This window comes from Cupriavidus sp. 10L45 (genome assembly GCF_056395225.1).
In genome coordinates this window covers 283399-339187 of record NZ_JBFTJC010000006.1, presented here as the reverse complement: position 1 = coordinate 339187, position 55789 = coordinate 283399, and the positions used below count along the sequence as shown (strand labels likewise).

The following is a 55789-nucleotide window of genomic DNA, read 5'->3' as shown; positions in this document are numbered from 1 at the left end:
AGCGCGAGCGCGCCACGAGCACCAGCCCCGCCCACAGCCCGCCACCGACCGGCTCGGCCGGGTCCTGCCCCGCACCCGTGCTGCCCACACCGGCCATCCCTGCCCCCGAGCGGCGTCGCCAGCCGAACAGGAAACCCACGCCGGGCAGCGTGGCGGCCAGCAGCGCCGCCGACAGCACCATCAGCCCCGTCAGCCCGATGCTTCCCACCAGCCAGCCGCCCAGCAGCGGACCCGCCAGCCCGCCGGCGCTGGCGCCCGCCGCCAGCAGCGCGAACAGCCGCTTCGCCTGATCGGGACGGAACACGTCGGCCATCAGGCTCCACGCCACCGACACCACGAACAGGTTGAAGACCGAGAGCCAGACATAGAACACGCGCGCCAGCCACACGTTGTCCGGCATCGCCCGCGTGGCAAAGGCAAAGCCAAGCAGGTTGGCGATGAAGAATGCGTAGACCCACGGCACGAAGCGTCGACGGGGCAGCCACTTGCAGCAGGCGCCGTAGAACGGGATGGCCACCAGCATCACCACGAAGGTGGCGGTGAACAGCCATTGCAGGTTCTGCACGCCGCCGGCGATGCCCATGGTCTCGCGCACGGGGCGCAGCATGAAGTAGCTGGCGAACAGGCAGAAGAAGAACAGGAAGCCCGCCACCACGGCGGGGGCTTCGCCGGGGCGCATGCCGAGGCCGCGTTGCAGCGGACGGGCCGCGTCAGGCTGGGGCAGGGGCGGGGGCGTAGCCATGGCCGGCGCTCAGGCCAGCGCGGCGGCAATGCGGGCCCGCTCGCGCGTATCGGGCATGCGGCCGAACGCCGCGCCGAGGTTGTCGGCCATATTGCGCGGCTTGGAGGTGGCCGGGATGGCCGCCGTCACCGCCGGGTGGCTGACCACAAACTTCAGGAACAGCTGTCCCCAGGTGGTGCAGTCCACCTCGCCGGCCCAGTCGGGCACCGGCTTGCCTTTCACCGCGCTGAATAGCCGCCCATCCTGGAACGGCCGGTTGACCAGCACCGCCACGCCGCGCTCCTCGCACAGCGGCAGCAGCGTCTTCTCGGCGTTGCGCTCGCCCAGCGAGTAGTTGATCTGGAGGAAATCCATCTTTTCCTGCCGCAGGATCTGCGCCAGGGTGTCGTGCGAGTCTTCCCGATAGTGGGTGATGCCGATATAGCGGGTCTTGCCGGCTTCCTTCTGCTGGCGCAGCCAGCGCAGGTTGTTCTGCCAGTCGATCAGGTTATGCACCTGCAGCAAATCCACGCTGTCGACGTGGAGATCGGACAGCGACCGGGCGAACTGCGCCGGCACCTGCGCCACGCTGGTAGAGACCTTGGTCGCCAGGAACACCCGCTGGCGGGCCTTGGCGGCTTGCAGGAGGTCGCCGGTGACGGCTTCCGCGCTGCCGTAGCTGGGCGCGGTGTCCACCACGGCGCCGGGAATGCGCTGCAGCAACAGCGCCATGACCTCGGTGAGCGGGGTGCGTTCGTCAGCGCCGGTGCCCACGTTGAAGGTATCGGCCGTGCCCATGCCGATGACCGGCAACTGCACATTGGTGCCCGGGATCTTGCGCCGCATCGGCGCCTCCATGGTGGCGGCATGAGCGGCTGCATGAGCGGCTGCATGAGCGGCGGCCAGGGCAGGGGTGGCCGGCAAGGCGGCCAGCGCGGCGGAAAGTCCCAGGAAGGTGCGGCGGTCGATCGGCATGGCAATGTCCCTCGCGGTCGGGTTTCAGGACGTTAGCGCGTGGCCGGGGCGATGTAAACCAGACAACAGGCCAACATCGGGCACGGGCGGGTGGGGCCCGATTGCAAAAAAGCGGCGCACACTGAACAATCCGGCGGCAACCCTGAAAACGGAGGACGACCCCGGTGATCGCGAGTTTCCTTGGCGTGCTGTTCGACGGCCTGGCGTACGGCAGCCTGCTGTTCCTGATCAGCATTGGCCTGTCCGTGACCATGGGGCTGATGAACTTCGTCAACCTGGCCCATGGCGCCTTTGCCATGCTCGGCGGCTATGTGGCCGTGGTGCTGATGAACCGCGCCGGCGTGCCGTTCCTGGCGGCGCTGCCGCTGGCCTTCCTGGGCGCGGCGGCGGTGGGCTGGCTGCTCGAGCGCACGCTCTATCGGCGCCTGTACCGGGCCAGCCACCTCGACCAGGTGCTGTTTTCCATCGGCCTGACCTTCATGGCGATGGCCGGCGCCACGTGGCTGTTCGGCCCCGGCCAGCAGCCGGTGGCGCTGCCCGAGTTCCTGATCGGGCAGGTGCAGGTGGCCGGGATCGACCTGGGCGCCTATCGGCTGTTCCTGATCGGTGTGGTGGTGGTGATCACGCTGGCGCTGGGGTGGCTGGTGGCGCGCACGCGCTTCGGGGCGCAGGTACGGGCTGCCGTCGATCACCAGCAGGCCGCGCGCGGTCTCGGCATCAACGTGGAGCGGGTGTTCAGCCTGACGTTCGCGCTCGGCTCGGGGCTGGCCGGCCTTGGCGGCGGACTGGGCATCGACGTGCTCGGGCTCGATCCCGCCTTCCCGCTCAAATACATGGTGTATTTCCTGCTGGTAGTGGCCGTGGGCGGCGCCGGCTCCATCCGCGGCTCGCTGCTCGCGGCGATCGTGCTTGGCGTGGCGGACGTAGCCGGCAAGTACTACGTGCCGGCGGTGGGCGCGTTCGTGATCTACGCGATGATGGTCGTGCTGCTGGTGGCCTTCCCGGCCGGCCTGTTCGGGAGGCGCGCATGAAATCCGTCCTGCGTACCGATCAAGCCGTCCAGCCGGCGGCGGCCCAGCGCCACCGCCTGCCCGATGGCCGCTGGCATCCGGCCGAAATCGTCTTCTGGCTCGCCCCGGTGGCGGTGTTCTTCCTCCTGCCCGACTACCTGATCCTCGGCAGCCAGATCCTGATTACCGGCCTGTTCGCGCTGTCGCTGGACCTGATCCTCGGCTATGCCGGCATCGTCTCGCTCGGCCACGCGGCCTTCTTCGGGCTGGGCGCCTATACGGCGGGCCTGCTGGGCGCGCACGGCTGGGGCGAGCCGATTTCCGGCCTGCTGGCCGCCGGCGCCGTGGCCGGGCTGGCGGGCTGGCTGTGCAGCTTCCTGGTGGTGCGCGGCGGCGACCTGACCCGGCTGATGGTCACGCTCGGCATCGGCCTGATGCTGTTCGAGGCCGCCAACAAGGCCGCTTTCCTGACCGGCGGGGTCGATGGGCTGTCCGGCGTGACCATGGGCAAGGTGCTCGGGCTGTTCGAATTCGACCTGTTCGGCAAGACGGCCTATCTATATAGCCTCGTGGTGACCTTCCTGCTGTTCTTGACGGTGCGCCGGATCGTGGCGTCGCCGTTCGGGCTGTCGCTGCGCGGCGTGCGCGAGGGCGTGCGGCGCATGCCGGCGCTGGGCGCCAACGTGCCGCGCCGGCTCGGGGCGGTGTTCGCGGTGTCGGCGGCGGTGGCCGGGGTGGCCGGCGGACTGCTGGCCCAGACCACGCAGTTCGTCGGGCTCGATGTGCTGGGCTTCCCGCGATCGGCCGAGCTGCTGGTCATGCTGGTGCTCGGCGGCACGGGCCGGCTCTACGGCGCGCTGGTCGGCGCGGCGCTGTTCATGATCGCGCAGGACGTGCTGGCGGGCATCAACCCGGTCTACTGGCAGTTCTGGATCGGCCTGCTGCTGGTGCTGATGGTGCTGTTCGCCAAGGGTGGGGTGATGGGCGCGGCCAGCGCCATTGCGGGCCGGCTGCGGCGCGGCCGGGGGGAAGCACCATGACGGCCACGCTCCGCACGGCAGGGCTCGGCAAGTCCTGGGGCGCCTTCGCCGCCAATAGCGACATCTCGCTCAGTTTCGCGCCGGGCGCGCGCCACGCGCTGATCGGGCCGAACGGCGCCGGCAAGACCACCTTCATCAACCTGCTGACCGGGGCGCTGCCGCCATCGGCAGGGCGGATCTGGCTGGGCGACCGCGATATCACGGCGCTGCCCCAACATGCGCGCGTGCGGCTCGGCATGACGCGCACGTTCCAGATCAACACGCTGTTCCCGGGGCTGACGGTGCTCGAATCCGTCGTGCTGGCGGTGGCCGAGCGCACCGGGGCCGCACGCATCTGGGCGCGCACGGTGGCTTCCCAGACGCCCCTCGTCGACGAAGCCATGGCGGTGCTGGCCATGCTGCGGCTGGACGCCGATGCTGACGTCGAGACCCGCCAGCTGCCCTACGGCAAGCAGCGGCTGCTGGAGATGGCGCTGGCGCTGGCCACGCGGCCGTCGATCCTGCTGCTGGACGAACCCGCCGCCGGCATTCCCACGGGCGAGAGCGCGGAGCTGTTCGCGGTCATCGCCGGGCTGCCGCGCGACATCACGATCGTCTTTATCGAGCACGACATGGATCTGGTGTTCCGCTTCGCCGAGCGCATCACGGTGCTGGTGGCGGGCCGCGTGTTGACCGAGGGCACGCCGGCCGAGATTGCCGCCGATCCGCGTGTGCGCGAGGTGTATCTGGGGGAGGCCGCCCATGACTGAACTGCTGCGGATGGAGAGCGTCAGCGCGGGCTATGGCGACGCGCTGGTGCTGGACGGTATCGACCTGATGCTCTCCGCCGGCGACAGCCTGGCGCTGCTGGGCCGCAACGGCGTGGGCAAGACCACGCTGCTGGCTACGCTGATGGGCTTCACGCGGCTGCGCGGCGGGCGCCTGCACTGGCAGGGGCGCGACCTCGCCCGCGTGCCGCCGCACCGGCGCGCGCAAGGTGGCATCGGCTGGGTGCCGCAGGAGCGCTGGGTGTTTCCGTCGCTGACCGTGGCGGAGCACCTGAGCGCCGTGGCACGCCCCGGGCCGTGGGACATCCCCCGCGTTTTTCAGGTCTTTCCGAGGCTCGAGGAGCGCCGGAAGAACCTCGGCAACCAGTTGTCGGGCGGGGAACAGCAGATGCTGGCGATGGCGCGCGCGCTGATGGTCAATCCTTCACTGCTGCTGCTCGATGAGCCGATGGAAGGGCTGGCGCCGATCATCGTGCAGGAGCTGCGGCGAGTGATTGCCGGGCTGATCGCGGACAGCGGCATGGCGGTGATCGTGGTGGAACAGCACGCCCGGCTGGCGCTGGCGATGACGCAGCGCGCGATGGTGCTCGACCGGGGGCGCGTGGTGCACACCGGCGAGAGCGCCGGGCTGCTTGCGGATCGTGCCCTGCTGGATCGGCTGGTGAGCGTGGCGGCGTAGGTGGTGGCGTAGGTGGTGGCGTAGGTGGTGGCATAAGACGAGTCTGATTGCTTTTCAGAAACGTCTCATATCTCTGGGCGCGCTTCATTCCCAGAATGCATGGATCGACATCATCCGCTCAGACAGCAGGAGATCGCCATGCACAAACCGAAACCGTCTTCCCGGACATCCATTACACCCGGCATGCTCGGCACCCCGGGGTTCCCCGGGCCGATGGCGCCGTCGGCCCCGGCCCTGCGGCAACTGGAGCGCATTCAGGAAGCGCTCGGGGTGATGTCGGCGGCGCTGGATAACGCGGCCTCGCCGGACTTCGGCAACGCCGGCGCCGCGCTGATCATCCGGCTGATCCGGCGCGAGGCGGCGTCAGCCATCTCGGTGCTATCGCCGCCGAAGGAACGCTCCGGTCACGGCTTCAAGCCGCTGTAGAACGCCGCGAGGTTGGCGATGTCCTTGTCGGTCAGCGGTTTGGCCATCAGGTTCATCATCTCGTCCTTGCGCGCGCCGGTCTTGTAGTCCTTGAGCGCCTTCACGAGGTAGGTCTCGTTCTGGCCGGCCAGGTGCGGCGCCTCGGGCAGCTTCGACTTGCCGTCGAGGCCATGACAGGCCTGGCACTGCAGTGCGCGGGCCTTGCCGGCCTGGGCGTCTGCGGCCAGGGCAGGAGCCCCGGCCACGGCCATTGCCATCCCCAGCCAGGCGGCGATTGTCAGCGAACCGTGTCGCGTCACTTGGCCCCCGCGTAGGAGATGCGGTAGATCGCCCCGGCGTAGTCGTCGGACACCAGCAGCGAGCCGTCCTGCAACTGCTGCACGTCCACCGGGCGGCCCATGTACTCGCCGTTGGCCGTCAGCCAGCCTTCGGCGAAGACCTCGGTGGCGCCGACCGAGCCGTCGGCGTTGACCGGCGTGTAGACGATGCGGGCGCCAATCGGCTTGGTGCGGTTCCAGGAGCCATGCTCGGCCGCGAACACGCCGTTCTGGTACTTGGCCGGGAACATCTTGCCGGTATAGAACGACATGCCGAGGTCGGCCGCGTGGGCGGCGTACTCCACCACCGGGAAGACGGCGTCTGCCGGCGGCTTGGCGTCCTTGTACTCGACCGTGCGGACCTTGCCGCCGCCGTACCACGGGAAGCCGAAGTTCTGGCCGCCCTTGGTGGCCCGGTTCAGCTCGCCGGGGGGCTGGTCGTCGCCCATGCCGTCCACCTGGTTGTCGGTGAACCAGAGCATCTTGTCGACCGGGCTGAAGTCCAGGCCCACGGAGTTACGCACGCCATGGGCATAGACCTCACGATTCTTGCCGTCCTGGTCGATCCGGATAATGCCGCCGACGCCGTTCTTGTCGAGCGTGGCCAGCTTGTCCTTGGGCGGCACGTTCCACGGCTGGCCGAGGGCCACGTAGAGCTTCTTGTCCGGGCCGATGCGGCAGGCGCGCGCGCCGTGGTTGAAGCTCTCGAACTCGGTCGGGACCAGCTTGCCCTGCGGCACGACCACGCCGACGGCCACGTCGGGGCCGCCCTCGCCGAAGAACTGGGCGGCCGGGAACGCCAGCACGCGGTTCTGCTCGGCCACGTAGAGGATGCCGTCGGGGGAGAAACAGACGCCGTTGGGCACCTTGAAGGCGACGGAACTGGCGAACTGCACCACGTCGTCCGCCACGCGGCGCTTGTTGCGGTCCGTCACCTGCCAGACCTTGGTCTTGCGCGTGCCGACGAAGACCACGCCCGTGGACGGCTCCACCGCCATGTGGCGGGCTTCGGGCACCACCGCGTACAACTCGATCTTGAAGCCCTGCGGCAGCTTGATCGTCTTGAGGTTCTCGCGGATGGCGTCGGCGCGCGTGCCGGTCTGCGGCACGGTTTCCGGCGTGGCGGTGCCGGTCGGCTTGAAGCTCTGGAGCTTCTGGAGGTTGTCGGGGGCGGCCATGGCAGGCGCCAGGGCCAGGAACATCGCGGCGGCGGCCGCGGAGGATATGGCAGTCCTGATCATTTTGTCGTCTCCGGAGTTCTTCTTGTGTGCATCAAACAGCTTAGGTCAAGAATCGGAACCCGCGTGATGCACTTTCTTGACGACGCAATAAAAGATTTTCAGGACGGCCGCCGCCGGGCAGGCTTACTTGCCGGAGTCCTTCACCCCGTCGAATTTGTCGAACTCGACGTTGTAGAGCTCCCCGTTGACCTTTTCCACCTTGCGGATGTAGACCGTCTGCACCACGTCGCGCGTGGCCGGGTCGATGGTGATGGCGCCGCGCGGGCTCTGGATCTTCATGCCCTTGAGCGCCGCCAGGAACTTGTCGCCGTCCGTGACGCCGTTGGTTCTCTTCAGGGCTTCGTAGATGGCGGCCATGCCGTCGAAGGCGGCCACGGCCATGAAGTTGGGCCGGCCGGCGCCCGGGTTGGCCTCGGCAAACGCCTTCAGGAACGCCTTGTTTTCCTTCGAATCATGGGCGGCGGAGTAGTGGAACGAGGTGATCACGCCCAGCGTGGCGTCGCCCATGGCCGGCAGCACGTGGTCGTCGGTCAGGTCGCCCGTGGCAATCACGCGGATGCCGGCGGCGGCCAGGCCGCGCTCCCGGAAGCCCTTCATGAAGGCCACGCCTTGCTCGCCGGCGGGCAGGAACAGGAACACGGCCTCCGGCTTGGCGTCCTTGATGCGCTGGATGAAGGGCGCGAACTCGGGGTTGCGCAGCGGCACGCGGATCGACTCGATAATCTGCCCGCCGCCGCCCAGGAAGTTGGTCTTGAACGCGGTTTCGGCGTCGATGCCGGGCGCGTAGTCCGCCACCAGCGTGACCACCTTGCGGATGTTGTTGCGCACCGCCCAGGTCGCCATCGGCGCCGAGATCTGCGGCAGCGTCATCGACACCCGTGCGATGTAGTTCGACTTGGTGGTGATGACGGAGGAGGCCGCGTTGAAGATCACCATCGGCTTTTTCGCCTGCTCGGCGATGGGCGCCACGGCCAGCGCCTCGGGCGTGAGGCCGAAGCCGGCCAGGATGTCCACCTTGTCGCGCACCACCAGTTCCTGGGCCAGGCGCTTGGCCACGTCCGGCACCGGGCCGGTGGTGTCCTTGAGGATGACTTCGATCTTGCGGCCGCCCACGGTGTCGCCGTGGAGCTTCTGCCAGGCCTTGACGCCGCCTTCCATCTGCTTGCCGTAGTCGGCAAAGCTGCCCGAGAACGGGGCGATCAGCCCGATCTTGACCGGATCGGCCGCAAAGCTGGAAGCGGGGAATGCCAGGACGGCGAGGGCGCCGCACGCCAGGACGGCGCGCCGCAGCGGGGTGAAGGTCATCGAAGTCTCCCGAAAAGTGCGGTACTAGGCGACCGCATCGAACGGGAGTGTAGGGGGGAGGGCGGCTGTGCGCAATCCCGTGTTTCGCTCCCCCTCCCGCAGGCGGGAGAGGGGGAAAACCAAGGCTCAGACCACCGTTGCCAGGGCCAGCGTCAGGCCCAGCGCCACCACCGAGATGATGGTTTCGCAGACCGACCAGGTCTTGAACGTCTGCGCCACGGACATGTTGAAGTACTCCTTCACCAGCCAGAAGCCGCCGTCGTTCACGTGCGAGAGGATCAGCGATCCGGCGCCCGTGGAGAGCACCAGCAGTTCCGGGCGGGTGCCCGGCACGCTGGCGGCGATCGGGGCGACGATGCCGGCGGCCGTGGTCATGGCCACCGTGGCCGAGCCCGTGGCGATACGGATCATCACCGCCACCAGCCAGCCCAGCACCAGCACGGACACGTGGGCGCTGGTCGCCACGTCCACGATGGACGTGGAGATGCCCGAGTCGCGCAGGATGCGGCCAAAGCCGCCGCCGGCGCCCACCACCAGCGTGATGATGGCCGTGGGGGCCACGCACTCGTTGGTGAACTTCAGGATCATCTCGCGGCTGAAGCCGCGTGCCTTGCCGAAGGTGTAGAAGCTCACCAGTGCGGCGATCAGCAGCGCCATCACCGAGTTGCCGATCAGCTTCAGGAAGTCGTTGGCGAAGGTCTTCGGCGTGGTGAACAGGTCGGCCCAGCTACCGATCAGCATCAGCATCACCGGCAGCAGGATGGTGAACACCGTGATGCCGAAGCTCGGCAGGGCGTGCGTGGCCTTGACGCCCTCGTCTTCCTCGGTGAACTGCGCGGCCAGCGGGTTCACATCGGGCAGCTTCACGTAGCGGTCCATCAGCTTGGCGAACAGCGGGCCGGCGATGGCGGCCGTGGGCACGCCCACGATCAGCGCGTACATGATGGTCTTGCCGATGTCGGCGCCATAGGCCGTCACGGCCAGCAGCGCAGCCGGGTGGGGCGGGATCAGCCCGTGCACCACGGACAGGCCGGCCACCATCGGAATGCCCACCAGCACCATCGAGGTACCGGTGCGCTTGGCCACGTTGAAGGCGATCGGCACCAGCAGCACGAAGCCGACCTCGAAGAACACCGGCAGGCCGACGATGAACGCGATGGTCACCATGGCCCAGTGCACGTTCTTCTCGCCGAAGAAGTCGATCAGCGTCAGCGCGATGCGCTCGGCGCCGCCCGACTCGGCCATCATCTTGCCGAGCATGGTGCCCAGCCCGATCACCAGCGCGATGTGGCCCAGCGTGCCGCCCACGCCGGCCTCGAACGACTTGATGATGTCGCCCATCGGCATGCCCACGGCAAAGCCGAGCGCGACGGACACTATCACCAGCGTGATGAACGGGTTGAGCTTGAACCTGGCGATCAGTATGACCAGCGCGATCACGGCGATCAGCGCATAAACCAGGAGTGTGGTTCCTGTTACGGCACCCATATTGTCTCCTTGCGCGGGTGCCGTCCGGAGGACGGTCCGCTTCCGCTATGAAAAGGCCGCTATTCCTGTGGGGCTTAGCGGCCGGGTTGATAAATCGGTTGGCTCACCGTGCGGGCTTATGCCGCGGTTTTCTTGTAGGCAATGCAGTCCACTTCGACCTTGCAGTCCACCACCATGCTGGACTGCACGCAGGCGCGGGCCGGCGGGTTGGCGCCGAAGTATTCCTTGAAGATCTTGTTGAACGAGGTGAAGTCGCGGGCGTCGTCCAGCCAGACGCCGCAGCGCACCACGTGCTCGGGGCCGTAGCCGGCCTCGGCCAGGATCGCCAGCACGTTCTTGATGGCCTGGTGGCTCTGCGCCACGATGCCGCCGTCGATCACCTCGCCGCCCACCATCGGCACCTGGCCGGATACGTAGAGCCAGCCGTCGGCGGCTACCGCGCGGGCGAACGGCATGTGCGAACCGCCCTGGCCCGTGCCGCCTTCCACGCCGAAACGCTTGATGTCCATGAAAACTCCTGTTTACTGAATGATGAAAGGGGTCAGGCCGTGGCGCGGGGGCCGCGCGGCAGGAAGCGGCCGGCGCGCACGCCGGTGGCCTCGCGCTGCTGCCACGACAGCTCGCCGTTGACCCAGACCGCCGCGATGCCCTCGGCGGGCTGCATGGGGTCGGTGAAGCTGGCGGCGTCCCGGATCGTGGCGGCGTCGAACAGGACCAGGTCGGCCCAGTAGCCTTCGCGCACGAAGCCGCGCCCGGTCAGCCCGAAGCGCTCGGCGGAGAGGCCGGTCATCTTGTTGACGGCCACGCTCAGCGGAAATAGCTCGCGGTCGCGCGCGTAGTGGCCCAGCACGCGCGGAAACGCGCCCCAGAGACGCGGGTGCGGCAGCGGGTCATTGGGCAGGCCGTCGGAGCCGACCACCGTGGCCGGATGGCGCAGGATGCGGTCCACATCGGCATCTTCCATGCAGTGGTAGACCGCGCCGGCCGGTTGCAGTCGCCGCGCGGCTTCCTCCAGATCGACATTCCACTCGGCGGCGATGTCGGCCAGCAGGCGGCCGCCCATGGCCGGGTGCGACTCCGACCACGTGACCTGGATGTCGAAATCGCTGGTCACCTGCTTGAGGTCGAGCGTGGACGAGCTGGCCGTGTACGGATAGCAGTCGCAGCCCACCGGCTGCCAGCGCTGGGCGCCTTCCAGCGCGTCCAGCACCTCGCCGCTGCGGCCCCAGTTGGGCACGCCGGCGCATTTCAGGTGCGAGATGACCACCGGCACGCGCGCATGGCGGCCGATGCGGAAGGCTTCGTCCATGGCGTCGAGGATCTCGGCGAACTCGCTGCGCAGGTGGGTGGCGTAGAGCGCGCCGGCGTCCGCGAGCGGCTCCGCCAGGGCGAGGACTTCCTCGGTCGGCGCGCAGAAGGCGTTGGCGTAGGCCAGCCCGGTGGAGAGGCCCAGGGCGCCGTGGGTCAGGGCTTCCTCCAACTGCGCGCGCATCGCGGCGGTCTCGTCGGGGGTGGCGGCGCGGTCGAGCCGGTCCATATGGTTGCTGCGCAGGGCCGTGTGGCCGACCAGCGCGGCCACATTGACGGCCGGCTGCGCCGCGTTGACGGCCTCGACATAGGCCTGGAAGCTCGGGTAGCGAAACGCCTCGGCGCGGCCCAGCAGGTTCATCGGATCGGGCGGATCGCCCGCCAGCGTGACCGGCGCCGCGCTGATGCCGCAGTTGCCGACGATCACGGTCGTCACGCCCTGCGAGATCTTCGGCGTCATCTCGGGCTGGCGGACCACGTTGGTGTCGTCGTGCGTGTGGACGTCGATAAAGCCGGGCGAGAGCACCATCCCGTGGCCTTCCACCACGTGGGAGGCGGTGTCCGGGTCGATGGCGCCGGGGGCGTCGATGCGCGTGATGCGGCCGTCGCGGATGCCCACGTCGGTCAGCCGGGGCGCGGCGCCCGAGCCGTCGATCAGGCTCACGAGGCGGATCAGGGTGTCGAACAGGTGTGGCATGGTCAGTCTCCCAGCGGCTGGCGGCTGTCCGGCCCGTCGCTGTCCTGGCTCACGCCGCGGTGGGCGTCGAGCACGTATTTGAGGCGGCGCAGCTTCTCAGCACTCTGTTCCTGCGTCAGCAGGGCCAGGCGCGTGGCGAGCACGTCGAGCACCAGCAGCATTGCGTAGCGCGAGGCCGATGGCTTGAAGATGAAATCCGTCTCCAGCGAGCGCACGGGCAGCAGCACATCGGCACGCGCCGCCAGCGGCGAACCGAGCGCCGTCACAGCGATCAGCCGGGCGCCGTACTCGCGCGCGATGTCGCAACTGGCCAGCATCTCGGGCATGTTGCCGCTCGCCGAGAACGCCAGGACCACGTCGTCGCGCGTCAGCGTGGCCGCCACCATCTTCTGGAGGACCGCGTCCTGATACGAGGCCACGGGGTGGCCGAGCCGCGCCAGCCGGTAGCGCGCCTCGTCGGCCATGAACGTCGAGCCGCCACCCATGCCAAAAGCGTAGACCATGCGCGCGTCCAGCAACAGCCGCGCGGCAATGCCGATGCGTTCCGGGTCGATCAGCTTGCGATTGACCTCCAGCGTGTTGATGACATCGGCGTGAATGCTTTCTGCCAGCGAGGCGGGCGCCCCGGGCTCCGCCAGCGGCACCGGCTGCAGGAAGCGCGAGCCTACGGCGGTGGCCTGGGCCAGCCGCAGCTTCAGGTCGCGCACATCGCGGCAGCCGATGGCCTTGGCGAAGCGCGTGACACTGGCCTCGCTCACCGCCGCCTTGCGCGCCAGTTCATTGATGCTGGCCGCCGCCGCGCCGGCCAGGTCTTCCAGGATCACCTGGGCGACCTTCTGCTCGGCCAGACGCAGCGCGGGGCCACGTTCGGCAATGCGGGTCAGGATGTCGAAAGGCGCGGTCATGGCGGGCGGATGCGCGTCCCCCGGCAGGGCTGTCGGGCGAGGCATGTTACTTTATAACAAGGATGAAATATCGTAGTTTCAAGGCTATGATTACGTCAATCAGAATTTTTGCGGGGTGATGACAGCATGCGTGAGACAAAGTATCAGGGTGAATACCAAGCCGGAATCATCGATCCGCTGAACAAGGCGCTGGGCCGGATGGACACCCCGCTGGCCCCCGCAAACGCCAGCCAGGTCGGCTGGAACCTGTTGTCGGAGGACCTGAGCCTGCCCGCGGCTGTGCTCTATGAGGAACGTCTCGCGCACAACCTCACATGGATGCGCCGCTTCATGGGTGAATACGGGGTGCAGCTGGCGCCGCATGGCAAGACCACCATGGCGCCCAAGCTGTTTGCGCGACAGTTGCAGGAAGGTGCCTGGGGCATCACCCTGGCCACCGCGCACCAGACCGCAGCCGCCGCCGCGCATGGTGTGAAACGCGTGCTGATGGCCAACCAGCTGGTTGGCCGCCGCAATATGGAGATCGTGGCGGACCTGCTGCGCGATCCTTCCTTCGAATTCTTCTCGCTCGTCGATTCAGCGGATCTCGTCGATCAGCTCGGCGCGTTTTTCCGTGTGCGCGGCCAGAAGCTGCAAGTATTGGTGGAACTGGGCGTGGAGGGTGGCCGTACTGGCGTGCGTGACGCCGCCCAGCAGCAAACCGTGATGGACGCGTTGGCGCGCTGGCCCGACGCGCTCGCGCTGGCCGGCGTGGAAGTCTACGAAGGCGTGCTCCAGCAGGAGGCCGACATCCGCGCCTTCCTGCAGCGCACTGTGGCCGTGACGCGCCAGCTGGCCGCCGAAGGCCGCTTCAGCCGCAGCCCAGTGGTCATGTCGGGCGCGGGCTCGGCCTGGTATGACGTGGTGGCCGAGGAGTTCTCGCGGACCGACATCGGCGCCCCCATCGACATCGTGCTGCGTCCCGGCTGCTACCTGACCCACGACGTAGGCATCTACCGTGCCGCGCAGACGCGCATCCTGGCCAACAACCCCGTGGCGCAGCAGATGCGCGAGGGGCTGCTGCCCGCGCTGCAGCTCTGGGCCTATGTGCAGTCGATTCCCGAGCCGACGCGCGCGATCATCGGCATGGGCAAGCGCGATGCCGCGTTCGACGCCGGCATGCCGATTCCCGCGCGCCTGTACCGGCCCGGCACGGACGCCCCGGTGGACACCCCGGCGCACTGGCAGGTGACCGGCATGATGGACCAGCATGCCTATTTGCAGATTCAGGCTGGCGACGATGTGCGCGTCGGGGATATGATTGCCTTCGACATCTCGCATCCCTGCCTGACGTTCGACAAGTGGCGGCACATCCCCGTGCTGGACGGCCAGTTGCGCGTCATCGACATCGTGCAGACGTTCTTCTGAGGGAGACCCTGCGACATGAGCATCGACATTCTTGCCTACGGCGAGCCGCTGGTGGAATTCAACCAGCAGCCCGACGACGCCAGCCGCTACCTGCAGGGCTTTGGCGGCGATACCTCGAACTTCTGCATCGCCGCCGCGCGGCAGGGCGCCACCACCGGCTACATCAGCGCGGTGGGCGCCGACAGCTTCGGCGAGCGCCTGCTGGCCCTCTGGACTACCGAGCGCGTGGATACGCGGCACGTCAGCGTGAATGCGGCGGCGCCCACGGGCGTCTATTTCGTCTCGCACGACAGCCACGGCCACCGTTTCGACTACCTGCGCGAGGGCTCGGCCGCGAGCCGCTATCACCATGACCAATTGCCGCTGGCGGCGATTGCCCAGGCGCGCTTCCTGCACCTGTCCGGCATCAGCCTGGCCATCAGCACCAGCGCCTGCGACGCCGGGCTGGCCGCGATGGAGCACGCGCGCAAGGGCGGCACGCAGGTGTCGCTCGATACCAACCTGCGGCTGCGGCTGTGGTCGCTGGCCCGCGCGCGCGGCATCATGCGCGAGGCGTTTTCGCTGACCGACGTCTGCCTGCCGAGCTGGGACGACATTACCGTGCTCACGGGGCTGGACGACCGCGATGCCATCGTCGATTACCTGCTCGGCTGCGGCATCGGGCTGGTGGCGCTGAAGCTGGGCGAGGAGGGCAGCTACGTGGCCACGCCCGAGGCGCGCTCGCTGGTGCCGCCGTACCCGGTGCGGCCGCTCGACGCCACCGGCGCGGGCGATTGCTTCGGCGGGAGCTTCATCGCCCGGCTGGCTGCGGGCGCGGATCCGTTCGATGCCGCGCGCTACGCCAACGTGGCGGCTGCGCTGTCCACTACGGGCTACGGCGCGGTCGCGCCGATCCCGCGCGCCGATACCGTGCAGGCGCGCCTGGAACAATCCGTGTCGGTGATTGCCTGACTGGAATCAGACGGGCGTGCTTCGCCCCCCATATTTGCCACCCAACATCGGGACTGTCATGCCAAATCAACCTTCCCCGCTGCTAGAACGACTCGTCAATGTGCCGGTGATTCCGGTGCTGGAATACCACTCGGTGGACGACGCGCTGCACGTCAGCGAGGCGCTCGTCGCCGGCGGCCTGCCGCTGCTGGAGATCACGCTGCGCACGCCGGTCGCCCTGGAGGCCATCCAGGCCGTGGCCAAGGCGCTGCCGCAGGCCGTGGTGGGTGCCGGCACGGTGCTGACCGTGGAACAGCTTCACGCCGTACGCGACGCCGGCGCCCAGTTCGCGGTCTCGCCCGGCCTGACGCGCAAGCTGGCCGATGGCGCGCAAGGCGCGGGCATCACGCTGTTGCCGGGCGTAGCGACTGCCAGCGAGGCCATGGCGGCGCTGGAATCCGGCTTCACCTTCCTGAAGTTCTTCCCGGCCGAGGCAGCCGGCGGCGTGCCGATGCTGAAGTCGCTGTACGGGCCGCTGGCGCAGCTCAAGTTCTGCCCAACCGGCGGGATCGACCTCATCAAGGCCCAGCACTACCTGGCGCTGCCGAACGTGGTGTGCGTGGGCGGCTCGTGGGTCGTGCCCAAGGACGCCGTGGCCGCCAAGGACTGGGGCCGCATCCGCAAGCTGGCCGAGGAAGCCGCACGGCTCTGCAAGGGCTGATCGCCCGACCGCTGGAAAGCGGGGAGTAAAAACTACAAAGCCGACCGGGAATTCATTCCCGGTCGGCTTTTTTAGTCCTCGGAGCGCCCGCTACGGCGCCTCGGCTGGAGAGCGTTTACTTCGCCTTTTCAGCGGAGTTCTCGAGTTTCTGACCGCCCTTCTGCACGTCCTGGCCGACGCCGGCCATGGTGTTGCAACCTGCCAGCAGGGTGGCACACAGTACGCACCAGATCCATCCTTTTTTCACGAGTGGCTCCTTTAGGGATAGTGAGAAGTGGGCACATTCTACCGTCGCCCCAATCGATCTCGATGCAGGATGTGTGCCAATTTGTAAGTAGGAAAACGCTGACAAACGGCTACAAACGGCTGACAAACAGGCCCTCCGGCACCGTGCCCGATCAAGGGCGAAGGCCGGGGCCGAGCAGTTGCCGCGCGCGGTCCACGATGGCCGCGTGGGTCTGCGCCAGCCAGTGCGCGGGGAAGGGCTGGGCGAGCAGATAGCCCTGGACGCTGTCGCAGCCCCAGTCGCGCACGGCCTCCAGCTGGGTGCGCGTCTCCACGCCCTTGGCACAGACCGGTACGCCATGCGCGTGGGCCAGCACGCACGCCGCGCGCAGGTGGGCGGCGATGTCGCCGCTGCGGGTAGCGTGCCCCAGATGGCGCGCATCGAGCGTGACCACATCGGGCCGGGTGATTTCCAGTGCGCGCAGGCTTGCTGCGTTGTCGGTGAAGTCACTGAGCGCCATGCCGATGCCGGTGTCATGCAGCAGCGTAGCCTTGTGGGCGGTCTCCGGACTGTCTGGCACGATGCTCACCGGCACCTCCACACACAGCCGGCCGGGGCCCACGCCGTAGGCCTCGACGGCCCGGCGCAGCATGTCGATGCTGCCGGGCGACTGCAACTGCGAGCTTGACGCCAGCAGCGTGAAGGGCACCGGCGCCACGGTCTCCGTGGCCCGCATCAGGGGCAGCAGTTGCTGAAGAATCCATTGCCCCATCTCGTCCATCATGCCGAGTGCCTCGACGGCGGGCAGGAAGTCGTGCGGCGCAATGCGGCCCAGCACCGCGTGCTGCCAGCGCAGCCGCACCGTGTAGGCGACGATCTTGGCGGTGGAAAGTAACGCGCGGGGCTGCAGATGCAGGCTCAGTTCGCCCCGGGCGATGGCATGGGGCAGGGCGGCGAGCAGCGGTGCCATGCGCGGGGGCGTGGGCAGGCTGGCGCGGCCAACGCCGTCGCCGCCGCGCCGGTTGATCTGCAGCATGGCGTCGAAGGCCTGCTGCAGGTTGCGTTCGGTGGCGCTGTCGGGGTGATCCATCGCCGCGCCGATGCTGCACGACAGAAACAATTCGAAACCATCGACCAGATAGGGCCGGCCCAGCACGGCTGCAATCGTCATGCTCAGGCAGCCGGGGTCGTCCGTGCCCTCGGGGAGCAGGCAGGCAACGCCGAGATCGGCCGGGCCCAGCCATTGCATCACGGCCGGCATGGTGGCGAGGCTGGCCACCCGCGACTTGACCTCTGCGCGCAGCAGATTGGCGCGCGCCGGACCGAGGGTGTCGCAGGCATGCTGGAAGCGGTCGAGGCGGATGACCAGCACGGCCAGAGGATGGGCCGTGCCGACCTGCGCGCGATGTTCGTCCAGCGCGGCAATGAACACCGCCGGCTGGGCCGCGCGGTTGCCGTCCATGGCTGGTGGCGTGTCGTGAGTGTCCGCGCTCATCAGTGACTCGCGGCGCCGTAGAGGCCGTGGCAGACATCAGCCACCGGCAATACCCGTTTTGCGTTCCCGTTCATGCATTCCATCTTTCGGGGCGCTCTGCTGGCGCCGCTCGATTTTGTTAGCGACTGCGTGGTACTGCGGATGCTGCAAGGCAGATCATACGGCAGCCGCGTAGAACTAGGAGAACGGCTAGGCCCACGTGCACAGTGCGTAACAGCGATGTTTGATTCTGCACAACGAATCGCATGTCGCTACAAAAGTCGTCTTGACCAGTGAGCAGGAATCGCGTTAGGGCGCGGGCAATAAAAAACGGACGCATAAGCGTCCGTTTCGGGGTGAGGCGGGCAGGGCGGTCAGCCGGTGGTTTCGGGCTCCGGGCCGTCCTCGGGCGGCACCTGGGAGGCCAGCACCTTGTCGATACGCTTGCCGTCCATGTCGATGATCTCGAACTTCCAGTCGCCCCATTGCACGCTGTCGGTGGTCTGCGGCAGGCGGCCGAGCAGCAAGAGCAGCATGCCGGACAGCGTGTGGTAGCGCTCCTTGTCTTCCTCGGGCACGGCGCGCAGGCCCAGGCGGTCCTTGAATTCTGGCACCGGGATCATGCCGTCCAGCAGCCACGAGCCATCGTCGCGCTGCACGGCCCACTCGCCACCTGCCTCATCGGGCTTGAACTCGCCGGTAATCGCCTCGATCAGGTCCTGCAGCGTGACCAGACCCAGCACCTCGCCGTATTCGTCGATCACGAAGGCGATCTGGCCGCCGGAGGCACGGAAGTTCTCGAGCAGCTCCATGCCGGTGACGCTTTCCGGCACGAACACGGCCGGCTGGAGCACCGCGGTCAGTTCGGCACGCTCGCCACGGAGGCGGCGGGCCAGCAACTGACGCGCGCTGACCACGCCCAGAATGTCGTGCATGCCACCCCGCACCACGGGGAAGCGCGAGTGGTCCGATTCCTCGATCCGGCGCAGGTTCTCTTCTTCGGAGAGGCCGGCGTCCAGGTAGACCACATCGCCGCGCGGCACCATCAGCGAGGCCAGTTGGCGATCATCGAGCCGGAACACGTTGCGCACCATCGTGTGCTCGTGACGTTCGATGACGCCTGCCTCCGAGCCTTCCACCAGCAGCGCGTGGATTTCTTCCTCGGTCACGGCCGGGCCGCGATCGGTCTTGACGCCGAGCAGCCGCAGCACGAGGCGCGTGGAGCCGCCCAGCAGCTTGACGAATGGTGTGGACGCCGTGGCGAGGAACGAGATCGGGCGCGCCACCGCGCGCGCGATGGCCTCGGGCGCCAACTGGCCGAGCCGCTTCGGCACCAGTTCGCCAAGGACGATCGAGAAATAGGTCAGGCCGGCCACCACGATGGCCGTGGCGGTATAGCCGGCGGTCGTCGGCGACAGGCCCAGGCCCGCGAGCCATTCGCCGAGCGGCGCCGCCAGCGTGGATTCCCCGACCACGCCGTTCAGCACGCCGATGGAAGTAATGCCGATCTGGACGGTGGACAGGAACCGCGTGGGGTCCTCTCCGAGCTTGACGGCCTCTATCGCGCCACGGTCGCCGTTCTCGATCTGCCGCTGCAACCGGGCCTTGCGGGCCGTGACGAGTGCGATCTCGGACATGGCGAACAGGCCGTTAACCAGAATGAGCGCCAGTAATATGGCTATTTCCATCAGGGTGCGCGCCCTATGCGCGCGGGAATTGAAAAGTCAAAGCATACCATCGGCATGTGACCGGACCACTGCGCGGTGGCGCACACGTCACAAGAAAATGGCCCGTCCGGTGGACGGTCTTGCACGGCAGCGCAAGCACGGATCATGCCGTCAGCGGCTGGATGTCCCGCTCGATCTTCTCGCCGGCCTTCTCCTGGGCGATGCGCAGGTCGTACGCCGCCTGGAGATTGGCCCAGAACTGTGGCGTCGTGCCGAAATACCGCGCGAGCCGCAACGCGGTTTCGGGCGAGATGGCGCGGCGCCCGCGCACGACGTCGTTGATGCGCGGCGCGGGCACGCGCAGGGCAATCGCCAGCGCATTGGCCGAGAGCCCGTGCGGGGCCATGAAGTCCTGGCGCAGGATCTCGCCCGGGTGCACCGGCGCGAGGGGCTCGCCCGTTTCGACGTCCCTGGCATCGAGGCGCGGCAGGTCTTCACGCGTGATGGTCATGCTGGCTCCGGTTGTCGGTGATAGTCCGCAATGTCGACGTCCCATGCTTCGCCGTTCTGAAAACGGAAGCAGATGCGCCACTGGTTGTGAATCTGGATGCTCCATTGGCCCCGCCGCGCGCCACGCAGGGGTTCCAGCCGGTTCGCCGGCGGGGCCTGCATGTCGACCAGCGATGCCGCCGCGTCCAGCAGCCCGAGTTTCCTGAACGCCGTGGCCTGAATATGCCGTGGCAGGGTGTTGACGTACCGGCCGCAGAACAGGGCCGCCGTGGCTTTATTGGCGAACGTCCGGATCATGGATGTCGATGGTATAACGTATTGCATTAAATGGCCAGCATCAAGGATGAGGGTGAACCGTCATCCTAGAAAGCCGCGCGCCATTGCGACATGGGACGAATCTGAAACCTGTGAATCACGATGATTACCTGCAAGGGAATCGTCACGCTTCCCGGCCCATGCTGTAATACCCGCCATGGAATCCCTCACGCCCGGCTCCGAAGCCGCTCTCGATTTCCCCGCCCTGCTGCGCTACTGGCGCGGCAAGCGCGGTTACAGCCAGCTCGCGCTGTCGCTCGCGGCCGGTGTATCGCAGCGCCATATCAGTTTTCTGGAGTCGGGCCGGGCGCGGCCCAGTCGCGAGATGGTGCTGGCGCTGGCAGACCGCCTCGCCGTGCCGCTGCGGCAGCGGAACCGCTTGCTGCTGGCGAGCGGCTTCGCGCCGGCCTATAGCGAACACGCGCTGGCGGCGCCGCCCTTGCACATGGTGCGGCAGGCCATTGCGCTGATCCTGAGCAAGCAGGAGCCCTATCCCGCCGTGGTGCTGGACCGGTTCTGGAATCTGGTGGACGCCAACACCGCGTACCGGCGCATGTTCGGCACGCTGCTGGCGGGGCGCCGGCCCGCTTCGCTCGATGAGGACGGCCGGCGCATCAACCTGATGCTGACCGTGTTCGACCCGGACGGCCTCTGGCCGATGATCGAGAACGCGCAGCAGGTGGGCCGCTACCTCGTGCGCCGGGTCTGGCAGGCGTTGCAGGCGCAGGCGCACGATGAGGTGGCGCGTGAGATGTTTCGCCGCATCGCCGCATGGCATCCAGACATGGTGGGGCCCGGCGGCGAGCTGCTGGCGGATGAGGATGACCCCGAGGCGGACGGCGCGCCGCCGCCGGTCTTGCCCGTGATCGTCCAGGCTGGACGGTTCCGCGCGTCGCTGTTCTCCACCCTGACCACGCTGGGCATTCCGCAGGACGTCACGCTGGAAGAGTTGCGCATCGAGTGCTTCTTCCCGGCCGACGAGGCCACCCGCGACCTGTTTGAGTCCCTGGCCGGCACTCCCGCGCCCGAGCGCGCGCTCGAGTCGTAGTTCAGCCAGAATCGCACGCTCGTGCTAACATCGCCGGGCCGTTGTGGCAGTGCGGAAAACGCCTGCCGCCACGGCGTCGTTACGTCTTCAGGGCGGGGTGAAAGTCCCCACCGGCGGTATGTTGCCAGCGTCGTGCATCGATGACGCGAGGCAGCGAGCCCGCGAGCGCCCGCATTCCCGTGCGGGGTCAGCAGACCTGGTGAGAGGCCAGGGCCGACGGTCAGAGTCCGGATGAAAGAAGATGGGCGAAAATCCGCAAGCCGGCCTTGCGCGCGTGGACACGTCCGCCCGCGCCGCGGAGCGTCGTCGTATTTTTGCGGGTTTTCGCTGATCCACCCTGAAACGCCCACTGATCCCTATATATGGAGCGTTTCAATGCTGCACCACACCGAAGTCAATCTCCCGAACGTTAATTCTGGCGCCAACCTTGCCATCGCCGATGCCGATCCGCGCCCGCTGGCCGAGCGCATCGCGCACGCGCTCGAGGCCATGCGTGAGGGCCGTCCCGTCGTGCTGCTCGATGACGACGACCGCGAGAACGAGGCGGACCTGATCCTGTCCGCCGAGCGCCTGACTACGGCCAATATGGCGATGATGATCCGCGAATGCAGCGGCATCGTCTGCCTGTGCCTGACCGAGACCAAGGTCCGCGAACTCGGCCTGCGCCCGATGGTGGAGAACAACCTCAGCCAGTACGGCACCGCCTTCACCGTCTCCATCGAGGCGCGCGAGGGCGTGACCACTGGCGTGAGCGCCGCCGACCGCATCACCACCATCCGCGCGGCCATTGCCGAGGATGCCGGCACGGACGCCGTGGTCAGCCCCGGCCACGTGTTCCCGCTCGTGGCCCGCGACGGCGGCGTGCTGGTGCGGCGCGGCCATACCGAAGGTTCGGTGGACCTCGCGCGGATGGCGGGACTGTCGCCGGCGGCGGTGCTCTGCGAGCTGATGAATCCGGACGGCACCATGGCGCGCCGCCCCGAGGCGCTGGCGTTTGCCGAGATGTACCAGTTGCCGGTGCTGACCATCGAAGACCTCGCCGCCTGGCGTGAAATCAACGGCTGAGGGAGCCCGGAAGGGCGCCTCAGGCGCCTTCGGCCCGGCGCGATGACGCAATCTGATGCAGTTTCATCGCGCCAAACGGGCGAATAGGCAGCCTCGCTGTGCGACAATGCGGGCTGCTTTTTTCCCGTCATGACGAGGGCTTCCCGATGTCTGTTCGCGCGTTCCTCCCGCATTTTTCGCGATTTCCCCGATTTCTCGCACGCCTGACCGTCCTGGCCGGCGCGTGCTTCTGCCTGACCGCCCACGCCGGCGGGCAGGCCGATCCCGCCCCGCCGGACCCCCAACGCTGGGTGCCGATGGTGGGCGCCACCGGCATGACCTCCTACTTCGATCAGACCGCCGTGCGCCGTCGCGGCCCCGAGGTGGGCGTCGTGCTGATGCATAACGCCCCAACGGGCGGCGTGATCCGCACCGCCAGCGGCGACGCCATTCGCTCGTCGCTGAAGCGGATGGTGCTGAATTGCGCCACGTCGATGTTCGCGGTGGTGGAGCAGACCCTCTACAGCAAGCGCTACGCGCGCGGCGAATCGCTATATACGATCCGCGCCCCGCAGACGGGCATGCCCCAGCCGATTGCCTCCGGCACCCTCGCCGGGGAGCTGATGAGCCGGCTCTGCCGCTGAGGCCAACCGCCACGGGCTAAGGCCGCTCGTCAATAGCGGTCCCGTTTTCCGCCGCGACACGCTATGCTTCGCCTCACGTCCACACGAGGGGGCAGGCATGGCGCACGCATGGCGGCAGGTGGCATGGTTCTGGCTGACGACTATTGGACTGGTCGGCATCTTCTGTGGATGGGTGCACGCGGCGTCAGCGCCGGCCGCACCATCCTCTCCTCCGGCGGCCGCCACGGCCGCAGCCCAGTCCACGCCCGTGGAACTGCGGCTGATGAACCGGCCCGTCGCCACCCTGCGCGGCACCCTGGGCGGCGCCGGCCCCGCCACCCGCGCCGAGCGGGCCGAAACCACGTTCGACAACCTGAGCGAGTCAGAGCTGGGGCTGCCACTGAGCCAGTTGAGCGGCACGCTCGGCGATGTCAGCGGCGTGGCCTTCCGCCTTGGCGACCGCGTGCTCTTCGCCCTGGTCGAGGGCGATCTCGATCCTACCGATGGCCTGACGATCGAAGTGGCAGCCGCCCAGACGCGCGCGCGGCTCCAGGCCGTTATCGACGCCCGCCGGGCCCAGCTCTACTGGCCTAACCTGCTGCGCGGGGCCTTGTTGTCGCTGGGCAGCCTGGCGCTGATGGTCGGGTTGATCTGGGGCATTGGCCGCGCCCGCAGCCGCATGCGCGGCGCACTGCAACACGCGCTGGACGTTCATCTGCAACAGCGCAGCGGCAGCCAGTTCGACTGGACCGGCGCGGTCTACCAGCTCGTCAGCCGCATCGTCCAGATCCTGGCGGTGGGCTCGGTCATCGCGCTGGGCTTCCTCTGGCTCCAGTTCGCGCTCGAGCAGTTTCCGCTGACCGAACCGCTCGGCGACCGCATGGGCGCCTTCTTCCTTGGCCTGCTGCGGCATATCGGCGTGTCGATCGTGGAGTCGATCCCGGGGCTGGTCACGGTGGTGGTCATCCTGCTGATCACCCGCGCGATCCAGCGGCTGGTCGGCAATATCTTTGTCGCCGTGCAAAAGGGGCAGATCACGGTGCCGGGCATGCACCCGGAAACGGCCGGCGCCACGCGGCGGCTGGCCAGCGTGCTGGTCTGGGCGCTCGGGTTCACCTTCGCCTATCCCTATATCCCCGGCTCCCAGAGCGACGTGTTCAAGGGCCTGTCCGTGCTGATCGGCTTCATGATCACGCTGGGCTCGGCCAATATCGTCAACCAGATCATGAGCGGGATGGTGGTGGTCTATTCGCGCGCGCTGCGCCGGGGGGACATGGTCAGCATTGGCGATACGGTGGGCACGGTGATCGGGCTGGACGCGCTGTCGGTCAAGGTCGTCAACCTGCGCAACGAGGAGGTGACGCTGCCGAACGCAGTGGTGGTGGGCAGCGCCATCCACAACTTCTCGCGCCATGGCGCCACGCGCGACCCTGGCACCGCCGAGCAGGGCGCGATGGTGTCCACTTCGGTCACCATCGGCTATGACACGCCGTGGCGGCAGGTCCACGCAATGCTGCTGGAAGCCGCCGCCCACGCCACCCACGTGGTGGCGGCGCCCACGCCGTTCGTGCTCCAGCGCGGGCTATCGGATTTCTACGTCGAATATGAGCTGTTCACGGCGATCGACAATCCGCGCAATCGCTTTTTTGCGCTGTCGGCACTGCACGCGGCCATCCAGGATGTGTTCAACACCCACGGCGTGCAGATCATGTCGCCCCATTTCATCGACCAGCCGGGCCAGAGCGTGGTGGTACCGCAGGCCCGCTGGTTCGAGGCGCCGGGCCATGCCGAGGTGGACCCGGCCGCGCACCCGCATCGCCGGGCCACGCGGCCGTGAGTGCAACCTCGGCCAGCTTCGGACTTACTCCGCCACGTGGCGGGCCTTCCAGGCGCCGTTGGACTGCTTGCAGAACCAGCCCGACCACGCTTCGGTGGCGCTGCCGCGCTGCAGTTCGGACTTCAGGCGCCGGCACTTTTGGCCCTTGTCTTCCTTGGTGGTGACGGGCGTGATGGTGCCGAGGATGGCGGCGCGCTTGCCGGCGCCCGGGTAGTTCCAGGTCACGCTTTCGTTGTCGGGGCCGCCGTCGAGGATCTTGCGCACGGTCTGTTGCAGCGAGGCGGCTTCCTTCTGGTTCAGCGTGCCGATGATGCTGCCGGACAGGTAGTTGTCGAAATAGGCGAGGGCGGGCTGGGCGGTGCCAAGCAGCAGGGCGCAGCCAAGGCTGGCGGCAAGCGCCAGTCGAAGATGGGAACGGCGAAGGGTACCCCGGGCGTGCATGACGATTCCTCGTGAGAATGGATGACGTGGCGATTGTAAGCGCGCCCACGCCGCTTGGGGGCATCGCGATGCTTCCCGAGACACTTGGCGCCCCGGTGCGGCGCAGCATCGCCTCCGCCGCAGTGCGGTTTGACACCGTGCCGCCGCTGACCTAGCGTGGATTGCCATGTGTCCGCGCAGCCATCCGGGCGCGGCACGGTCATGGGCCGGACGCTGGGGCGAACCCTGCCCATATGCCGGAAACGCTTGTCCCAAGCGGCTTTGGAGCTACCGCTTGAACATTTTGTTGCAAACGTTGCGCCAGCGAAACGTGACTTTTAAGTCTCGAATTGTTATGGTTTCGCATCGCAATGCAACAAATCCGTTACGGACCGGTCGATACCGATCCCGACTGAATCGGATCCGACGCCTGGTCCGTCTCTTGCTCTGGAGACCTGCGGCCGACAGTCGGACGCACGCTGAAACGTCTGTTGAACACTTTCGATCCGCGCCGACGTGCCGGGTCGCCATCCATCCATTTTCCGGCCTTCATGACCGCAACCACCTCGCCGTTCCGCCCCATCCACGCCCCGACCGATGCGCCCGCGCGCCGCTTATCCGGGATGCTGGGAGGGCTGGGACGCTGGCTGGGGGGCGGGGTGCTGGCCGTGGCGGCGCTGTCCGCGCATGCGTTCGACTTCGAGACCGTGGCCGCCAAGGCGCGCCAGCTCTCGGGCGCGCCCTACAAGCCGGCGCCGCAGAACCTGCCCGCCGAGCTGAAGGACCTGAGCTACGAGCGCTATCGCGAGATCGAATACAAGCCGGAGCGCTTTGCCTGGCGCGGCGCGCGACTGCCGTTCGAGATTTCGTTCTACCACGAGGGCATGGTGTTCGATCAGCCCGTGCGCATCAACGAGGTGGTGGGCAACAGCGTGCGCGAGTTCCGCTTCGACCCGGGCGCGTTCAACTACGGCTCGCACAAGGTGGATGCGGCCAAGCTCAAGGGACTCGGCTTTGCCGGCTTCCGCCTGCTATACCCGCTGAACCAGGGCAAGCGCAAGGATGAACTGGCCTCGTTCCTGGGCGCCAGCTACTTCCGCGCGCTGGGCAAGGACCAGTGGTATGGCCTGTCGGCCCGCGGGCTGGCTGTGGACACGGCACTGAATTCGGGCGAGGAATTTCCGCGTTTCGTCGAATACTGGATCGAGCGGCCGTCCGCCAACGACAAGCAGGTGACGATCTACGCGCTGATGGATTCGCGCCGCATGAGCGGGGCGTACCGCTTCGTGATCAAGCCGGGCAACGAGACGGTGATGGAAGTGAAGTCGCGCCTGTTCCTGCGCGAAAACGTGACCAAGCTCGGTCTGGCCCCGCTGACCAGCATGTACCTGTATGGCGAAAACCAGCCGTCCGCCAATGCGGACTTCCGACCCGAGGTGCATGACTCGGACGGCCTGTCCGTGCAACTGGGTACCGGGGAGTGGGTCTGGCGCCCGCTGGTCAATCCCAAGCGGCTGCTGGTGACGTCGTTCGCGGCGACCAACCCGCAGGGCTACGGCCTGATGCAGCGCGACCGCACGTTCGACAATTACCAGGAGCTGGGCGCGTGGTACGAGCGCCGGCCAAGCGGCTGGGTGGAGCCCAAGGGCAACTGGGGCTCGGGCCGTGTGGAGCTGGTGCAGATTCCGACGCCGGACGAGACCAACGACAACATCGTGGCCTTCTGGGTGCCGGACAACCCGCCCAAGCCCAAGCAGGCCTTCGACTATGAATACCGCCTGAAATGGCAGAAGGATGGCGAGAACCTGCCGCCGCTGTCGTGGGTCACGCAGACCCGGCGCGGCCAGGGGCTGACCCGCAAGCAGGACGACACGAGTTTCTCGCTGACCGTGGATTTCGAAGGCCCGGCCTTCAAGAAGCTGGCCGAGGATGCGCGGCTGGACCCCGTGATCTCGGCGGACGCCAACGGCGAACTGCTGAAGACCTCGGTCCGCCGCAACGAAGCCACGGGCGGCTGGCGCATGACGCTGTTCATGCGCCGCAAGGACGAGACAAAGCCGGTTGAGTTGCGCGGCTATCTTCGCAACGGCAATACAACCCTATCCGAGACATGGAGCTACATCATTCCCCCCGGCTAAAGCATCGCCCGGCCCAGGCGGCAGCATGCGAGCGCTATGTCGACCGCCTGCCTGCCTCGCCCGAGCTGCGCAGCGAACTGCTGGCCGACACCCCCATGCCGCCGGTGACCTCCGTGCCCGCCGAGGGCATCGAGGTGCCTTCCGCAATGATCGAACTGCAGACCCGCCTGGCCCGCCGCGACCCCAAGGAGCGCGAGGGCGATGAGGCCGCTGTCACCGCCACGCCCGGCGGTCCGACCTACGCCTCGGTGCCGCGCCGCCTGACGATGGCCTACGGCAATCCGCAGGTGGACGGCGAGCCGCTGCTGCAGCGCCGCGACGATGGCACCGTGCGCGTGGATACCGGGCCGAAGCCCGAGCGCGCGTCGATGGTGCCGCGCCAGTGGCCACCCCATGTGGTGAGCGGCTGGCTGCGCAATACCTGGCGCAAGATGATGGGCCGCCCGCCCGTGCCCGAGACCTGGGACACCCTGCACGATGGCCCCGACGCCGAGGGCAAGTGGCATCCCGCCGGCTCGCATCGCCGCTGGTTCCTGCTGGGGCTGGTGGTTGCCCAGACCACGGTGGCCACGTACTTCATGGCCAAGGTGCTGCCGTACCACGGCGCCGATCCGCTCGAAGTGGCCATCCTGGCCCTGTTCGCGATCCTGTTCTCGTGGGTGTCCGCCGGGTTCTGGACGGCGATGATGGGCTTCCTGGTGCTGGCCAAGGGCGGCGACCGCCATCTGATCTCGCGCAGCGCCGCGCCGGACGCGCCAATCGATCCATCCGCCCGCACGGCGGTGATCATGCCGATTGCCAACGAGGACGTGACACGCGTCTTCGCCGGGCTGCGGGCGACGTATGAGTCGCTCGAACGTTCGGGCGACCTCGCCCACTTCGATTTCTTCGTCCTCTCTGACAGCGGCAACCCCGACCTGCGCACCGCCGAGCACGATGCCTGGATGGAAATCTGCCGCGCCGTGGGCGGCTTCGGCCGTATCTTCTACCGCTGGCGCCGCCATCGCGTGAAGCGCAAGACCGGCAACGTGGCCGACTTCTGCCGCCGCTGGGGCAGCAAGTATCGCTACATGATCGTGCTCGACGCCGACAGCGTGATGAGCGGCGAATGCCTGGGCACGCTGACGCGCCTGATGGAAGCCAACCCCGGCGCCGGGATCATCCAGACCGCGCCGCTGGCGGTGGGACGGGACACGCTCTATGCGCGGGTGCAGCAATTCTCGACGCGCGTCTACGGCCCGCTGTTCACGGCCGGCCTGCATTACTGGCAGCTCGGTGAGTCCCACTACTGGGGCCACAACGCGATCATCCGCATCAAGCCGTTCATGGAGCATTGCGCGCTGGCGCCGTTGCCGGGCAAGGGGCCGCTGTCGGGCGAGATCCTGTCGCACGACTTCGTCGAAGCCGCGCTGATGCGCCGGGCAGGGTGGGGCGTGTGGATTGCCTATGACCTGCCGGGCTCGTTCGAGGAACTGCCGCCGAACCTGCTGGATGAGGTGAAGCGCGACCGCCGCTGGTGCCAGGGCAACCTGATGAACTTCCGGCTCTGGATGAAGCAGGGTTTCCACATGGTGCACCGCGCCGTGTTCCTGACCGGGATCATGGCCTACCTGTCGGCGCCGCTCTGGTTCCTGTTCCTGCTGCTGTCCACCGCCGCGCTGGCCAAGCACGCGCTGGTGCCGCCCGAGTACTTCACGCAGCAATACCAGCTGTTCCCGACCTGGCCCGAGTGGCACCCGGAGAAGGCGCTCGCGCTGTTCTCGGCCACGGCCACGCTGCTGTTCCTGCCGAAGCTGGCCAGCGTGATCCTGCTGCTCAAGGACGCGCGGCAGTACGGCGGCCCGGTGCGGCTCATCGTCAGCATGCTGCTGGAAATGCTGATGTCGGCGCTGCTGGCACCCACGCGGATGCTGTTCCACACCAAGTTCGTGGTCGCGGCGTACAGCGGCTGGGGCATTTCGTGGAAGTCGCCCCCGCGCGAGGATGCCGAGACCTCCTGGGGTGAGGCGTTCCGCCGCCACGGCTGGCACACGGTGCTGGGCCTGGTCTGGGGCGCGGGCGTGTACTGGCTGAGCCCGGGCTTCATCTGGTGGCTGCTGCCGATTGTCGGTTCGCTGGCGCTCTCGATTCCGCTGTCGGTGCTGCTCTCGCGCGTGACGCTGGGCCGGGCCATGCGCCGCGCCGGGCTGTTCGTGATTCCCGAGGAAGCCAATGTGCCGCGCGAGATCGTGGAAACCCAGCAGCACGTGGAGGCGGCACAGGACGTGCCGGGCTTCGTCGACGCCGTGGTGGACCCGGTGACCAATGCGCTGATGTGCGCCACGGCCACCGCCCGCAAGGTGCAGCCCACGCCCACGCGCCTGCAGCATGGCACGCTGGTGCAGCATGCGCTGACGCATGGTCCGCAATCGCTGTCGGCGGCGCAGAAGCATGTGCTGCTCGGCGATCCGTTCGCACTCTCCAAGCTGCACGAACTGGTCTGGGGCTCGCCCCTGGCCGATGCAGCGTGGAAGGAGACGCGCGTGCTGATGCGCCGCGCCGCCAACGTGCTGCCGCTGCGGCCGCGCGCGGCCTGATCGACGACTCAAGCCGCGCGCAAAGTCAAAACGGCAGGTCAGCCTAGGGAAGGCTGACCTGCCGTTTTTTTCATCCTGTCGTTTTAAACCGTTGTATCGGGGGAGGGGTGGGTCTTATCTCAGGGCCGACACGCAGATCGGCGCATTGATATAGACATCGCCCACGCGGCGCTCGCCGCGGTCCTTGCGGGTCATGTAGCGGAACATCATGCTGACGCCAAGCTTGGTCAGAATTTCCACGTCGCGGTTGGCGCAGATGTTACGTTGCAGCGGCGCGGCGTAGTTGACCTCGAAGCTGGCCAGGTCAAGCATCGGCCCGCGATAGTTGGTCAACTCCAGCTGGAAGAGCACATGCTTGCCCGGCACCGACTGGCAGCGGCGCAGGCGCGTCTCGCCATCGATCTCGATCGGCAGGGCATCGTTGAGCTGGCGGCAGGCGCGGGCCAGCACGCCGTCGGGGCGGCTGGTGTTGCGGAGCAGTTCGGGAACGCCGGCGCCGCCGGTGTTCTGCCCGGTGGCGGCACCCTTGAGCATGCGCGACAACGCGTCGGCTTCATCCACCACAGGCACGGGAGCGGGTGCCGGCGCGGAAGCCGTGACCGGCGCCCTGACCGGCGCGGCCCACGCGGGCAACGGCGGCAGGGTTGCCAGGGCAACCAGGCTCAGCGAAACAATAATCGGCGTTTGTCGTATGGTCATGCGGGCTAGCGTTGCCGGGGACGGCTCCCGTGACCCGTCTCCCGCTGTGCGTCCGACTACGCGGTCGGCGCAACATCCGTGCCGACAGGCAGGCATTGTACCCTCCACCCCCGTGCATGCGAAAGCCACGCCACACCGAAAGCACGCTTTGTAACCTGTGCAACAATTGCGCCTTGTCTTCGGAACCGTTTCATGACTGCCAGCCCTCGCGCCTCCACATCTGCTCCACGTTTTCCCCTCTGGCTGTTGATCTGCGCGTCGCTGACCGCGTTGGCGCCCCTGTCCATCGACATGTATCTGCCGAGCTTTCCGGCGCTCGCGGCAGACCTCCACACCGAGATCGGGCAGGTGCAACTGACGCTGGGCACCTTCCTGGTCGGGCTGGCGATCGGGCAGGCGTTCTACGGTCCGATCAGCGACCGCTACGGCCGCAAGGCCCCCCTCTATATAGGACTGACGCTGTACGGCGCCGCCGCTGCCGGCTGCGCGCTGGCCGGTAGCGTGGAGTCCCTGATGCTGTGGCGCTTCCTGGAGGCGCTTGGCGGCTGCACCGGCCTGGTGGTGTCGCGCGCCGTGATCCGGGACCGGCTCGAGGCCAAGGATTCGGCGCGGGCGTTTTCTTCCTTGATGCTGGTGATGGGCCTGGCGCCGATCCTCGCGCCGCTGATCGGCGGGGCCGTCCTCTCTGCCCTGGGCTGGCGCGCGATTTTCTGGATCCATTGTGGCGCGGCCGTGCTGATCCTTTGGTTCGTTCACGCACGGATGGAGGAGTCGCTCGATCCGGCGCACCGCCGCACGCTGCACCCGGGCACCGTCTTGCGCAACTACTGGGAGCTGCTGCGCGACCGCGAATTCCTGGGCTACTCGCTGGCGGCCGGCTGCGTGCAGGCAGGCATGTTCGCCTATATCGCCGGTTCGCCGTTCGTGCTGATCGAGTTGCATGGCATCGACCCCTCGCACTATGGCTTCGTGTTCGGGGCGAACGCGTTCGGGCTGATCGCGATGTCCCAGATCAATACGCGCCTGGTGCGTGCGCGCTCGCTCGACGCCGTGCTGGGCATGGCCCTGTACGCGCCGCTGCTGGCCGGCCTGATGCTGGCCGTCGCGGCGCTGGCGGGCATGGCCGTGCTGCCGGTGCTGCTGGTCGGCTTCTTCGTCTTTCTGGCGGGTATGGGGTGCATCACGCCGAATGCGTCGGCGCTGGCGTTGGCGCACCAGAGCCATCGCGCGGGCACCGCGTCCGCGCTGATGGGCACGCTGCAGTTCGGATTTGGCACGCTGGCTGGCGCCGCCGTCAGCGTATGGCACGACGGTACCGCGCTGCCACTGGCCGTGGTGATGGCGGTGTGCGGCTGCAGCGCGGTCCTGCTGCGGCGCTACGGGCGGGCCGGCGCGGCCGTGCCCGCCTGATCAGGCGGCCTGGTTGGCGGGCGTCGCCGGCGCCATCGGCATGGCCGGCGCGGGCTGCATGACCACCATCTGCGCCGGCATCGGGGCGGCAAATCCGGCTTGGCCAAAACTCTCGCGAATCACGCGGTTGGTATCGAAATAGACCTGCCAGTAGTGATCGTTATGGCAGTACGGCCGCACGGCGAGCACCGGGCCGACCAGCGTGAACTCGAGGATCTCCACGTCGACAGGCGGTTCGGCCAGTACGTTGGGAATCGCGCCGATGCGCTCCTTGAGCAGTGCCACGGCGGCCATCGCGTCAGTCGAGCCGGCCAGCTGCGCCTTCAGTTCCACGCGCCGGTAGGCATTGGCGGTGAAATTCTGGATGGTGTCCGAGAAGATCTTGTTGTTGCCGACTACGGTCAGCACGTTGTCCGGCGTGTCGAGCGTGGTGGCGAACAGGCCGATCTCCCTGACTGTGCCGGTCACGCCGCCGATGGTCACGAAATCGCCCACCTTGAACGGCCGCAGCACCACGAGGAAGGCGCCGGCCGCGAAATTCGCCATCAGCCCCGACCACGCCATGCCGATGGCCACGCCAGCCGCCGCAATCAGCGCCGCGAAGGTGGTGGTCTGGATGCCGAAGTAGCCGAGGATACCGATCACCAGCACCACGTTGAGGGTGACGGTGACGATGGAGCCGACGTAGCGCAGCAGCGTGGGGTCCACCTTCTGCCGGGCCAGCGAGTTCTGGACCAGCCGGACGACGAAATGGATCAGCCAGCGGCCGATCACCCAGAAGGCCAGCGCGGCCAGGATCTTGACGCCGAACACGGTGGCGTAACCGACGATCAACTCGCGAAAGCTCTGCAACGAAGAGGTATCCATGGGGCATGCTCCTGTTAGGCAAGGGCATTATTGGCCTCGTCGCGGGCAAGTTCAAGTTAATAATTTCGCGAAAATCCGCCGTTCGATATGCGCAAATAACAAAGCGGCCGGAACGCTGTCCGGCCGCTTTCTCCCAGTCCCAACAAGGGTGGATTACCAGTTGGTCTCGCGCTCCGGGGTGGCCGAAATGCGGTGCAGGGTCAGGTCCGCGCCATTGAACTCGGCTTCGGCATCCAGTCGTATTCCGACGAATTTCTTCAGTGCACCGTAGACTACCGTGCCGCCCACCAGCGCGATGACGATGCCGAGCGCCGTGCCGATCAGCTGCGCGACCAGCGACACCCCGCCCATGCCGCCGAGCGCATGGGTGCCGAAGATGCCCGCCGCGATGCCGCCCCAGGCGCCGCACAAGCCGTGCAGCGGCCAGACGCCCAGCACGTCATCGATATGCCACTTGTTCTGGGCCAGCGTAAACAAATAGACGAACAGCACGCCGGCCACCGCGCCGGTGATCAGCGCGCCGAGCGGATGCATGAGGTCCGAGCCGGCGCACACGGCCACCAGCCCGGCCAGCGGGCCGTTGTAGGCGAAGCCGGGGTCGTTGCGGCCGGCCCACCACGCCGCCAGCGTGCCGCCGGCCATCGCCATCAGCGAATTGATGGCCACCAGGCCGCTGATCTTGTCCACGGTCTGGGCGCTCATCACATTGAAGCCGAACCAGCCCACCGCCAGCACCCAGGCGCCGAGCGCCAGGAAGGGGATGTTCGAGGGCGGATGCGCGCTGATGCGGCCGTCCTTCGAGTACCGGCCGCGCCGGGCGCCCAGCAGCAACACGGCGGGCAGGGCGATCCAGCCGCCCACGGCATGCACGACGACCGAGCCTGCGAAATCGTGAAACGGCGAGCCTGCAACCGAGGCGATCCAGTCCTGGATGCCGAAGCGGTTGTTCCAGGCGATACCTTCGAAGAACGGGTAGACAAAACCTACCAGGATGAATGTGGCGACCAGTTGCGGATTGAATCGCGAGCGCTCCGCAATGCCTCCCGAAATAATCGCCGGAATGGCCGCCGCAAATGTGGCGAGGAAGAAGAATTTCACCAGTTCATATCCGCTCTTTTGTGCCAGGACTTCGGCACCGGACATGAATTGCACCCCGTACGCCACCGTATAACCGACAAAAAAGTAAGCAATCGTGGAAACGGCAAAATCAACAAGGATTTTCACCAGTGCATTCACCTGGTTTTTCTTGCGCACCGTGCCGAGTTCCAGGAATGCAAATCCCGCGTGCATGGCGAGTACCAGGATGGCGCCGAGCAGGATGAACATCGCATCGGCGCCCGTTTTCCAGTTTTCCATTGCTACCTCAATGCTCAAAATGGGAGCACGAGTATGCAAAATCCGTTCCAGACAGCGATGCAAAATGGGGAAAATAGCGCCGAGGCGGTGCGTGGCGCACTGGTGTGGCGTTTCCGGGCGAGTTGTCGGATCAACTATTGCGCGCAGCGGCTGCGCCGCCGTACGAGCCACGCCTCATTATGGATCGCCATGCGCCAAAAGCGGGCGTATAGCGCGCGCGGTGCGATCCAGAATGGTGCGTCCTCGCCCGGGGGGAGGCCGACGAAGCGCGGCCCCGTGCATGTGCGCCGCACGATACGTGTCGGGCTGAAAAAGTGACGATTCCATTTGGGGAAAAGAGGGGTAAAACCCCCGCTAAGTCTTGCCAGAGAACGTTTTCCGGCCGTTTTCGTTGCTTCGGTGCCACTGGGGATTGCCCAAGGCGCAAAGGGCAGATTAGACTGCGCCGATCGGTAATTTGCCGGCAGGCAGATGTCCGGTGACGACGACCAACAAGGGAAATCTAGCCATGAATAAAGGTGAACTGGTATCGGCCATCGCCGCGGAAGCAGAACTCAGCAACGCCGCCGCCGAGCGCGCGCTGAACGCCGCGCTGGACAGTATCAAAAAGGCAGTGGCCAAGGGGGACTCGGTCACCCTGGTGGGGTTTGGTAGCTTCAGCTCGGGCAAGCGTGCTGCCCGTACCGGCCGCAATCCGCGCACCGGCGAAACGATCAAGATCCCGGCCGCCAAGACGGTGAAGTTCTCCGCCGGCCAGGGTTTCAAGGACGCCGTGAACAAGAAGAAGTAAGCAAGTTCGCGTTCTTGAAAGTACGGAAAGCGGCCTTCGGGGCCGCTTTTCTTTTTGGGCCATGATGTCCACGCGCGGATTTGCCCATTGGCGCGCCTCGTCGGGTTACACTGCCCGCGCCTCAGGCTCCATTTCTGGATTTTCTGCGATGAACGATCTGTCCCACCAGCTTTCCATGACCGTGCTGATGACGCCGGACATGGCCAACTTCTCCGGCAACGTGCACGGGGGCACCATCCTGAAGTACCTGGACATGGTGGCCTACGCCTGCGCCAGCCGCTACGCCGGCCGCTATGTGGTCACGCTGTCGGTGGACCAGGTGATGTTCCGCCAGCCGATCCACGTGGGCGAACTCGTCACCTTCCTGTCTGCCGTGAACTACACCGGCCGCAGCTCGATGGAAATCGGCATCAAGGTGGTGACTGAGAATATTCGCAGCAAGGTGGTACGGCATACCAATAGCTGCTACTTCACGATGGTGGCCGTGGACGACAACGGCGCGCCGGCCGAGGTGCCGCCGCTGCAACCGCGTGACGAGGTGGAGCGCCAGCGCTTTGCCGCCGCCCAGCAGCGCCGCGCGCTGCGCCAGGAAATGGAGCGCCGGCACGACGAGATCAAGGGTTCGGCGGACTGACCATGGCGAACATCCGCATCGGAATGATGGCCGTCGCCGGCCTGTGGGCGCTCTCCGGCATCACGCAGGCCGAGGAAATCGGCAGCGTCAGCACGAATTTCCGCGTCACCGGCTCCGACAAGGTGGTGATCGAAGCCTATGACGATCCGCAGGTGGACGGCATCACCTGCTACGTCTCGCGGGCGCGCACGGGCGGCATCAAGGGCTCGCTCGGCATGGCCGAAGACCCGCCGGAAGCGTCGATTGCCTGCCGCCAGGTGGGCCCCATCACCTTCAAGGGCCCGGTCAAGGCGCAGGAAGACGTGTTTTCCGAGCGGATGTCGATCCTGTTCAAGACCCTGCACGTGGTGCGTGCGGTGGACCGCAAGCGCAACACGCTGGTCTATCTGACCTACTCCGACCGCATCGTCAGCGGCAGCCCGCAGAACGCGGTGACGGCGGTACCGGTGCCGGCCGGGACACCGATCCCCGTCAAGTAAGCCTCAGCCCCTCAGCAACCTCAGGCTTCAAACAGCTTGCGCAGATTCGATTTCAGAATCTTCCCATTGGGATTGCGCGGCAGCATCTCCCCGCTGACGATAATCCGCACTGGCACCTTGAACGCCGCCAGCTGCTGCCGCACGAAATCCTGCAACTCCGCTTCCGTGGCAGCCATGCCCGGCTTCAGGCTCACCACCGCACCGGGCTCCTCGCCCAGCGTGCGGTGCGGGATGCCGACCAGCGCCGCATCCATGATGGCCGGATGGGCGTACAGCGCGCTTTCCACCTCGATGCAGTAGATGTTCTCGCCGCCGCGGATCAGCATGTCCTTCATCCGGTCGACGATATAGAGGAAGCCGTCCGCATCCAGCCGGGCGATGTCGCCAGTGTGCAGCCAGCCATCGACGAAGGTCTTGGCCGTCGCCTCGGCCTTGTTCCAGTAGCCGTGCACCACGTTCGCGCCGCGCACCATCAGCTCGCCGGTCTCCCCCAAGGGCAGCGCGCGCCCGAAGCCATCGTCGATCTTCATCTCGCCGATGGGCAGGGCCGGGCCGCTGCTGTCTGGCCGGAACACGTACTCTTCCGCGCTGTGGCTGGTGAAGGTGGCCGAGGTCTCCGTCATGCCCCAGCCAATGCCGGGAGCCGCGTGTGGAAACACTTCCTTGATGCGCCGCACCAGTTCCGGCGAGGCCGGTGCGCCGCCATAGTTCATGTTCTCCAGCGATGACAGATCGAAGTCGCCGCGCCGGGGATGCTCGATGATCTGCCAGGCGATGGTCGGCACGCCGCCGGCCCCCGTGCAGCGTTCGCGCTCGATCAGCGCCATGGCCTGGAGCGTGTCCCAGCGATGCAGCAGCACGATTTTGCCGCCCGTCGCGAGTGCGCCATTGAGCACTGACATGCAGCCCGTGACATGGAAGAACGGTACCGCCAGCAGCGCCGCCTTCTGCGGGGCGTTCGGATCCGGCTCGGGCACCGGCTCGCCGCGCCGCAGCAGGTTGCGCAGCGGGCTGAACTGGGCCGCCACGGCCACGGAGGTGGCGTTGCGGTGCGAGCCCACGGCGCCCTTTGGCTTGCCGGTAGTGCCCGAGGTGTAGAAGATCGTCGCGTCCTCGTCCGGGTCCAGCGGGATGGCCGGCAACGATTGCGAGGGCAGGCCGTTCCAGGCCGACGACGGGCCGATCACCGATTCGAGCGTAGCGATATGGGCGTCGCCCGTGATTTGAGAAAAGTCGCCGCTCTCCGGCAGTCGCGACACATAGACGCGCTCCAGCGCCGGGCAGGCCGGCAGGTGCTCGAGGATGCGGCCGAGCCGCTCGTTATCGACGATGGCGATCCGGCTGCCCGAATCGGCCAGCCCGTATTCGAGTTCGGCGCCCGTCCACCATGCATTGAGCGGCGTGACGATGGCGCCCGCCAGCAGCGCGCCAAAGAACGCCACCGGCCATTCGGGCAGGTTGCGCATGGCCACGGCAACGCGGTCGCCCTTGCGTACGCCGTCCCGGATCAGCTGGTGCGCCAGCGCCGTGGCGGCCAGTGCGAACGCGCGGTAGCTGACGCGCTCGTCCTCATAGACGACGAAGGTCTTCTCGCCCCAGCCGGCGGCCACCAGGAACAGGTCGCGTAGCGTGGGCGGGGCGTTTTTCCAGACAGTCGTGGGAATGCCACGGATCACGCGCGTCTCGGTTTCGAAGGGCGCGCCGGGCGCGGTCAGGCGGGCGTGGGCTTCGGCGAGGGACATCACCGGCCACGCGGCGGTTTGCTGAGGATGTTGCGACATGACTGCCTCCGGGGCTGCATTGCAGGTGGACGTGCAGAAACGCGAAGGGCGGCAGGAGCCGGAGCCACCGCCGCCCGGGAGGGGGTGGGGTCAGATCGTGACGCCGCCGTCCACGACCATCGCCTGGCCGGTCATGAAGGTGCTGGCGGCCGAGGCCAGGAAGCAGGCGGCGCCGGCAATCTCGACCGGCTCGCCGATGCGGCGCAGCGGGGCGCCCTGGGTCGATTGCTTGTAACGCTCGGGATCTTCCCACAGCGCGCGCGCGAAATCGGTCTTGATCAGGCCGGGGGCGATGCAGTTCACGCGCACGTTATGCGGCCCGAACTCCACGGCCAGGTTGCGCGCGAGCTGGAAATCGGCCGCCTTGGAGACGTTGTAGACGCCAATCGTCGGGGAGCCGCGCAGGCCGCCAATCGACGACACGATGATGATTGAGCCCTCGCGGCGTTCGATCATCTGTGGCGCCACCATCTGGATCAGCCAGTGGTTGGAGATGACGTTGTTGTCCAGCACCTTGCGGAACTGGTCGTCCGTCACGCCGCTCATCGGCCCGTAGTACGGGTTCGAGGCGGCGTTGCAGACCAGGACGTCCACCTTGCCGAAGGTGCGGTTGGTCTCGTCCACCAGGTGCTGGAGGTCTTCCTTCGACGAGATATTGGCCGGCACGGCGATGGCGGTACCGGCGCCGTGGCGCGCGTTGATGGCGTCCACCACTTCGGCGCAGGCTTCGGCCTTGCGCGACGAAATGACCACCTTGGCGCCTTGCACGGCCATCTGCTCGGCGATGGCGCGGCCGATGCCGCGCGACGAACCGGTGATGATGGCAACCTTGCCCGACAGATCGAACAATGACATGGTGTCTCCTGAGGATCGCGGCGGTCTTGCCGTCGCTGGATATATGAGGTGCCGGGACATTATGGGGACGCCGCCCCCCTCAGTCCACCCGCAAACCGCCACGCCGGGGGTGGTATCAGCAAACTTTCTGCGGGCAATTCACGCGATGCATGACGCGTGCCGCAGCGTGGAATGCTCTGCCCCTTATATGCCCCTTATGCCTCCTTGTCGGCGGCGAGCACGCGCGGCAGGGTGGCGGCCAGCGCACCGCGCAGCGGCGCGTCCAGGGGGATGCCGAAGCGGTGGATGAGCAGGTCGATGACGGCCTCGGCGTCGTCCAGTTCCTGCTTCTGGACGCTGCCGTCGGCGGCGCGCGCGGCGAACTGGCCGTTGCGAAGCGCCAGGCGCACCCCGTCCACCACCCGCGCCACCATCAGCGTCTGTGTGAACTGGCTGTCTGGATGGGTCGACACGTACCAGTTGCGCGCCACGTAATCGATCTTCGGCTGCGGGGTCAGGTCGAAGCGGTACATCACGCGCCAGTCGTCCGCGCCGGTGCCGTCATCGGACCGGAATTCGAGGTCGTAGGCGTGGAACGCGGTGCTGGCCAACTGCGCCGCCGGCGTGGGCGTCAGCCGGAACGGCACGTCAGGGTCGACCGGCAAGGACAGCGGTAGCGCGCGGTCGAGTGTGGTGCCGCCGAAGCCCACGTCGGCCAGATAGCTCTCGTGGGCCACCTCGACGCGCAGCAGCATGTGGGAGAGCCCGGTGGGCGGATGGTCCGCCGGCAGCCGCCAGCGCACGCGCGCGGCCAGGGGCACCACGGAATACCCGAGCGCCTTGAGCCCGGCGCAGAACAGGGTATTGAGCTCGAAGCAGTAGCCGCCGCGCCCCTGGATGACGAGTTTTTCGAACACGTCCGGCACGTCGATCCGCACGGGTCGGCCCGTGAGCGGATTGAGGTTCTCGAACGGGAGATGGGCGAGCTGGGCTGCGATCAGCGCGTCCAGCGTGGGGAGGTCGGGGCTGGCTGGCGCGGCATCGAGGCCGATCCGCGCCAGCCACGCCGGTAGCTGATCGGGCGAGAGCGGGGAAATTTCATCGACGGGAAGCATGGGGTTCGCTGTCTCCGTGGGGGTCCGATAGCGGCCCGGGTGGCGGTTGGTTTGGCGAGAATGCCAGGCTGCGCCGACGGAATCCGCTTCGTCAGCGGTGGGGTAGACCGAGGCCGGCGCGCCCACTACTATAAGTCCACAACGCCACCGGCACCGATGCCCCACGCATGACAGGGTCATCCTCAGCCGGGCCCTCTCACAGGAGACGCCCCGTGAAAACCCTGATCGAGCATCTGTCGCATTACGCGGCCTATCACCGCGATCGCCGCAACATCGTCACCCATTTCGTCGGCATCCCGATGATCGTGCTGGCCGTGACCACGCTGCTCGGCCGGCCCGCCATGCCGCTCGGCGAGGGGGCGGCGTTCCTCACCCCGGCCATGGTCGTCTACGCGCTCTCGTGCCTGTTCTACCTGCGGCTGTCGTTCGCCTTCGGCCTCGCCATGGCGGTCATTCTGGCCGTATTCCTATGGGTTGGGGCATGGATTGCCGCGCTGCCGACGGCGGCCTGGCTCGCTTCCGGCATCGGCCTGTTCGTGGTGGGATGGATCATCCAGTTCGTCGGGCACTACTACGAGGGGCGCAAGCCGGCGTTCGTCGATGACCTCGTCGGGCTGCTGATCGGCCCGCTCTTCCTGGTGGCGGAGACCGCGTTCGCGATGGGCCTTGCCCGCGAAACGCACGACGCAATGGCCGCGCACGTGCACTGATCGGGTCAGATTCCAGATCTTCGGGCACACGCCGCGCACGCCAAAGTGGGGGGACGTACCCCCTTTACGCGTGCGCAAGGCCCGCTCGCGAGCCCGTTGCTGACGCAAAGCAGCGACAAAACCCGGGGTTTTCACTGGGTTTGACGTGCCTCATGTACGAAAACCCCTTGACTTGCGGTACTTTCCGCTATGATTCAGTGCGTACCGGCACCCGTGATTCGCAACGTGCCACTGCGGTGAGACGCAGCGATACGCGGCGATACGCCGGGACACATTCTTCAACTCACGTATATCGATATGGCGACCAAAGCGAAACCGACCACGAAGACTGCAACCAAGCCCGCTGCCAAGAAGGCACCGGCAACCAAGGCACCCGTGAAGGCTGCCGCCAAGAAGGCCGCTCCGGCCAAGAAGGCTGCTCCCGCCGCTGCTCCGGCTCCGAAGCCGCTGAAGGACACCTTCAACAAGTCGAGCCTGGTCGCTCACCTGGTAGCTCAGACCCAGCTGGAAGCCAAGGCCGTGAAGTCGGTGCTGGCCCATCTGGAAAACACCATCGTCAGCGCGCTGAACAAGAAGGGCGCCGGCGAATTCACGCTGCCGGGCCTGCTGAAGGTGACCGCACAGCAAGTGCCGGCCAAGAAGAAGCGCTTTGGCAAGGACCCGTTCACGGGTGAAGAGCGTTGGTTCCCGGCCAAGCCGGCCAGCGTCAAGGTCAAGGTCCGTCCGCTGAAGAAGCTGAAGGACGCCGCGGCCTGATCGCCACGCATCTTTGGTAGTCCTGAAAACCCCACCCGCTCCGGCGCGTGGGGTTTTTTGTTGCCCGGATGCCCGGGCGGCGAGGGCGGCGAGGGCGGGTCAGTACGCCTTGAAATTGGCTGCCACGCGCTGGCGCAGGAAATCGCCCGCCGAGATGGCTGGGTACAGCCGTGCAGGGCCCTCGATCGTCGCCTCGCGGTTGGCCTGGCAGAAGAACGCCAGGCTGTAGCGCGGGCCCATGTACTCGCCCGGCGCGGGGTTGCGCACGCGGTGGAAGTTGGACGGCAGGCGGTCATCGCTCCAGCGCATCAGCATGTCCCCGATATTGCACGTGATGACGTCTTCGTCCGGGGCGATGGGCGTCCACGCCTGCGCCTCCATCTCCTTGCCCGGACAGACCTGCAGGCCGCCCTGGCCCTGGCGCTGGAACAGCAGCGTCAGGCAGTCGAAATCCGTATGGGCACCGGCACGCCAGAGTTCGAGTTTGTCCTGCGCCTCGGGCGGAATCGCGTAGTAGTGCAGCAGCCGCAGCGTGCTCTGGTAGTCCGGCGCGGCCGGGTCGTGGGCGCGCGTGAAGAATTCCGGATCGAAGCCGAGCTTGTCGGCGAAGCAGGACAGGAGCTTCATGCCCACCTCCCAGCACTGGCGCTCGAAGGCCAGCATGGTGGCCTGGAAGCCGGCCAGCTCCGCCTCAGTGGGCCATAGCGGCGCCATGTGCGGGCGCGTGATCTGGTAGGACTCCTTCTGGTCCGGCGTGCCCGTGGACGGCCGTACCTGCGCGCGGGACTCCCAGCCGGCGTTGTTGGCCTTCTGCAGCGGATACAGGCCCTTCACGGCCTCCGGCAGCGCGAAGAAGCGTTCGGTCATGGCGAAGGCTTCGCGCACGGCGGCGAGGTCGATGCCATGGTTCGCCACCTGGAAGAAGCCGACGTCCACGGCCGCATGCCAGAGTTCGTCGGCGATCTCGGCCTTGCGGCGGGGGTAGTCGGAGAGGTCGATGCGGCGGATCTCGCGCGCGCTGGTCTCGTGGCCTTGCGCGCCCATGCGGGATTCGCGGGCCAGTTCGTGGAGGGAGGCGGTGTCGGTCATGATCGTTCCGGAGTCAGGAAAGGTTGGGTGCGGTCCTGCCTTTCGCGCGATGACTGCCGGGGGATCTGACCTGCGGACGATCTCTTGAGCCCCGGTGCCAGTCGCGCAAGGGCGGGGCACGGACGTCAAGAGCAATTTCCTGCCGCGCACCGGGGGTGGGCGGTTGAACGCTTCTACTCTTCGGGGGGTGAGATTGCAGGTTTCGGGCCAGGGGGATGGCGCCGATTTTGACCCAGTTCCGGGCCGATTTGCGCCGGGGTGGCGCACGCCATGCCGCAGGATGGTGCGGCGCGCCCAAAAAAAAACGCCGGCGCAAAGGCCGGCGTTCAGTTCTTTCCTCCCGCAGCGGGGAGGGCACCACATGACCGCTTACTGCGGTCCCAGCTTGCGGATCAGGGCGTCCAGCTTGCCCATTTCCTCTTCGTTCAGGTCCGTCAGCGGTGCGCGCACCGGGCCGGCATCGTGGCCAACCAGCTTGGCGCCGGCCTTGACGATCGACACCGCGTAGCCGTGCTTGCGGTTACGGATGTCCAGGTACGGCAGGAAGAAGTCGTCGATCAGGCGACCCACGGTAGCGTGGTCGTCCGCCGCGATGGCGCGGTAGAAGTCCATCGCCGTCTTCGGGATGAAGTTGAACACGGCCGACGAGTACACCGGCACGCCCAGCGCCTTGTAGGCAGCGGCGTAGACCTCGGCGGTGGGCAGGCCGCCCAGGTAGGCCAGGCGGTCGCCGAGCTTGCGGCGCACGCGCACCATTGCCTCGATCTCGCCCACGCCGTCCTTGAAGCCGATCAGGTTCGGGCAGCGGTCGACCACGCGTTCCAGCAGGTCGGCGCCGATGCGCGAGTTGGCGCGGTTGTAGACGATCACGCCGCACTTGGTGGCCTTGCAGACCTCTTCAATGTGGTTGGCGATGCCTTCTTCGCTGGCTTCGGTCAGGTAATGCGGCATCAGCAGGATGCCGTGCGCGCCCAGGCGCTCGGCTTCCTTGGCGTATTCGATGGCCACGCGGGTCGGGCCGCCGGCGCCGGCCAGGATGGGTACCTTGCCACGGCAGGTTTCCACCGCGGTGCGGATCACGTTCGAATAGTCCTGCTGCGTCAGCGAGAAGAACTCGCCCGTGCCGCCGGCTGCGAACAGGGCCGAGGCGCCGTACGGGGCCAGCCATTCCAGGCGTTCGATATAGGTCGACGGGCGGAAATTGCCCTGTTCGTCAAAGTCGGTCACGGGGAACGAAAGCAGGCCGTCCGAAATAATCTGCTTGAGTTCTTGCGGTGTAGTCATGTCGCTCATCCTGATCGCCACATGGCGAAAATGGTGTGGTTTGTTAATGGGGCAAGGCCCGTTCGATGACCTCGCACCCAACTGCTGAGTGGATTCGAGATAAGTCATCGTACAACTAACAACTTGACGGTGCAAGGGCTAAGGGCACGACCGAGGGAAAACCCCGGCATTTTTGCCCGCACCGGGGGTGGGCAGACGAGGGGGGCGTCACATCGCCCAGACCTGCCGATCGCCCGCCAGGCCGCAAGGAGATTGAAAGGAAGGCCATCGGGCCCGATGCCCGAAAGCAGGGCGATTTGCACCGTTCAGGGTAAACGCGCACTGTGTCTGACGGAACCGCGTCCCTATAATCGCAGTCGTACGACGACATATCACAAGCCGGTTCCCACGCATTCTGCACCCGGTCCCCGGCTGTGAGGAGACCCCGATGAACGCAAGCCCCACTTCCAGCACCGCCGCCGCGACTTCTGTCGAAGGCGCGCGCCGCACCAACGTCCGCTACTGGATTCTCCTGCTCATCTTCATTGTGACCACGGTCAACTACGCCGACCGGGCCACGCTGTCGATCACCGGCCCCGCGATGCGCGAGGAGTTCGGCTTCAGCGCCGTGCAGATGGGCTATATCTTCTCCGCCTTCAGCTGGGCCTATGTGATGGCGCAGATTCCAGGCGGCTGGCTGCTCGACCGCTTCGGCGCACGCCGCATCTACGCGGCCAGCATCTTCGTCTGGTCGTTCTTCACGCTGCTGCAGGGCTGGCTGGGCGTGTTCGCCACCATCGGCTCGGTCATGACCGTACTGTTCGCGCTGCGCTTTGCCGTGGGCCTGGCCGAATCGCCGGCTTTCCCGGCCAACGCCAAGGTGGTCGCCAGCTGGTTCCCCACCGCCGAGCGTGGCACGGCATCGGCCATCTTCAACGCCGCCCAGTACTTCGCCGCCGTGGTCTTCACGCCGCTGATGGCCTGGGTCGTCCATAGCTGGGGCTGGCACCACGTCTACCTGTGGATGGGCCTGATGGGCATGGCGCTGGCGCTGGTATGGCTCAAGATCATGCGCAGCCCGGCCACGCACCCGGCCGTGAACCGCGCCGAACTCGACTATATCGAGCAGGGCGGCGGGCTGATCCATATGAACGAAGGCGCCGGCCAGGCCAAGGAAAAGGCACCGGCGGGCTGGTTCTACGCCAAGCAACTGCTCTCCAACCGCATGCTGGCTGGCGTGTACCTCGGCCAGTACTGCATCAACGTGCTGACGTACTTCTTCCTGACGTGGTTCCCGGTGTACCTGGTGCAGGCGCGCGGCATGTCGATCCTGAAGGCGGGCTTCGTGGCCTCGCTGCCGGCTATCTGCGGCTTCCTGGGCGGGGTGCTGGGCGGGGTGATCTCCGACAGCCTGCTGCGCAAGGGCTACTCGCTGACCTTCGCGCGCAAGCTGCCCATCGTGGTCGGCATGCTGCTGTCCGTGTCGATGATTGCCTGCAACTACGTGGATGCCGAGTGGCTGGTGGTCGGCATCATGGCGCTGGCCTTCTTCGGCAAGGGCATTGGCGCGCTGGGCTGGGCTGTGGTGGCCGATACGGCGCCCAAGGAGGTCATGGGCCTCGCCGGCAGCATTTTCAACACCTTTGGCAATATCGCCGGCATCGTGACGCCGATCGTGATCGGCTATATCCTCAGCGTCACGGGCTCGTTCAACGGCGCGCTGGTTTTCGTGGGCATCAACGCCCTGGTCACCGTGGTGAGCTACCTGGTGATCGTGAAGGACATCCGGCGCGTGGAACTGAAGCACGCCTGATATAGAGAGAAGACAAGGACCCCCCAACATGTCTGAACAGGATTCCCCGGTGGCCGCCCAGGCCGTGGCTGCCGACCCCAAGCCGCTGTACATCCGCATCCACGCCGACGACAACGTGGCCATCATCGCCAATGACGGCGGCCTGCCCGCCGGCACGGTGTTCCCGTGCGGCCTGACGCTCGTGGAACGCGTGCCGCAGGGCCACAAGGTGGCGCTGGTGGACCTGAAGCAGGACGACGCGGTCATGCGCTACAACGTGGTGATCGGCTACGCGCTGAAAGACCTGCCGCGCGGCAGCTGGATCAACGAGCGCGTGCTGCGCATGCCCGAGCCGCCGGGCCTGACCGACCTGCCGATCGGCACGCGCGTGCCGGCGCCGCTGCCGCCGCTGGAAGGCTATACCTTCGAAGGCTTCCGCAACCCGGACGGCTCCGTGGGCACCCGCAACATCCTGGCGATTACCACCACGGTGCAGTGCGTGTCCGGCGTGGTCGAGCACGCGGTGCGCCGCATCAAGGCCGAACTGCTGCCGCGCTACCCCAATGTCGACGACGTGATCGGCCTGGAGCACACCTATGGCTGCGGCGTGGCGATCGACGCCCCCGATGCCATCGTGCCCATCCGCACGCTGCGCAACATCGCCCTGAACCCCAACTTCGGCGGCCGCGCGATGATGGTGAGCCTGGGCTGCGAGAAGCTCCAGCCGGAACGCCTGATGCCGCCCGGCACGATCCCCATCCAGACCGGCGCCGGCGAGGTGCAGGTGGGCGTGGTCTGTCTGCAGGATGACCAGCACGTGGGCTTCGGGTCGATGATCGACTCGATCATGACCATGGCCGAATCGCACCTCGAAGTGCTGAACGCGCGCCAGCGCGAGACCTGCCCGGTCTCCGAACTGGTGGTGGGCGTGCAGTGCGGCGGCAGCGACGCCTTCTCGGGCGTGACCGCCAACCCCGCCGTGGGCTACGCCACGGACCTGCTGGTGCGTGCCGGCGCCGCCGTGATGTTCTCGGAAGTGACCGAGGTGCGCGACGGCATCGCCCAGCTCACCGCACGGGCCGCCACCCCGGAAGTGGCCGAGGCCATGATCCGCGAGATGGACTGGTACGACCGCTACCTGGACCGTGGCCGCGTGGACCGCAGCGCCAACACCTCGCCCGGCAACAAGAAGGGCGGGCTGTCGAACATCGTGGAAAAGGCGATGGGGTCCATCGTCAAGTCGGGCAGCTCGGCCATCTCCGGCGTGCTGTCACCGGGCGAGAAGCTCAAGCAGAAGGGCCTGATCTACGCCGCCACGCCGGCCAGCGACTTTATCTGCGGCACGCTGCAACTGGCCGCCGGCATGAACCTGCACGTGTTCACCACTGGCCGGGGCACGCCGTATGGCCTGGCCGAGGTGCCGGTGATCAAGGTGGCCACCCGCAACGACCTGGCGCGCCGCTGGCACGACCTGATGGACATCAACGCGGGCCGCATCGCCACCGGCGAGGCCACCATCGAGGATGTAGGCTGGGAGTTGTTCAACCTGATGCTGGACGTGGCCAGCGGGCGCAAGAAGACCTGGGCCGAGCACCACAAGCTCTACAACTCGCTCGCGCTGTTCAACCCGGCGCCGGTGACCTGAGTCACTGGCTGGGCAGGGAAGAGAAGGGGCCGCCGTCGCGCGGTCCCTTTTTTTTGCCGATGCGCTGCGCCCGGGGCGAAGCCCGCTTCGCCGCACCCCCATCCCCATCCCCCGGATCACGAATCCGCCTTCGCACTGCCCACGCGCCCGCGTGAGGCAATCCCCTGCAATATCAACGACTTGTCGACGCACACCCGCCTGGCACGCCTGCTGCAATAGGGTTTGACGAGCGAGACGTCCTATCTCGCCAACCCTGAGCGGAAAGGAGTCGCAAATGCACGATATCGGAAGTTCCAGGCCCGGTGGCTGGGGTGCCGGCTACAACGAGTTTGAACAAGGGTTCTCCTCCGAAATGGCCGGCGAATTCGGCCAGGAGCTGGAGAACGAGTTTGCCAACGAGTTCGGGAACGAGTTCGAGCAGGGCGAGGCGTCCTTCGGCAACGAATTCGAGAATGAGTTCGAGAACGAGATCTCCGGCGAGATGCAGGAGATGGAGCTGGCCGCCGAACTGCTCGCCGTCAACAACGAGCAGGAGATGGAGCAGTTCCTGGGCGGGCTGATCAAGTCGGTGGGCCGCGCGGCCACGGGTTTCGCCAAGTCGTCGGCGGGCAAGGCGCTCGGGGGCATCCTGCGCTCGGCGGCGAAGTCGGCCTTGCCGATTGTCGGCAGCGCGCTGGGCAATCTCGTGGTGCCGGGCGCCGGCGGGGCCATCGGCGGCAAGCTGGCCAGCATGGCCGGCAACGCGCTGGGGCTGGAACTGGAGGGCCTCAGCAACGAGGACCGCGAGTTCGAGGTGGCGCGCCGCGTCGTGCGCATCGGCCGCCATGCCGCCAATCACCTGGCGACGACCCCCATCCCCCCGCAGGTGCCGCCAGCCCGGGCGGCGCACGTGGCCTTCCTGCGCGCGGCAAAGCAGGTGGCGCCGGGGCTGCTGCCGGCGATGAAGCAACTCTCGCGCAATGGCGGGGCTGCTCCGCCGCATGGCGGAAATGGTGGCGGGAACGGCAGCGGGATGGGCATGCAGCACCCGGGCACGTCGATCTTCGGCCCGGCGTCGGGCGGGTCCCACTTGCCGGTGCCGATGGGCCAGTCCCATCCGGGCGGGGCCGTGGCGACGGTCGGATGTCCCTCGTGCGGCACGCAGGTCCAGGCCCCGCACACGGGCCACTTCCCACACGGCGGGGTCTGGCGGCGTTCGCGCAACGGGCGCGCCATCATCCTCTACCTCGGTCCGCAGCAGCGGCCGGCGTACTGAGCGCCACGGGACACCGCGATGAACCCGAGCCTCCACGCGCTGCGTCTGCTGGAACAGGAAGCGCTGGGCATCCGCGCACGCCTGGACGCGCAGTTGCCCTATGCGTTGCAGATGCCGATGGTGCCCGCCGCCAATGTCAGCGATGAGGCGATGGGCGCCATCGAGCGCCATATGCAGGCGGAGCGCAAGCAGCTGCGCGTGCGCATCACGGGCTTCCTGCGCCTGCTGCGCGGCCTGCAGCCCACGCCGCGCGACGTGGCGCGGGCCCAGCAGCGCTATGCCCTGCTCAAGCTGTACTTCCATGCGGCGCTCACGCACTTCGAGATCTTCGCGGAAGTGCTGACGCAGCGCAGCCAGCACGGCACCGGCATCTGGCTCTCGGGCCTCGACGTGGCCGCGCAGGATGGCCTCAAGCAGCCCGGCTCGTCGATCGAGGCGCCGCCCGTCATCTGCTACGTCGAGCGCGGCCATGGCGGTGCCATCCGCCGCGCCCGCACCCGGCTGCCGGGCGGCGGCGCCAATCCGGTGGCGGTGATCCGCATGCCGCGCGAGCGGATGGTGGGCACGGGCATCGCGGCGTCCCTGTTCCATGAAGTGGGGCACCAGGCGGCGGCGCTGCTGGACCTCGTCAACGCCTACCGGCGGGCGTCCGCCAGCCGCGTGGGGCAGGGGCGCACCCCGGCGCAGCGGATCTGGCAGGCGTGGGACCGCTGGATCAGCGAGATCGTGGCGGATCTCTGGGCGGTGTCGCGCGTGGGCATCGCTGCCACGTGCGGGCTGATGAGCGTGGTGAGCCTGCCAAAGGCGTTCGTGCTGCGCATCAACCTCGACGATCCGCATCCGGCACCGTGGATCCGCGTGAAGCTGTCCCTGGCCATGGGCCGCGCGCTCTATCCGCATCCGCAGTGGGACGCGCTGGAGCAGGTCTGGGAGCAGCTCTATCCGCGCTGGCAGATGAGCGCGGCCCAGCGCGAAGCCTTCGATCAGCTGGACCGCGCCGTGCCGTGGTTCGTAGCGACCTTGCTGTCGCTGCGGCCCCCGGCGCTGGACGGCCGCTCGCTGGCGGAGGCGCTGCGCCTGCCAGACCGTCACCCCAAGCGGCTGCTGGCCGCCTGGGAGCGGGTCAGGCAGCGCCCGCAGGAGGGCTTGGCGGACACGCCGACGCTGGCCTTCGCGGTGCTCGGCCAGGCGCGCTACAGCGGCCTGCTGCCGGCCAATGACGAGCTGCAGATCATCTCGGCGCTGCTGCAGCGCTGGGCGCTGGCCGGCTACCTGCCCTGGTCGGCGGGCAGCAGGCAGCTGAGTGTGGTGTTGAACCAGCGCCGCCCGGTCCGGACCCCGGTCCCGGCTTATGCATGATTTTCGTGATTTCCGTGATGGCGTGAAATTGCTGAGGGAGAAATGTGATGGTCAATTCGGACGATATCCACCCCTACAAAGACGTCTTGATCGTGAAGACGACCAAGGGGATGGACGGTGACTACGATGTCACGATACCCGTCTACGGGCTCAGCAACAGCCTGCAGGCGCAATGCCACATCGGCGACCAGCCCACCGACACCCGGAAGGTCGCTGACACCGGCAGCCCCCAGACGCTGACGGCGCGCATCACGCTCAGGATGAAGAGCGGTGTGGACCTCCCGGCCAAGATCGAGATCATCAATGGACTGATCGAGCAGCTGGTTGACCCCAAGGCCATCAGCGCCCAGGAGTCGGCCGATATTGGCGTGTACCTGTCCCAGGGGCATGGCGTGGAACTCAGCCGCGACGTCGAGATCCCGCCGAGGGAAGCGGTGCCGAGCGAGCCCAGTTTCCACCCGCTGGACGACCCGATCGCGGACCGCTCCGGGCCGCTCGACACCGAGCAGTACGTCAGCCCGACCACGGTGCGCCTGCAGCGGACCCCGCGCGCGCTCACCGGCGACGTGGCCCTGTGGCTGCTGATCAAGATGAATGCCGACATGCTCGGCTGGGACAACTACGTCAAGCAGATCGATTCGCTGTTCTTCCCGGACGCGAACACGCCGCTGGGCAAGGATGGCGAGCCGTTCCTCTATGGCGGCGCGGCCCGGCTCAGCCGGCGCCGTTTCCTGCCCTTCACGGACACCGACGCCTACCGGGCCCTCAAGGTGGCGACGGAAGCCTTCGTAGTCACCTGGGGGGCCGTGGTGCCCAGCGGGCCGACGGCCAACGACATCGCCCGGCTGCTGGCCTATGACCCGACCGCCATCGCCCTGGCCAACGACCGCCTCGGCCTGAAGATCACCAAGCCGGACGTGCTGGCGAACAAGTATTTCGGCGGCGGGGCCTCGCCCACGCTCCCGTACCTCCAGCGGATTGCCTCCGCCCTGCAGGGCACGGACGCGGCGGAGCGGATCAACCGGGCGCTGACGGACCGGACCGTGCCGGAAGAGCGCGCCGCGCTACCGGGCGAAGGCGTCACGCCGATGCCCCAGCGCCACCTCGACCATTGCGGCGAAGGCTGCCTGTGGCTCGACCACTGGAACCAGGACATCTCGGCCAAGCTGACCTATCCGCCGCTGATCGAGCTGATCTGGAGCTACTGGATGGAGGAACTCCAGCTGGTGCAGACCATGAACGCGATCTCCCGGCGCTTCCAGAACGTCTCCGCCGGCCCACGCGACCCGCTGGCCCAGTTCGAACTCGATTCCCTGCGCCCGCTCAACAACATCATCTGGGGCTGGGTGCAGGACGAGCAGCACCGCCTGCCGATCGAACGGCGCGCGGCGGAGTACCAGCACGAGTACGGTTTCCAGCTCATCGGCCGGGCCGTGCCGCAGGTGCAGCCGGCCGACACGCGCAGCAAGTTCCTGGGCGCGTTCCACACGCTGCTCAACCTGTGCGTGCCGTTCTTCCGCCAGGCCGACGACACCACGGTGGTGCCGGACGGCTTCCCGCTGCTCAACGCGCTGCGCGAGGTCCACCTGATCCTGTCCGAAGGGGCCCACAACCAGTTCCGCGACCTGCCCACCACCTCCCGCGTGGAAATGATGATGCAGCAGTGGATGCTGGCGCGCCCCGAGTTCCGTGAGTTCCTGCCCCGGCGCGCGATGGTGGCGTATCCGGAGCCGTGGATGCACTCGGTGGAGAGCATGCGCAAGCTGCAGGGCTGGGGCGATACCAACACCTACCAGTTCTGGCAGTTGGCCACCACGGGCGAGCAGATCGTCTCGTCGATCCGATGGAGCGACTGGAACTCGGTCAGCGACCCGGTCAATGCCGCGAACTGGGCCGCCTTCTTCCGGCCGGAGATCCAGACCTATATCCACTCCTACCGGGCAGTGACCGGCGTGGATGTGGGCGTGGAGCCGGTGGACGTGCAGGTGCCCGGCATGCACCTGCTGCGCAGGCTGCACGAGCACAAGGGCGGGCTGCGCATCGCCTAGCGCGGACGGAGCGGCGCCATGATCGACTTCGCCTCGGCCTTGTACCTGGGCCTGCGGCACCCGGCGGACCAGTTGGGCGACTACGCCGCGCTGACCACTGGCTACCCGGCCTCGCTGGCCGCTGCGCCACTGGCGCGGCGGCTGGCGGCGGACGCGGCGGCGCTGCAGGGCTGCGAGGCCGGCATGGTGGCGCCATCCACGCTGCATCTGGCCATCGACGTGTTCGAGCAACTGGGCCGCACGCACGCGCTGATTGCCGACGAGGCGCTGTATCCGGTGATGCGCTGGGGCCTGGAGCGCGTACGCGGCCTGGGCGCGCCGGTGGCGTGGTTCCGGCACGGCGATCTGGCCGATCTGGCGCGGCGGATTCGCGATCACCGCCTGCGCCGGCGGGGCAGGCCGCCGGCAGTGATTGCGGACGCCACCCGGCTGGCCGGCCTGCCGTTGCCGCTGGCGCGCTATCTGACGCTGGTACGCCGGCATGGAGGATTGATCGTGATCGATCACAGCCAGATGCTTGGCCTGATGGGCGCCGCCGCGTCGCCGCGCCAGCCGTGGGGCAGCGGCGGCGGCGGCGCGCTGCGCCACGCAGGGTGCGATCCGGCGCAGCCGGTGCTGCTGGTGGCGTCATGGGCCAAGGCCTTCGGCGCGCCGCTGGCCACGCTGTGCGGGCCTGCCGCGCTGGTCCAGGCGATTGCCCGGGACGGCCCCACCCAGACCCACAGCAGCGCCGCCAGCGAGGTCGCGCTGCGCGCCGGGCTCCGTGCGCTGGAAATCAACCGCATGGCGGGCGATGTCCTGCGCGCGCGGCTCTGGCAGCGCCTGCGCCGCCTGCAGGCCGGCCTGCGCGCGCTGGCGCGGGGCTGCCTGCCGGACCTGCACGCGCCGCCGCGCGACCATCCGATGCAACACGTGCGGCTCGCCAGTACGGAACGCACCGTGGCGCTGCACACCGGCCTGCGCGCCGCCGGCTTCCGTACCGCGCTGCTGCGCCAGCCCGAGGGGCGCCACGCGCTGGCGCTGATCGTCCGGGCCAATCATCGCCGCGCGGATATCGACGCCTTGCTGGCCGCCATGACGCGGCTCGCGCCGCACTTGCCCGATGCCGCGCGCCAGGCGCCGTGGCCGTCTTCGACCCCAATGGAGGAACCCCAGCATGTTTAAGACCGCTGATGGAGACACGCTGGAGCTTGCGCCATGGCGCATGCGCCGGCTGATGGGGCTGGTGGCGGCCATGCGCCGCTATCCGCCCGGCACGCCCCCGCAGGCCCTGGTCAACGACCTGCGGCTGATCATCGCCCGCGCGCGGCGTGTGAGTACCCAGCCACGGCTCGGCATGGCCCGCTTCGAGAGCACCGACGCGTGCTGCCGGGCCTGCCTGCTGGCGCGGCAGCAGCCGCGCGGGGGGATGGAACTGGTGGGGTTGCAGCTGGCGGCGCCACGGCCGGGCGGGCACCTGTACGAGGGCTTCGCGCCGGAGCTGGAGGAGGAAGTCACGCGAGAGGTCAACGTGACGCTGGCGTGGCGGAGGTTCGAATCGCTCAAGCTGGCGGTTGATGACCGGACCGTATCGGGGCCGGGCGTCTACATCCTCGTCCGTGGCACGACGCCGATCTATGTCGGCCTGTCGAAGACGCTGGGTAGCCGCATGAAGCAGCACCGGTGGTGCGCGGGTGTGCACGGCGCGCTGCGCGGGCTCGGCGTCTGGGTAGCCAGCGTCAGGAAGGAGAAGGACCTGTCTGCCGTCGAGCACGCCGTCATCCGCGCCTTGCGTGGCAGCATTCACAACAGCGCGCTGGTCGGCGATGTTCTGCTCGCAGGGCCTTCCGGCATCACGATTGTGAACATCCTGCCGCCGAGCCTGCTGCGACGGGCGACCCACATCAACGCCTTCCGCACGGGCGACGACAAGCGCACGCTGGCGATGAAGTCCGGCGAGAAGCTCGAACTCGAATGGCGGCTGCCATGATCGTCGACTTCCACGTCCACGCCGGCCAGGGCGACGGCATGACCGGCCCGTGGGACACCACCGCGCCGCTGGCCGCCTACGCGCGCCGCGCCAGCGAGGCCGGCATCGTGCGTTCGGTGCTGCTCCCCGTGTTCCAGTCGGACTACGCGCAAGGCAACCGTGACGTCGCTGCGCTGGTGCGGTCCGACCCGCGCCGCTGGATCGGCTTCGCCATGGTCCACGCCGAGCGCGACCGCGACCGGCTGCACGCGATGATCGAGGAAGCCGTGCTGCGGCTGGGGCTGCGCGGCATCAAGGTACATCGTCACGATGCGCGGATTCACCGGCAGGTCTGCGACGCTGCGCGCCGCTGGCGGCTGCCGGTGCTGTACGACGCCGGCGGCGACACCGGCGCGCTCTCGCTGCTGGCGCAGACCCATCCTGACGTGGCGTTCGTGTTCGCCCACCTCGGCAGCTTCGCGGACGACTGGGCCGCCCAGCGGCAGGTCATCGACCTGATCGTGCGGCATCCGAACCTGTTTGCCGATACGGCCGGCGTGCGCCGCTTCGACCTGCTCGAGGAAGCCTTCGCCCGCGCCGGCCCGGACAAGCTGCTGTTCGGCTCGGACGGCCCGTGGCTGCATCCGGGGCTGGAGCTGGCCAAGATCCGCGCGCTGCGCCCATCGCCGGAAGCCTTCGCGCGCATAGCCGGCGGCAACGCGCTGCGGCTGATTGGCGGCGCCCCCGTGGCAACGTCAGGGCCGACCTCACGGGCAGCCCTCCGTGGGCCGCCCCTGCCGGCGCAATTGCAGCGCACGCGGCGTGACGCGCAATAGCTCGGCGGCGCGGCTGGTGGACCCGGCGCGCCGTTCCGCCACCTTCACGGCGATGGCTTCCGCGATCTGGCCGATGTTCTTCAGCCCCAGCCCGGCATCGAGCGCCCCCTCGACGGCGCGGGCCAGCACGCCCTCCCAGCCGTCCATCAGGCCGGTGGCGGCCATCACATCGGCCAGCGGCAGGTCCAGGCAGCCCGTGCTGAGCACGTGGAAGCCTTGCTGGCGGTCCGCCATGCGCAGCACCACGTGGCGCAGTTCGCGCACATTGCCGGGATAGTCGCGTGCCATCAGCTGCTGCATGACCTCGGGCATCACGCGCGGCGGCGTGCCGGCGTGCTCGGCCAGGAAGTGTTCGACCAGCAGCGGGATGTCGTCGCGCCGCGCCGCCAGCGGCGGGGCGTGGATGGTCCATTGGGTGATGCGGAAGTACAGGTCGCTGCGGAAGCGGCCTGCTGTCACCTCCGCGTCGAGGCTGCGGTTGGTCGCGCAGGTCAGCCGGAAGTCCGAGCGCCGCCAGTTGTCGTCGCCCACGCGCTTGTAGGCGCGCTCCTGCACCACGCGCAGCAGGCGGGCTTGCAGCAGCAGGTCCAGTTCGCCGATTTCGTCGAGGAACAGTGTGCCGCCATCGGCCAGCGCCACGGCGCCGTCACGCGCGGCCACGGCGTGGGTGAAGGCGCCGCGCGCATGGCCGAACAGCTCGCTGCCGGATAGCTCGGGGCTCAGCGTGGTGCAGTCCACCACGATGAAGGGGCCGCTGCGCCGCACCGGATCGAGATCATGGATCAGCCGCGCCAGCAGCTCCTTGCCGCAGCCACTGTCGCCGGTCAGCAGGCAGGCGCCGCTGCCGAAGCGGCCGACCTGCGCCACTGCGCGCAGCGTTTCACGCCAGGGCGCCGAGTGGCCCACCGCGCGCTTGCGCAGCCAGTCGGAGGTGAGGATCGATTCCAGCTCGTGCAGGCGCTTCAGGCGGAGCGCCAGTTCGGTCAGCATGCCCGGCTCGTCGTCAGCCGCTACCACGTCGCAGATGCCGCCGGGCCACCATGGCTCCTGCCGGCATTGCGCGCGCGTGGCGGCGGTGCAGGCGGCGATGAAGGCGTCCGGGCGGGGCACGCTGCGCAGCCAGTGCTCGGCGGCGGCGGCCACGCGTGTGTCCCGGGCCAGGACGACGACCACCAGCATGCCGTCGCCCGCGCCGGACAGGTCGAATTCCTCGGGAAGGCCGTGCTCGCACAGGCGTTGACGGAGCCGCAGCGCCTCTTCCTGATAGAGCACGACACGCATAGACACCTCGCAGGGGAGCGAAGACGA

The 55789-nt window shown here is 67.6% G+C and carries 53 protein-coding genes and 1 riboswitch (1 of these 54 cut by a window edge); of the genes, 29 read left to right on the top strand and 24 right to left on the bottom strand.

Features of this window, described 5'->3' with window-relative positions:
• Positions 1-742: the 5' portion of an NTP/NDP exchange transporter gene (locus tag AC1DFU_RS13730; RefSeq protein ID WP_092296748.1), read on the bottom strand. Its footprint begins 623 nt before the window's first position; 742 of the gene's 1365 nt are visible here — the first part of the coding sequence; it begins with the start codon at positions 740-742; the stop codon falls past the left edge of the window.
• 9 nt (positions 743-751) lie between these two features.
• Positions 752-1696 (bottom strand): aldo/keto reductase, encoded by a 945-nt coding sequence (locus AC1DFU_RS13725; protein WP_092296745.1) that lies wholly within the window; start codon positions 1694-1696, stop codon positions 752-754.
• A gap of 167 nt (positions 1697-1863) precedes the next feature.
• On the opposite strand from AC1DFU_RS13725, the gene AC1DFU_RS13720 reads away from it, so the two are divergent.
• From AC1DFU_RS13720 to AC1DFU_RS13700, 5 genes are all read left to right on the top strand, one after another.
• The gene (locus tag AC1DFU_RS13720) at positions 1864-2727 is read left to right on the top strand and encodes a branched-chain amino acid ABC transporter permease (RefSeq protein ID WP_177219959.1); all 864 of its coding nucleotides are present in this window, start codon (positions 1864-1866) and stop codon (positions 2725-2727) included.
• Positions 2724-3746: a branched-chain amino acid ABC transporter permease gene (locus AC1DFU_RS13715; RefSeq protein WP_441593283.1), complete on the top strand. Its 1023-nt coding sequence runs from the start codon at positions 2724-2726 to the stop codon at positions 3744-3746. The genes AC1DFU_RS13720 and AC1DFU_RS13715 overlap by 4 nt, the downstream gene beginning before the upstream one ends.
• Entirely contained in the window at positions 3743-4495 is a 753-nt protein-coding gene (locus tag AC1DFU_RS13710; protein WP_092296737.1) for an ABC transporter ATP-binding protein, read from the top strand. Before AC1DFU_RS13715 ends, AC1DFU_RS13710 begins: the two co-directional genes overlap by 4 nt.
• Positions 4488-5192, top strand: a complete 705-nt coding sequence (locus AC1DFU_RS13705; RefSeq protein ID WP_441593281.1) for an ABC transporter ATP-binding protein — start codon at positions 4488-4490, stop codon at positions 5190-5192. Before AC1DFU_RS13710 ends, AC1DFU_RS13705 begins: the two co-directional genes overlap by 8 nt.
• A 138-nt stretch (positions 5193-5330) precedes the next feature.
• Positions 5331-5618 (top strand): hypothetical protein, encoded by a 288-nt coding sequence (locus tag AC1DFU_RS13700; protein WP_143093916.1) that lies wholly within the window; start codon positions 5331-5333, stop codon positions 5616-5618.
• On the opposite strand, the gene AC1DFU_RS13695 is transcribed toward AC1DFU_RS13700, so the two are convergent.
• The 7 genes from AC1DFU_RS13695 to AC1DFU_RS13665 all read right to left on the bottom strand — a co-directional run bounded on the left by AC1DFU_RS13695 (position 5597) and on the right by AC1DFU_RS13665 (position 12879).
• The gene (locus AC1DFU_RS13695) at positions 5597-5917 is read right to left on the bottom strand and encodes a c-type cytochrome (RefSeq protein ID WP_369823487.1); all 321 of its coding nucleotides are present in this window, start codon (positions 5915-5917) and stop codon (positions 5597-5599) included. The two genes, AC1DFU_RS13700 and AC1DFU_RS13695, sit on opposite strands and share 22 nt — an antisense overlap.
• Entirely contained in the window at positions 5914-7113 is a 1200-nt protein-coding gene (locus tag AC1DFU_RS13690) for a PQQ-dependent sugar dehydrogenase (protein WP_441593278.1), read from the bottom strand. Before AC1DFU_RS13690 ends, AC1DFU_RS13695 begins: the two co-directional genes overlap by 4 nt.
• A gap of 186 nt (positions 7114-7299) precedes the next feature.
• The gene (locus tag AC1DFU_RS13685) at positions 7300-8481 is read right to left on the bottom strand and encodes an ABC transporter substrate-binding protein (protein ID WP_092296722.1); all 1182 of its coding nucleotides are present in this window, start codon (positions 8479-8481) and stop codon (positions 7300-7302) included.
• Positions 8482-8607: 126 nt separating this feature from the next.
• Positions 8608-9969: a GntP family permease gene (locus AC1DFU_RS13680; protein WP_092296719.1), complete on the bottom strand. Its 1362-nt coding sequence runs from the start codon at positions 9967-9969 to the stop codon at positions 8608-8610.
• Between the two features lie 116 nt (positions 9970-10085).
• Complete coding sequence (locus tag AC1DFU_RS13675; RefSeq protein WP_092296716.1) at positions 10086-10478, bottom strand: RidA family protein; 393 nt, start codon at positions 10476-10478, stop codon at positions 10086-10088.
• A 32-nt stretch (positions 10479-10510) separates the two neighbouring features.
• Entirely contained in the window at positions 10511-11974 is a 1464-nt protein-coding gene (locus tag AC1DFU_RS13670) for an N-acyl-D-amino-acid deacylase family protein (RefSeq protein WP_441593275.1), read from the bottom strand.
• Between the two features lie 2 nt (positions 11975-11976).
• Complete coding sequence (locus tag AC1DFU_RS13665; protein WP_441593273.1) at positions 11977-12879, bottom strand: MurR/RpiR family transcriptional regulator; 903 nt, start codon at positions 12877-12879, stop codon at positions 11977-11979.
• A gap of 126 nt (positions 12880-13005) precedes the next feature.
• Here AC1DFU_RS13665 and AC1DFU_RS13660 point away from each other — a divergent pair, with 126 nt between their 5' ends.
• From AC1DFU_RS13660 to AC1DFU_RS13650, 3 genes are read left to right on the top strand one after another with little or no spacing between them, the layout of a single operon-like run.
• Complete coding sequence (locus tag AC1DFU_RS13660) at positions 13006-14286, top strand: amino acid deaminase (RefSeq protein WP_441593271.1); 1281 nt, start codon at positions 13006-13008, stop codon at positions 14284-14286.
• Between the two features lie 15 nt (positions 14287-14301).
• On the top strand, positions 14302-15237 hold the full coding sequence (locus tag AC1DFU_RS13655) for a sugar kinase (protein WP_441593269.1): 936 nt from the start codon (positions 14302-14304) through the stop codon (positions 15235-15237).
• 58 nt (positions 15238-15295) lie between these two features.
• The gene (locus AC1DFU_RS13650) at positions 15296-15937 is read left to right on the top strand and encodes a bifunctional 4-hydroxy-2-oxoglutarate aldolase/2-dehydro-3-deoxy-phosphogluconate aldolase (protein WP_092296701.1); all 642 of its coding nucleotides are present in this window, start codon (positions 15296-15298) and stop codon (positions 15935-15937) included.
• 115 nt (positions 15938-16052) lie between these two features.
• Here AC1DFU_RS13650 and AC1DFU_RS13645 read toward each other — a convergent pair whose 3' ends face one another.
• The 5 genes from AC1DFU_RS13645 to AC1DFU_RS13625 all read right to left on the bottom strand — a co-directional run bounded on the left by AC1DFU_RS13645 (position 16053) and on the right by AC1DFU_RS13625 (position 20111).
• Positions 16053-16184, bottom strand: a complete 132-nt coding sequence (locus AC1DFU_RS13645; RefSeq protein WP_092296698.1) for an entericidin A/B family lipoprotein — start codon at positions 16182-16184, stop codon at positions 16053-16055.
• Between the two features lie 151 nt (positions 16185-16335).
• On the bottom strand, positions 16336-17658 hold the full coding sequence (locus AC1DFU_RS13640; protein ID WP_441593266.1) for a GGDEF domain-containing protein: 1323 nt from the start codon (positions 17656-17658) through the stop codon (positions 16336-16338).
• Between the two features lie 353 nt (positions 17659-18011).
• Positions 18012-19325 (bottom strand): hemolysin family protein, encoded by a 1314-nt coding sequence (locus AC1DFU_RS13635; protein ID WP_092296692.1) that lies wholly within the window; start codon positions 19323-19325, stop codon positions 18012-18014.
• Positions 19326-19467: 142 nt separating this feature from the next.
• Positions 19468-19815 carry a HigA family addiction module antitoxin gene (locus AC1DFU_RS13630; protein WP_092296689.1) on the bottom strand — a complete coding sequence of 116 codons (348 nt, stop codon included), beginning with the start codon at positions 19813-19815 and terminating at the stop codon, positions 19468-19470.
• Positions 19812-20111: a type II toxin-antitoxin system RelE/ParE family toxin gene (locus tag AC1DFU_RS13625; protein WP_092296686.1), complete on the bottom strand. Its 300-nt coding sequence runs from the start codon at positions 20109-20111 to the stop codon at positions 19812-19814. The genes AC1DFU_RS13630 and AC1DFU_RS13625 overlap by 4 nt, the downstream gene beginning before the upstream one ends.
• A 175-nt stretch (positions 20112-20286) precedes the next feature.
• Between AC1DFU_RS13625 and AC1DFU_RS13620 the strand changes: the two genes are divergently transcribed.
• The 4 genes from AC1DFU_RS13620 (at position 20287) to AC1DFU_RS13605 (ending at position 24681) form a co-directional block, all read left to right on the top strand.
• Positions 20287-21177 (top strand): helix-turn-helix domain-containing protein, encoded by an 891-nt coding sequence (locus AC1DFU_RS13620; protein ID WP_092296683.1) that lies wholly within the window; start codon positions 20287-20289, stop codon positions 21175-21177.
• Between the two features lie 79 nt (positions 21178-21256).
• Positions 21257-21424, top strand: a riboswitch (FMN riboswitch).
• Positions 21425-21552: 128 nt separating this feature from the next.
• Complete coding sequence (ribB, locus tag AC1DFU_RS13615) at positions 21553-22242, top strand: 3,4-dihydroxy-2-butanone-4-phosphate synthase (RefSeq protein WP_092296680.1); 690 nt, start codon at positions 21553-21555, stop codon at positions 22240-22242.
• A gap of 146 nt (positions 22243-22388) precedes the next feature.
• Positions 22389-22865 (top strand): surface-adhesin E family protein, encoded by a 477-nt coding sequence (locus tag AC1DFU_RS13610; protein WP_092296677.1) that lies wholly within the window; start codon positions 22389-22391, stop codon positions 22863-22865.
• A gap of 97 nt (positions 22866-22962) precedes the next feature.
• Positions 22963-24681 (top strand): mechanosensitive ion channel family protein, encoded by a 1719-nt coding sequence (locus tag AC1DFU_RS13605; RefSeq protein ID WP_092296674.1) that lies wholly within the window; start codon positions 22963-22965, stop codon positions 24679-24681.
• A 24-nt stretch (positions 24682-24705) separates the two neighbouring features.
• Here the strand turns inward: AC1DFU_RS13605 and AC1DFU_RS13600 are convergent, their stop codons facing one another.
• Positions 24706-25122, bottom strand: a complete 417-nt coding sequence (locus AC1DFU_RS13600) for an RT0821/Lpp0805 family surface protein (RefSeq protein ID WP_092296671.1) — start codon at positions 25120-25122, stop codon at positions 24706-24708.
• 11 nt (positions 25123-25133) lie between these two features.
• Between AC1DFU_RS13600 and AC1DFU_RS13595 the strand changes: the two genes are divergently transcribed.
• The 3 genes from AC1DFU_RS13595 to mdoH all read left to right on the top strand — a co-directional run bounded on the left by AC1DFU_RS13595 (position 25134) and on the right by mdoH (position 29815).
• Entirely contained in the window at positions 25134-25277 is a 144-nt protein-coding gene (locus AC1DFU_RS13595; protein WP_441593262.1) for a hypothetical protein, read from the top strand.
• A gap of 447 nt (positions 25278-25724) precedes the next feature.
• A complete protein-coding gene (locus AC1DFU_RS13590) occupies positions 25725-27239 on the top strand; it encodes a glucan biosynthesis protein G (RefSeq protein ID WP_441593336.1) in 1515 nt (504 codons plus the stop codon).
• Entirely contained in the window at positions 27212-29815 is a 2604-nt protein-coding gene (mdoH, locus tag AC1DFU_RS13585; RefSeq protein ID WP_092296668.1) for a glucans biosynthesis glucosyltransferase MdoH, read from the top strand. The genes AC1DFU_RS13590 and mdoH overlap by 28 nt, the downstream gene beginning before the upstream one ends.
• Positions 29816-29929: 114 nt before the next feature.
• Here mdoH and AC1DFU_RS13580 read toward each other — a convergent pair whose 3' ends face one another.
• Positions 29930-30514 (bottom strand): hypothetical protein, encoded by a 585-nt coding sequence (locus AC1DFU_RS13580; protein WP_092296665.1) that lies wholly within the window; start codon positions 30512-30514, stop codon positions 29930-29932.
• A 192-nt stretch (positions 30515-30706) separates the two neighbouring features.
• Between AC1DFU_RS13580 and AC1DFU_RS13575 the strand changes: the two genes are divergently transcribed.
• Positions 30707-31924, top strand: coding sequence for a Bcr/CflA family multidrug efflux MFS transporter (locus tag AC1DFU_RS13575; RefSeq protein WP_092296662.1), 1218 nt, complete (start codon positions 30707-30709; stop codon positions 31922-31924).
• Here the strand turns inward: AC1DFU_RS13575 and AC1DFU_RS13570 are convergent, their stop codons facing one another.
• Entirely contained in the window at positions 31925-32791 is an 867-nt protein-coding gene (locus AC1DFU_RS13570; RefSeq protein WP_092296659.1) for a mechanosensitive ion channel family protein, read from the bottom strand.
• A gap of 153 nt (positions 32792-32944) precedes the next feature.
• Positions 32945-34147 (bottom strand): ammonium transporter, encoded by a 1203-nt coding sequence (locus tag AC1DFU_RS13565; RefSeq protein WP_441593334.1) that lies wholly within the window; start codon positions 34145-34147, stop codon positions 32945-32947.
• A 508-nt stretch (positions 34148-34655) separates the two neighbouring features.
• Here AC1DFU_RS13565 and AC1DFU_RS13560 point away from each other — a divergent pair.
• The 3 genes from AC1DFU_RS13560 to AC1DFU_RS13550 all read left to right on the top strand — a co-directional run bounded on the left by AC1DFU_RS13560 (position 34656) and on the right by AC1DFU_RS13550 (position 36050).
• Complete coding sequence (locus AC1DFU_RS13560) at positions 34656-34937, top strand: HU family DNA-binding protein (RefSeq protein ID WP_008651272.1); 282 nt, start codon at positions 34656-34658, stop codon at positions 34935-34937.
• A 148-nt stretch (positions 34938-35085) separates the two neighbouring features.
• Positions 35086-35571 carry an acyl-CoA thioesterase gene (locus AC1DFU_RS13555; RefSeq protein WP_092296653.1) on the top strand — a complete coding sequence of 162 codons (486 nt, stop codon included), beginning with the start codon at positions 35086-35088 and terminating at the stop codon, positions 35569-35571.
• Between the two features lie 2 nt (positions 35572-35573).
• Entirely contained in the window at positions 35574-36050 is a 477-nt protein-coding gene (locus AC1DFU_RS13550) for a CreA family protein (RefSeq protein ID WP_369823485.1), read from the top strand.
• 20 nt (positions 36051-36070) lie between these two features.
• Here the strand turns inward: AC1DFU_RS13550 and AC1DFU_RS13545 are convergent, their stop codons facing one another.
• From AC1DFU_RS13545 to AC1DFU_RS13535, 3 genes are all read right to left on the bottom strand, one after another.
• The gene (locus AC1DFU_RS13545) at positions 36071-37831 is read right to left on the bottom strand and encodes a class I adenylate-forming enzyme family protein (RefSeq protein ID WP_441593258.1); all 1761 of its coding nucleotides are present in this window, start codon (positions 37829-37831) and stop codon (positions 36071-36073) included.
• A gap of 90 nt (positions 37832-37921) precedes the next feature.
• Positions 37922-38686, bottom strand: a complete 765-nt coding sequence (locus tag AC1DFU_RS13540) for an SDR family oxidoreductase (protein ID WP_092296647.1) — start codon at positions 38684-38686, stop codon at positions 37922-37924.
• Between the two features lie 194 nt (positions 38687-38880).
• Positions 38881-39780: an arylamine N-acetyltransferase family protein gene (locus AC1DFU_RS13535; RefSeq protein ID WP_441593255.1), complete on the bottom strand. Its 900-nt coding sequence runs from the start codon at positions 39778-39780 to the stop codon at positions 38881-38883.
• Between the two features lie 212 nt (positions 39781-39992).
• Between AC1DFU_RS13535 and AC1DFU_RS13530 the strand changes: the two genes are divergently transcribed.
• Both AC1DFU_RS13530 and AC1DFU_RS13525 read left to right on the top strand, forming a co-directional pair.
• On the top strand, positions 39993-40490 hold the full coding sequence (locus AC1DFU_RS13530) for an Mpo1 family 2-hydroxy fatty acid dioxygenase (RefSeq protein WP_092296641.1): 498 nt from the start codon (positions 39993-39995) through the stop codon (positions 40488-40490).
• 297 nt (positions 40491-40787) lie between these two features.
• Positions 40788-41246 (top strand): HU family DNA-binding protein, encoded by a 459-nt coding sequence (locus tag AC1DFU_RS13525; RefSeq protein ID WP_092296638.1) that lies wholly within the window; start codon positions 40788-40790, stop codon positions 41244-41246.
• A 99-nt stretch (positions 41247-41345) separates the two neighbouring features.
• Here AC1DFU_RS13525 and AC1DFU_RS13520 read toward each other — a convergent pair whose 3' ends face one another.
• Together AC1DFU_RS13520 and kdgD are read right to left on the bottom strand one after the other, a co-directional pair.
• The gene (locus AC1DFU_RS13520) at positions 41346-42335 is read right to left on the bottom strand and encodes an isopenicillin N synthase family dioxygenase (RefSeq protein WP_441593253.1); all 990 of its coding nucleotides are present in this window, start codon (positions 42333-42335) and stop codon (positions 41346-41348) included.
• Positions 42336-42704: 369 nt separating this feature from the next.
• Positions 42705-43619 carry a 5-dehydro-4-deoxyglucarate dehydratase gene (gene kdgD, locus AC1DFU_RS13515; protein WP_441593251.1) on the bottom strand — a complete coding sequence of 305 codons (915 nt, stop codon included), beginning with the start codon at positions 43617-43619 and terminating at the stop codon, positions 42705-42707.
• 427 nt (positions 43620-44046) lie between these two features.
• Between kdgD and AC1DFU_RS13510 the strand changes: the two genes are divergently transcribed.
• From AC1DFU_RS13510 to AC1DFU_RS13475, 8 genes are all read left to right on the top strand, one after another.
• On the top strand, positions 44047-45411 hold the full coding sequence (locus AC1DFU_RS13510; RefSeq protein ID WP_092296632.1) for an MFS transporter: 1365 nt from the start codon (positions 44047-44049) through the stop codon (positions 45409-45411).
• A 28-nt stretch (positions 45412-45439) separates the two neighbouring features.
• On the top strand, positions 45440-47035 hold the full coding sequence (gene garD / locus AC1DFU_RS13505; protein ID WP_441593248.1) for a galactarate dehydratase: 1596 nt from the start codon (positions 45440-45442) through the stop codon (positions 47033-47035).
• A 274-nt stretch (positions 47036-47309) separates the two neighbouring features.
• Positions 47310-48290 carry a hypothetical protein gene (locus AC1DFU_RS13500; RefSeq protein ID WP_092296626.1) on the top strand — a complete coding sequence of 327 codons (981 nt, stop codon included), beginning with the start codon at positions 47310-47312 and terminating at the stop codon, positions 48288-48290.
• Positions 48291-48308: 18 nt separating this feature from the next.
• Complete coding sequence (locus AC1DFU_RS13495; protein WP_092296624.1) at positions 48309-49649, top strand: hypothetical protein; 1341 nt, start codon at positions 48309-48311, stop codon at positions 49647-49649.
• Between the two features lie 47 nt (positions 49650-49696).
• Positions 49697-51697: an 8-amino-7-oxononanoate synthase gene (locus AC1DFU_RS13490; RefSeq protein ID WP_255370883.1), complete on the top strand. Its 2001-nt coding sequence runs from the start codon at positions 49697-49699 to the stop codon at positions 51695-51697.
• An 18-nt stretch (positions 51698-51715) separates the two neighbouring features.
• Entirely contained in the window at positions 51716-52861 is a 1146-nt protein-coding gene (locus AC1DFU_RS13485; protein ID WP_092296621.1) for an aminotransferase class I/II-fold pyridoxal phosphate-dependent enzyme, read from the top strand.
• Positions 52854-53666, top strand: coding sequence for a GIY-YIG nuclease family protein (locus AC1DFU_RS13480; RefSeq protein ID WP_441593245.1), 813 nt, complete (start codon positions 52854-52856; stop codon positions 53664-53666). The genes AC1DFU_RS13485 and AC1DFU_RS13480 overlap by 8 nt, the downstream gene beginning before the upstream one ends.
• A complete protein-coding gene (locus AC1DFU_RS13475) occupies positions 53663-54481 on the top strand; it encodes an amidohydrolase family protein (protein WP_441593243.1) in 819 nt (272 codons plus the stop codon). Before AC1DFU_RS13480 ends, AC1DFU_RS13475 begins: the two co-directional genes overlap by 4 nt.
• On the opposite strand, the gene AC1DFU_RS13470 is transcribed toward AC1DFU_RS13475, so the two are convergent.
• The gene (locus tag AC1DFU_RS13470) at positions 54413-55762 is read right to left on the bottom strand and encodes a sigma-54-dependent transcriptional regulator (protein ID WP_441593241.1); all 1350 of its coding nucleotides are present in this window, start codon (positions 55760-55762) and stop codon (positions 54413-54415) included. The two genes, AC1DFU_RS13475 and AC1DFU_RS13470, sit on opposite strands and share 69 nt — an antisense overlap.
• Between the last annotated feature and the right edge of the window lie 27 nt (positions 55763-55789).

Coding starts and splice junctions, on each gene's coding strand:
- AC1DFU_RS13700 (WP_143093916.1), top strand. CDS start 5,331: ATGCACAAACCGAAACCGTCTTCCCGGACATCCATTACACCCGGCATG.
- AC1DFU_RS13575 (WP_092296662.1), top strand. CDS start 30,707: ATGACTGCCAGCCCTCGCGCCTCCACATCTGCTCCACGTTTTCCCCTC.
- ribB (WP_092296680.1), top strand. CDS start 21,553: ATGCTGCACCACACCGAAGTCAATCTCCCGAACGTTAATTCTGGCGCC.
- AC1DFU_RS13520 (WP_441593253.1), bottom strand. CDS start 42,335: ATGACCGACACCGCCTCCCTCCACGAACTGGCCCGCGAATCCCGCATG.
- AC1DFU_RS13705 (WP_441593281.1), top strand. CDS start 4,488: ATGACTGAACTGCTGCGGATGGAGAGCGTCAGCGCGGGCTATGGCGAC.
- AC1DFU_RS13580 (WP_092296665.1), bottom strand. CDS start 30,514: ATGACCATACGACAAACGCCGATTATTGTTTCGCTGAGCCTGGTTGCC.
- AC1DFU_RS13540 (WP_092296647.1), bottom strand. CDS start 38,686: ATGTCATTGTTCGATCTGTCGGGCAAGGTTGCCATCATCACCGGTTCG.
- AC1DFU_RS13635 (WP_092296692.1), bottom strand. CDS start 19,325: ATGGAAATAGCCATATTACTGGCGCTCATTCTGGTTAACGGCCTGTTC.
- AC1DFU_RS13475 (WP_441593243.1), top strand. CDS start 53,663: ATGATCGTCGACTTCCACGTCCACGCCGGCCAGGGCGACGGCATGACC.
- AC1DFU_RS13535 (WP_441593255.1), bottom strand. CDS start 39,780: ATGCTTCCCGTCGATGAAATTTCCCCGCTCTCGCCCGATCAGCTACCG.
- garD (WP_441593248.1), top strand. CDS start 45,440: ATGTCTGAACAGGATTCCCCGGTGGCCGCCCAGGCCGTGGCTGCCGAC.
- AC1DFU_RS13640 (WP_441593266.1), bottom strand. CDS start 17,658: ATGAGCGCGGACACTCACGACACGCCACCAGCCATGGACGGCAACCGC.
- AC1DFU_RS13665 (WP_441593273.1), bottom strand. CDS start 12,879: ATGACCGCGCCTTTCGACATCCTGACCCGCATTGCCGAACGTGGCCCC.
- AC1DFU_RS13670 (WP_441593275.1), bottom strand. CDS start 11,974: ATGCCACACCTGTTCGACACCCTGATCCGCCTCGTGAGCCTGATCGAC.
- AC1DFU_RS13605 (WP_092296674.1), top strand. CDS start 22,963: ATGGCGCACGCATGGCGGCAGGTGGCATGGTTCTGGCTGACGACTATT.
- AC1DFU_RS13690 (WP_441593278.1), bottom strand. CDS start 7,113: ATGGCCGCCCCCGACAACCTCCAGAAGCTCCAGAGCTTCAAGCCGACC.
- AC1DFU_RS13550 (WP_369823485.1), top strand. CDS start 35,574: ATGGCGAACATCCGCATCGGAATGATGGCCGTCGCCGGCCTGTGGGCG.
- AC1DFU_RS13555 (WP_092296653.1), top strand. CDS start 35,086: ATGAACGATCTGTCCCACCAGCTTTCCATGACCGTGCTGATGACGCCG.
- AC1DFU_RS13680 (WP_092296719.1), bottom strand. CDS start 9,969: ATGGGTGCCGTAACAGGAACCACACTCCTGGTTTATGCGCTGATCGCC.
- AC1DFU_RS13490 (WP_255370883.1), top strand. CDS start 49,697: ATGGTCAATTCGGACGATATCCACCCCTACAAAGACGTCTTGATCGTG.
- AC1DFU_RS13725 (WP_092296745.1), bottom strand. CDS start 1,696: ATGCCGATCGACCGCCGCACCTTCCTGGGACTTTCCGCCGCGCTGGCC.
- AC1DFU_RS13565 (WP_441593334.1), bottom strand. CDS start 34,147: ATGGAAAACTGGAAAACGGGCGCCGATGCGATGTTCATCCTGCTCGGC.
- AC1DFU_RS13620 (WP_092296683.1), top strand. CDS start 20,287: ATGGAATCCCTCACGCCCGGCTCCGAAGCCGCTCTCGATTTCCCCGCC.
- AC1DFU_RS13675 (WP_092296716.1), bottom strand. CDS start 10,478: ATGGACATCAAGCGTTTCGGCGTGGAAGGCGGCACGGGCCAGGGCGGT.
- AC1DFU_RS13545 (WP_441593258.1), bottom strand. CDS start 37,831: ATGTCGCAACATCCTCAGCAAACCGCCGCGTGGCCGGTGATGTCCCTC.
- AC1DFU_RS13610 (WP_092296677.1), top strand. CDS start 22,389: ATGTCTGTTCGCGCGTTCCTCCCGCATTTTTCGCGATTTCCCCGATTT.
- kdgD (WP_441593251.1), bottom strand. CDS start 43,619: ATGACTACACCGCAAGAACTCAAGCAGATTATTTCGGACGGCCTGCTT.
- AC1DFU_RS13650 (WP_092296701.1), top strand. CDS start 15,296: ATGCCAAATCAACCTTCCCCGCTGCTAGAACGACTCGTCAATGTGCCG.
- AC1DFU_RS13715 (WP_441593283.1), top strand. CDS start 2,724: ATGAAATCCGTCCTGCGTACCGATCAAGCCGTCCAGCCGGCGGCGGCC.
- mdoH (WP_092296668.1), top strand. CDS start 27,212: ATGGAGCTACATCATTCCCCCCGGCTAAAGCATCGCCCGGCCCAGGCG.
- AC1DFU_RS13495 (WP_092296624.1), top strand. CDS start 48,309: ATGAACCCGAGCCTCCACGCGCTGCGTCTGCTGGAACAGGAAGCGCTG.
- AC1DFU_RS13685 (WP_092296722.1), bottom strand. CDS start 8,481: ATGACCTTCACCCCGCTGCGGCGCGCCGTCCTGGCGTGCGGCGCCCTC.
- AC1DFU_RS13525 (WP_092296638.1), top strand. CDS start 40,788: ATGGCGACCAAAGCGAAACCGACCACGAAGACTGCAACCAAGCCCGCT.
- AC1DFU_RS13570 (WP_092296659.1), bottom strand. CDS start 32,791: ATGGATACCTCTTCGTTGCAGAGCTTTCGCGAGTTGATCGTCGGTTAC.
- AC1DFU_RS13710 (WP_092296737.1), top strand. CDS start 3,743: ATGACGGCCACGCTCCGCACGGCAGGGCTCGGCAAGTCCTGGGGCGCC.
- AC1DFU_RS13485 (WP_092296621.1), top strand. CDS start 51,716: ATGATCGACTTCGCCTCGGCCTTGTACCTGGGCCTGCGGCACCCGGCG.
- AC1DFU_RS13480 (WP_441593245.1), top strand. CDS start 52,854: ATGTTTAAGACCGCTGATGGAGACACGCTGGAGCTTGCGCCATGGCGC.
- AC1DFU_RS13500 (WP_092296626.1), top strand. CDS start 47,310: ATGCACGATATCGGAAGTTCCAGGCCCGGTGGCTGGGGTGCCGGCTAC.
- AC1DFU_RS13630 (WP_092296689.1), bottom strand. CDS start 19,815: ATGACCATCACGCGTGAAGACCTGCCGCGCCTCGATGCCAGGGACGTC.
- AC1DFU_RS13510 (WP_092296632.1), top strand. CDS start 44,047: ATGAACGCAAGCCCCACTTCCAGCACCGCCGCCGCGACTTCTGTCGAA.
- AC1DFU_RS13600 (WP_092296671.1), bottom strand. CDS start 25,122: ATGCACGCCCGGGGTACCCTTCGCCGTTCCCATCTTCGACTGGCGCTT.
- AC1DFU_RS13560 (WP_008651272.1), top strand. CDS start 34,656: ATGAATAAAGGTGAACTGGTATCGGCCATCGCCGCGGAAGCAGAACTC.
- AC1DFU_RS13655 (WP_441593269.1), top strand. CDS start 14,302: ATGAGCATCGACATTCTTGCCTACGGCGAGCCGCTGGTGGAATTCAAC.
- AC1DFU_RS13590 (WP_441593336.1), top strand. CDS start 25,725: ATGCTGGGAGGGCTGGGACGCTGGCTGGGGGGCGGGGTGCTGGCCGTG.
- AC1DFU_RS13470 (WP_441593241.1), bottom strand. CDS start 55,762: ATGCGTGTCGTGCTCTATCAGGAAGAGGCGCTGCGGCTCCGTCAACGC.
- AC1DFU_RS13625 (WP_092296686.1), bottom strand. CDS start 20,111: ATGATCCGGACGTTCGCCAATAAAGCCACGGCGGCCCTGTTCTGCGGC.
- AC1DFU_RS13660 (WP_441593271.1), top strand. CDS start 13,006: ATGCGTGAGACAAAGTATCAGGGTGAATACCAAGCCGGAATCATCGAT.